The sequence below is a fragment of the Streptomyces sp. NPDC006208 genome, assembly GCF_040613775.1.
Taxonomy (GTDB): Bacteria; Actinomycetota; Actinomycetes; order Streptomycetales; family Streptomycetaceae; genus Streptomyces.
Window position 1 is genome coordinate 1 of the sequence record NZ_JBEXSW010000017.1, and the last position, 55,959, is coordinate 55,959.

Here is a 55,959-nt window from a genome sequence, read left to right on the forward strand (position 1 = left end):
CCCGCGCGCCGGCGCCCCCCCCCCCGGCGGCGCCCCGCCCCCCCCCCGGGGGGGCCGCCCCCCCGCCGCGTGTCGCCAGGGGTGCGATCAGCCTCCGAGGGGCAGCCCGCCGAGTGAGCTGGCGGGCAGACCGCCACCGGGAACGGCGCCGGTCGGCAGGCCACCCTTTGCGGCGCCGCCGAGCAGACCGGCGGCCTGCGCCGAGGCGTCGCCGGCAGCCTTCTTGGCGACCGGGGCGGCCGTCTTGGCCGCCTTTCCGACGGTCTTGGTCGCCACGGGGGCGGCCTTCTTGGCCGTCTTGCCGCCGACCTGGCCGGCCACCTTGGTGGACTCCTTGGAGACGCCGTCGACCGTGCTGTCGACGTTGTCCGTGTCGAGAGCGGTCAGGCCGCCGAGCGGCGTCTGCGGCAGTTCAGCGGCGCCTGCGGAGCCGGCCGCACCGACCACGGGAGCTGCTCCAGCCGCGATGAGCAGCGCGGCGCGGGCGATCCGACGGGTCAGGGGGAGGGACATGGTGCTCCTTGGGACGAGAGGGACGTTCGGATGTTCGGACTGCTGGTGGTGCTGCCCGGCGTTCGGACGTCCTGACAACCGCTCGGGGGCCGGGAGAAGTTGCGGTCGGCCAAGGTAAAGAGTTGGTAATGCATCGTTTTATCGGCCTCGGATAAAAACGGGCAAACATTGCATTGCGCAAGTGCCTGGCGAACCGTCACTCCCCTTTGTTCGCAAGGGATTTGACATCGCACGCGGAATGACGACAAGGCCTGTGAACAAGGCGTTCCGGGCGAGTCCGGAGCGCCGCCTTCGAGGGAGGGAGCAAACTACTGAGCGATACGGATCCGGACGGTGTCGGTGCCCCCCTCGGGCGCCCCGCCCTTCTGCCAGCCCTCGTCGGACTCGTCCGCGTGCCACACCCGGCCCCCGTACGAGATCTCCGCCATCCGCAGCTCGTCCGCACGCGCGACGGCCCAGTGCGCCAGCTCCCAGCCACGCCTGGACGCCGGGCCGCCGGACGTCGCCGGCACCGGAAGCGTCAGCTCGCCCGCGGCAGCGGCACCCGCGCTGCCGCTCTTGGCGCCGCCGCCCTGCACGCCGCCGGGCAGCACATCGGGCCCGAAGACCCGCACCAGCTCGGTCCGCACCTTCGCCGGGTCGCCCGCGTCGCCGCCGCGCACCGTGCAGGTCAGTGTCGCCGAGGCCCGGCCGGTCAGGGCCGCAGCCAGCAGCGTGGCGTCCGGCTCGTGCTTCGCGTACGCCTGCGGGAACCCGCTGCGCTGGACCCGCTGCGCGGCCACGGTCAGCGGCAGCCGTGAGTAGCCGGGGACCTCGTCGAGGTGCTCGTAGAACTTCCTGGACGCGTAGACGGGATCCAGGATCTGCGCGGGGGTGCCCCACCCCTGCGACGGGCGCTGCTGGAACAGGCCCAGAGAGTCCCGGTCGCCGTGCTTGATGTTGCGCAGCGCGGACTCCTGCAGAGCCGTCGCCAGCGCGATCGTGACCGCCCGCTCGGGCATGCCCCGCGTGGTGCCGACCGCGGAGATCGTCGCCGCGTTCGCGGCCTGCTCGGCAGTGAGCTCGTACGACGGGCCGTCGGCCTCGGCGCCGCGGACCGTGCAGCGCGGGGCGCCCCCACCGGTCTCGTACTGCACGATCACGTAACCGATCACGGCCAGCAGCACGACGAGCGCGGCCGCGACACGAATCGGGCGGCCGCGCCGGACGGGGGAGGCGGTCTCGGGCACGACGCCCACCGTACTGGAGTCCGAGGAAGGCTCTAAGGTCGGAGCCATGCCTGACACCGTGCTTGACCTCACTCTTGACGGCCCGGCGCTGACCGCCGCGCTGGTCGATCTCCGCTCGGTCAGCGGGGAGGAGAAGCCCCTCGCCGACGCCATCGAGCAGGCCTTGCGTGCCCTGCCGCACCTCACCGTCGACCGTCACGGCAACAACGTCGTGGCCCGCACCGGCCTGGGGCGCAGCGAGCGGGTCGTCCTGGCCGGGCACATCGACACGGTCCCGGTCGCCGGCAATCTGCCCTCGCGACTGGACGAGAACGGCATCCTGTGGGGCTGCGGCACCAGCGACATGAAGTCGGGCGTCGCCGTCCAGCTGCGTATCGCGGCCACCGTCCCCGAGCCCAACCGCGACCTCACCTTCGTCTTCTACGACAACGAAGAAGTCGCCGCACACCTCAATGGGCTCGGGCATGTGGCCGAGGCCCACCCCGACTGGCTGGAGGGAGACTTCGCCGTCCTCCTCGAACCGTCCGACGCCCAGGTCGAGGGCGGCTGCCAGGGCACCCTGCGCGTCCATCTCCGCCTGACAGGGGAGCGGGCGCACTCCGCCCGCAGCTGGATGGGCTCCAACGCCGTTCACGCCGCCGGCCCGGTCCTGGCCCGCCTCGCCGCGTACGAGCCGCGGCGCCCGGTGATCGACGGGCTCGAGTACCGCGAGGGCCTCAACGCCGTCGGCATCGAGGGCGGTGTGGCCACCAATGTCATCCCCGACGCCTGCACCGTGGTGGTCAACTACCGCTATGCGCCCGACCGCAGCATGGCCGAGGCCGAGGCCCATGTCCGTGAGGTGTTCGCGGACTGCGGCGTGAGCGAGATCGTGGTGGACGACCACACCGGCGGGGCGCTGCCCGGCCTCTCGCACCCGGCCGCGGCCGCGTTCATGGCCGCCGTCGGCGGCAGCGCACAGCCCAAGTTCGGCTGGACGGACGTCTCACGCTTCAGCGCGCTGGGCGTGCCCGCGGTCAATTACGGGCCCGGTGACGCGCTCTTCGCCCACAAGGCGGACGAGCATGTGGCCATTGACAAGATCACGCACTGCGAGCAACGCCTCCGCGAGTGGCTCACAGCTTGAAAACCCTGATTTCATCATTCGTAACGATCCCGGACCTACCCTGAGCCAAGGCAACAAGGTTCGGCGGAGGGAGCAGGTCATGGGCAACCCCGAGGGATTGCGGGCGCCGGAGGAGCAGCGGCAGGGACCGGTACTGCGCCGCAGGGACCAGGTGCAGGAAGGCACGACCGATCAGCGGCTGCTGGACACCGAGGGCGACTCCGAGTGGGTGCACACCGATCCGTGGCGGGTCATGCGCATCCAGTCCGAGTTCGTGGAAGGCTTCGGTGCGCTTGCCGAACTCCCCAGCGCCATCAGCGTCTTCGGGTCCGCCCGGACCGTCGCCGGGACGCCGGACTACGACGCGGGGGTGGCCATCGGCCGGGCGTTGGTCGAGGCCGGCTTCGCGGTGATCACGGGCGGCGGCCCGGGCTCGATGGAGGCCGCCAACAAGGGGGCGCGTGAGGCCAGTGGGATCTCGGTCGGACTCGGTATCGAGCTTCCCTTCGAACAGGGCCTGAACCCGCACGTCGACATCGGCGTGAACTTCCGCTACTTCTTCGTCCGCAAGACGATGTTCGTGAAGTACGCGCAGGGCTTCGTGGTGCTGCCGGGCGGTCTCGGCACGCTGGACGAGCTGTTCGAGGCGCTCACCCTCGTCCAGACCCGCAAGGTGACCCGCTTCCCGATCGTGCTCTTCGGCACGCAGTACTGGGGCGGCCTGGTCGACTGGCTGCGCAACACCGTGGTGGCCCAGGGCAAGGCGTCCGAGCGTGATCTGCTGCTCTTCCATGTCACGGACTCGGTGGAGGAGGCGGTGGCACTGGTCACCAAGGAGACGGCCAGGTAGCGCGCACCGGTCGGCAGGGCCCGGGGCCCCGGCATCCGGGTCCTGCCCGCAGCCCCGGACCAGGGCGCCGGACGATCAGGGCACCGGACCCGGACGGTCAGGGCCCCGGACGGTCAGGGCACCGGACCCGGACGGTCAGGGCCCCGGACGGTCAGGCAAGTCCCCGGCGGGCGACCGCCGGGGCGCGGTGGCCCGCGATTGCCGCCACCATGTCCAGCACCTGCTTGGTCTCCGCGACCTCGTGGACGCGGTAGACCTGCGCCCCCAGCCATGCGGAGACCGCGGTGGTCGCCAGCGTGCCGATCAGACGCTCCTTGACCGGCTTGTCGATGGACTCGCCGACGAAGTCCTTGTTGGACAGGGAGACCAGCACGGGCCAGCCCGTCGCGGTCATCTCGTCCAGGCGCCGGGTCGCCTCCAGGCTGTGCCGGGTGTTCTTCCCGAAGTCATGGCCCGGATCGATCATGATCGCGTCCCGGCGGACCCCCAGCGCGACCGCCCGCTCGGCCAGCCCGCGCGTCACCCGCAGCACATCCGCCATCACATCGTCGTACGCGACCCGGTGCGGCCGCGTCCGTGGCTCGGCGCCGCCCGCGTGGGTGCACACCAGCCCTGCGCCGTACCGCGCGGCGACCTCGGCGAGCCCCGGGTCCACACCGCCCCAGGCGTCGTTCAGCACATCGGCGCCCGCCTCGCACACGGCCTCGCCCACGTCGCGCCGCCAGGTGTCGACGCTGATCACGACGTCCGGGTGGCGCCTGCGGACCTCTGCCACGAAGCCGACCGTGCGCCGCGCCTCCTCCTCGGCCGTCACTTCCTCGCCGGGACCGGCCTTCACACCGCCGATGTCGATGATCGCGGCGCCCTCGGCGATCGCCTGCTCGACACGGGAGAGGGCGGGCTCGTCACGGAACGTCGCGCCCTGGTCGTAGAAGGAATCCGGCGTCCGGTTCACGATCGCCATGATCACCGGCTCGTGCGCCTCGAATTCACGCCGTCCCAGCCGCAGCATCTGCTGTTTCCTCCTCAGGTCGTCCGCCTGCGACCCTAACCGTCACAGTCCCGTGGCACGATCAGCACCTGACGGTTTCCGCTCGGGGTGTTCGGGGAGAGGGTCGCTCGTGTTCTTGTTCTTGCTGATCGCCATGGTCGTGGTGGTCGCCGCGGTCACCCTCGCCGTGGTCGGCGGCGGCGACAGCGCCGCCCTGCCGGAGGCGGCCCCTGAACAACTGGTGGACCCGCTGCCGGCGGGCCGCCCGCTCGCCCGTGCCGACATCGACGCCGTACGGCTGCCCGTCGGTGTGCGCGGCTACCGGATGGCGGACGTGGACGAGATCCTCACCCGGCTGGGCGCGGAGCTCGCCGAGCGCGATGCGCGGATCGCCGAGCTCGAGTCGGCGCTGGCCGGCGCACAGGCCAGCGCCACGGGCCGCCCCGATCTGTTCACCAAGCCGGGCGAGGAGCGGGACCAGTGACCGGCGGGGCCGTGGCCGGTCCCGACGGCAGACTGCGCTGCCCCTGGGGGCTGTCGACGGACGACTATGTCGCGTACCACGACAAGGAGTGGGGCCGCCCCGTCCACGGCGACGACGCCCTGTTCGAACGGCTCTGCCTGGAGGCGTTCCAGTCCGGACTGTCCTGGATCACCATCCTGCGCCGCCGGGAAGGCTTCCGCAGTGCGTTCGCCGACTTCAAGATCGCCTCGGTGGCCGAGTTCACCGACGCCGACAAGGAGCGCCTGCTCGCCGACGAGGGCATCATCCGCAACCGGGCCAAGATCGAGGCGACCCTCACCAACGCGCGCGTGCTCGCCGACTGGTCCGCCGGCGAGCTCGACGCCCTGATCTGGTCGTACGCCCCTGATGCCGCGAAGCGGCCGGCCCCGCGCTCCATCGCCGACGTAGCCGCGGTCACGGACGAGTCCACGGCGATGGCGAAGGCGCTCAAGAAGCGGGGCCTGCGCTTCATCGGCCCGACGACCGCCTACGCGCTCATGCAGGCCTGCGGTCTGGTCGACGACCATCTCGCCGACTGCGTCTTCCGCGGCCCCAGGGCCTGATCCCGGATCGGGCTCAGCGGCCGACGTACTTCGGCGGTTCCTTGGCCAGGAACGCCTTGACCGCGATGGTGTGGTCCTCGGACGCGCCGGCCTTCGACTGGAGCTCCTCCTCCTTGTCGAGTGCCTCGCGCAGCGAGTGGTCGGCGCCGTACGCGAGGGACTCCTTCAGCGACGCGTAGGAGACGGTCGGGCCGTCGGCCAGGGCCCGGGCGACCGCGTGGGCCTCGGCGGCCAGGTCGTCCGCCGGGACCAGCTTGTTGACGATTCCCAGCTCGTACGCCTCCTGCGCGGAGATCGAACGCGGGAACAGCATCAGATCGGCGGCGCGGCTGTGGCCGACCAGCCGGGGCAGCGTCCACGACACCCCCGAGTCGGCGGTCAGCGCCACGCCTGCGAAGGAGGTGTTGAACTTGGCGGTGTCGGCCACGACGCGGTAGTCGGCGGCGAGCGCGAAACCGAACCCTGCGCCGGCGGCGACTCCGTTGACGCCGGCCACGACGGGCTTCGGCATCTCGGTCAGGGCCCGGACGATCGGGTTGTAGTGCTCCTTCACGGTGTTCATCACCTCGCCGGAGCCCGACTCGTGGGCCGCGATCAGCAGCCCCACATGCTCCTTGAGGTCCTGGCCCACGCAGAAGGCGCGCCCGGTCGCGGTGAGCAGTACGGCACGTACGGAAGTGTCTGCGGCGGCGGCCTGGGCGGCGTCGCGCAGGGCCACCTTGGCGTCCACGTTCATGGCGTTCATTGCCTCGGGCCGGTTGATCGTGATCGTCGCAAGTCCGTCGCTCACGTCGTACAGCACGGAGTCGGCCATGTCAGGGTCCCCTTTGTCGGCTCAACGGCGTTGTCGAGGCCAGCATGGCGGAGATCAACGGCGCCGGACATGTGAGCTGCGTCAAACATTGCGCGCCGCGCCGGACTCGGGCGGGGGCGAAGTATCGCAGGCGGATCGCCGAATTGGGTGGTTTTGCGAGAGCGCGTTGCGCAAGCGATGCCGACTGATGTTGGTCATTGGGTCCCGCCATGCGGGATAATGACCTGGAAGCAATGTGTTCGATGCCGGTGAGGTGTGCCCATCCAGGGGCCGTCGGCTGACGATGAGCTGGTTTCAGGAAGGGGAACGAGCATGGCGGCCATGAAGCCGCGGACGGGCGACGGCCCGCTCGAGGTGACCAAGGAGGGGCGGGGCATCGTCATGCGCGTTCCGCTCGAAGGCGGCGGTCGGCTTGTCGTCGAGCTGACTCCGGACGAAGCGGATGCACTCGGTGACGCCCTGAAGAAGGTTGTCGGCTGACGCGCCCTGACACTTCGCTGCCCCGGTGCCGACGTGCCGGGGCAGCGGTGTTTCCGGAGGAGTTTTCGGGACTCGAAGACCTGGCACCCGGGGTGTCAGCTGCGGCGGACCGCGCAGAGCAGGCCGTCGCCCACCGGGAGCAGCGTCGAGAGCAACTCATGGCTCTCCCGTACCGCGCGCAGCAGTTCGCGCAGCCGCAGTACCTCGATGGGCTGTGCCGCGGAGTCGACCGTACGGCCGTCGGCGAAGACGCCCTCGAAGCAGACCAGGCCGCCCGGACGCAGCAGGCGCAACGATTCAGCGAGGTAGTCGAGCGACTCCGCACGGTCACCGTCGCAGAACACGAGGTCGTAGCCGCCGTCCGCGAGCCGCGGCAGCACGTCCAGCGCACCGCCCGGGATGAAACGCGCCCGGTTCGCGGCGAAGCCGGCCGCGCGGAAGGCCTCGCGGGCGAACTGCTGCCGTTCCGGCTCCAGGTCCACCGTGGTCAGTACGCCGTCCGGGCGCATGCCCTGGAGCAGATAGATTCCCGAGACGCCGGTGCCGGTCCCGATCTCGGCCACCGCCTTGGCGTCCGTCGTGGCAGCCAGCAGTCGCAGCGCGGCGCCGGTGCCCGGTGACACCGAGGACAGCCCTGACTCCCGGGCCCGCTCGCGGGCCCAGCGCAGAGCGTCGTCCTCGGCGACAAAGGCGTCGGCGAACGCCCAGCTCGTCTGCCGGTTGGCGGTAATGACCCTCTCCTGTCCCCGTAGTTGGCGCGACGCTGACTGTATCCGCTGCGCCCGGGAACCCGCAGATGGGACCGGGCGTTGTGCAGGACAGGGGAAAGCGCTCGGGATCAAGGCCGGAGCCGGACCCAAATCGACGTAAAGATTCTTATCCGGAGCTAACGGGCGAGGTGGCTATGGTAGGGGCTCCGCTGGATACCACCAGAGCCGACAGGGGAGGTGCGGCTGCAGCTGCGGATCGGGGAGGGGTGCTCAGGCGCCTTCTCAGGTCGGTGGGTGAGCCGAAATCCGTGACCAAGACCGCTGACAGTTCTCTGCCGACCGAACCCGTAGCCACCGCGACCTTCGCATCGGACGCGGAATCGCAGGCATGGACTCCGCCCACCTGGGAGGAGATCGTCAGCACGCACAGCGCCCGGGTCTACCGCCTGGCCTACCGCCTGACCGGGAACCAGCACGACGCCGAGGACCTCACCCAGGAGGTCTTCGTCCGCGTCTTCCGCTCGCTGTCGACGTACACGCCGGGCACCTTCGAGGGCTGGCTCCACCGGATCACCACCAACCTCTTCCTGGACATGGTCCGCCGCAAGCAGCGGATCCGCTTCGACGCGCTGGGTGACGATGCCGCGGAGCGGCTGCCCAGCCGTGAGCCGTCCCCGCAGCAGGTCTTCAACGACAGCCACTTCGACGCGGATGTCCAGCAGGCGCTCGACACGCTCGCCCCCGAGTTCCGCGCCGCCGTGGTGCTCTGTGACATCGAGGGACTGTCGTACGAGGAGATCGCCGCGACCCTGGGCGTGAAGCTCGGCACCGTCCGCAGCCGGATCCACCGTGGCCGTTCCCATCTGCGCAAGGCCCTGCAGCACCGCTCGCCGGAGGCCCGTGCGGAGCAGCAGCGTTCCCTGGCGGGTGTGGTCGGCCTGGCGGGGGAGGGCGGGTCGGCGTGAGCGGCACCAGTCCCACCCCCGCGGAGCAGCATCTCGGGGACCGGCTCGCCGCCCTGGTGGACGGTGAGCTCAGTCATGACGTCCGGGACCGGGTACTGGCCCATCTGGCCACCTGTCCCAAGTGCAAGGCCGAGGCCGACGCCCAGCGCCGGCTGAAGAGCGTGTTCGCCCAGGCCGCCCCGCCGCCGCTCTCCGAGGGGCTCCTCGCGCGGCTTCAAGGGCTCCCCGCGGGCCCCGCGGGGAGCGATGACGACGACCAGGCAGGACCCTTCGGCGGACGGCGCAGCGCCGACGGAGTCTTCGGAGCGCTGAAACCGTCCGCGGGACATACCCGCGACCCCCGCGCGGAGACGTTCGGCTACGTCCCGGGCGCCCACGCGGCCGTCCTGCCCGGGGGCGGGAGCGGCTTCCGGATCCACGAGGTGGGCCGCGCGGAGGCTGAGCGTTCGCCGTGGCTCGGCCGCCGGTTCGCCTTCGCGGCGGCCAGCGCGGTCTCCTTCGCGGCGATCGCGCTGGGCGGCGCCATCCCGCTGGACGCCGTGACGGACAGCAGCGCCAGGGGACAGGGCCCGGGCAAGGTCACTCCGCTGCGTACGGCGGGACCGGCCGCTGCCACAGGCTCCCAGGGCGGGACGGCCGCCGTGCGGGGCGCTGACTCCGAGCGCCGTCGCACCGGCGGGACCGGCGCGGTCCTGCCGGAGACCCGGACGGTCGCGGCCACCGCACCCGGCGAGCCCGCGGGCGAGCCGCAGAGCCGGCCGTTCGCGGCCTCGTTGCTGGCCCCGTCCACCGCTTCCCTGTCACCGCTGATACGCCCGACGGGTTCGACGTTCCAGCCGGCGACGGCGCCCGGAGTCACCCCGAGCACCAGCCCGGTCCCCACGGATCTCGCGCGCCCGACGCGGCCTTCTGTGTCGCAACTGCGCTGACCAGGACCCTGCGCACGGATTCGCAAACCTGGTTGAATCCTGGGAGGTGCCCCGTGGGGGCGCTGGCACGGGCCGGCAGTTTGCGGGGAGAGCATGAACGACGGGAAGCCCACCGGAGCGAAGGCGAAGTGGTGGAGCCGCCCCAGCGGGGGTAGCGGCAGCGCCTCCGGACCGGAGGCGCCCGCCCCCGAGGAAGCACAGCACACGCAGCAGGACCCGCAGGCGGCGCCGGCGGCAGCAGGCGCGCCGACGGCACACGCGGACACCACGGCAGCGCTCACGGACACCACAGCGCATACCGACACCACCGTGCGCATGGACACCACCGTGCCGGCGGACTCCGTGGTGGCGGCCGTCACCGAGCCGGTGAGCCGCCCGCAGCCGCTGCACGCCCCTGACCCGTACAGCACTCCGCCGTACGGCGGCCCCGGGCCGTGGGCGCCCGCACCCCCCGTACAGCGGCCGGTGCCGACGCCCGCGCACGGCACCCCCGTGCCGCAGCAGTACGTGGCACCGGGGGCACCCCAGCCGCAGCCGCAGCCCCTGCACCAGCCACCCCATGTGACCCAGCCGCTGCCGCCGCAGGCTCCCCCGTCCCAGGACCGGCCGCAGCCGCTGTCGTCGGTGTGGCTCCAGTACGACCCGTGGAGCGCCCCCGGGCAGCCGCTCACCCACCACGGTGAGCCGGTGAAGAAGCGCCGGCGCGGCCCGCTGCTGATCGGCGCGGTCGTGCTGGCCCTGGTCGCGGGCGGTACGGGCGGCGCGATCGGCGCGTACATCGAGCGCAACGGCGGCATCACCCAGGTCGAACTGCCGCAGGCCGGGCACGAGAGCGGCGACCGCGCGCCCGACAGCGTGGCGGGCATCGCCGCCAGCGCCCTTCCGAGCGTGGTCACCCTCCATGTCAGCGGCGGCGAAGAGCAGGGCACCGGCACCGGCTTCGTACTCGACCGTGAGGGGCACATCCTCACCAACAACCACGTCGTCGATCCGGCGGGCTCCTCCGGCGACATCTCGATCACGTTCAGCGGCGGCGAGACCGCCGACGCGACGCTGGTGGGCAAGGACAGCGGCTACGACCTCGCCGTCGTCAAGGTGACCGGCGTCTCCGGCCTCAAGCCGCTGCCGCTCGGCAACTCCGACAACGTCCGGGTCGGCGACCCGGTGGTCGCCATCGGAGCACCCTTCGACCTTCAGAACACCGTGACCTCCGGCATCATCAGCGCCAAGGAGCGTCCCATCACGGCGGGCGGCGAGAAGGGCGACGGCAGCGACATCAGCTATGTCGACGCGCTCCAGACCGACGCCCCGATAAACCCCGGCAACTCCGGCGGCCCGCTGGTCGACGCCAAGGCGCGGGTCATCGGGATCAACAGCGCCATCCGGGCCGCGGACAGCGGCGCCGGCGCCGACGGGGGCCAGGCCGGGTCCATCGGCCTCGGCTTCGCGATCCCCATCAACCAGGGCAAGCGCGTCGCCGAGGAGCTGATCAACACCGGCAAGGCCACGCACCCGGTGATCGGCGTCAGCCTCGACATGAAGTTCACCGGCGACGGCGCACGCGTCGGTGAGAAGGGCAAGGACGGCGCCGCGGCCGTCACGCCGGGCGGGCCCGCTGCCAAGGCGGGCATCGAACCGGGCGACGTCATCACCAAGGTCGACGGCCAGCGGGTGCACAGCGGTGAGGAGCTGATCGTCAAGATCCGCGCCCACCGCCCCGGCGACCGGCTGGAGCTGACCCTGGAGCGCGGTGACGCCGAGCGGACGATGACGCTCACCCTCGGCTCCGCCGACAGCAGCTGACCGGCACGGCAACGGGCGGCGCAGGCCATCCGGCGGCCACCGCCCGGGCCGCCGGAAGGTACCGCGCGGACAGTTTCGACGGGTACCGTGGATCGGGCCCGGACCCCGTCCGACCTGTCGGCAGCGAAGACGAAGAGAACACGAGGAGCAGCAGGGTGTTCAACGACATAGGCGGACTGGAGCTGGCGGCGCTCGTCGTCCTCGCCGTGCTCATCTTCGGCCCCGACAAGCTGCCGAAGCTCATCCAGGACGTCACCCGCACGATCCGGAAGATCCGTGCGTTCTCGGAGAGCGCCAAGGAGGACATCCGCAGCGAGCTGGGTCCGGAGTTCAAGGACTTCGAGTTCGAGGACCTCAATCCCAAGGCGTATCTCCGCAAGCAGCTCGCGGAGAACGAGGATCTGAAGGACCTCAAGGAGCTGCGCAGCAGCTTCGATCTCAAGAAGGAGATCGAAGAAGTCGCCGACGCCGTCAACGGCACGGAGCGCGCCGACGCGCCCGGCACTGCGGTCCCCGCCGCCGTGGGAGGCTCGGCGGCCGGCGCCCCCGACCTGCTCAAGAAGCGCGAAAAGCTTGATCGGGACGAGCGCCCGCCGTTCGACGCAGACGCCACCTGAACCTGTCAATCCCTTCGACCGGGTGCGGGCTGGCTATTCTCTCCATCTGTCCGGGAGTGAGGACGCCCGAGGGGGGCGGGACCGCTCCAAGCCTGGAAGACGGAGGAGGCCGAGCACATGGCGACGACGAGTCGGGTGGCGGCACAGGATACGGCTGGCGCATATCTGAGCGCGGCCTTCCCCTGGTACGGCCTGGACGAGGCCTTCGCGGGCCCGCGGCGGCTGATGAAGGTCGGCATCGCCGCCGACGGCACGGTCCAGCACGGAGCGATGGGCCACGGCGACGAGCCGTCGATACGGCCCGAGGCAGCAGGCGCCGAGAAGGAGCGCTTCGCCGTCGTCGTCACGGTCGCCGCCAGCCCTGTCAGACGCAGCCCGGACGGCACGGGCATGCTCGACGCCACGAGCGTCTCCTCCGCGGCCTGGCTGGCGGGTTCGGGGCTGCTCGCCCATACCTGGCCGCCGCAGCTGGACCACTCGCTGCGTGACGACTGGCTCGACCAGCAGACCGAGACGGCCTTCGCGCTCGCCGACGACGTGACCGGCCCGCCCTGGTCGATGCTCTCGCTGCCGGTGGACGGGGTGCCGACGCCTTTCCACTACCGGGAGTCCGAGTTCGGCTGGGTGCTGGCCGGGACGACCGGCACCGGGGGCGTGCACATCGGGGCGTACGGGCGCGGGATGAGCGCCTACGGACTCGGGTTCTCGGTGGTCGAGGATCTGTCGGTGTACGACGCGTAGGACGCGTCTGCGGCGCGCCTGGCGCAGGCATGACGAAGGGGGCGCTGCTCGGTGCGAGCAGCGCCCCCTTCGCCGTGCCTCAGAACTTGTTGCGCGGAGTGATACCCAGCGACATGCCCGACAGGCCGCGCTGGCGGCCGCCCAGCTTGCCCGCGATCGCACGCAGCGCCGAACCGGCAGGCGAGTCCGGGTCGGTCAGCACGACCGGCTTGCCCTCGTCGCCACCCTCGCGCAGCCGGACATCGATCGGGATCGACCCCAGAACCGGCACATTGGCGCCGGTCGTCCTCGTCAGGCCTTCGGCGACACTCTGCCCGCCGCCGGTGCCGAAGACATCGACCATCTCGTCGCAGTGCGGGCACGGCAGGCCCGACATGTTCTCGACCACACCGACGATCTTCTGGTGTGTCTGCACGGCGATGGACCCGGCACGTTCGGCGACCTCCGCGGCCGCCTGCTGCGGAGTGGTGACGACCAGGATCTCCGCGTTCGGAACCAGCTGCGCGACCGAGATCGCGATGTCGCCCGTACCCGGCGGCAGGTCCAGCAGCAGGACGTCCAGGTCGCCCCAGTACACGTCCGCGAGGAACTGCTGCAGCGCCCGGTGCAGCATGGGGCCACGCCATACGACCGGTGCGTTGCCCGGGGTGAACATCCCGATGGAGATGACCTTCACGCCGTTCGCCGACGGCGGCATGATCATGTTCTCGACCTGGGTGGGACGGCCGTCCGCGCCCAGCATGCGCGGCACGCTGTGCCCGTAGATGTCGGCGTCGACGACGCCGACCTTCAGCCCGTCGGCCGCCATGGCGGCGGCCAGGTTCACGGTCACGGAGGACTTGCCGACGCCGCCCTTGCCGGAGGCGACCGCGTACACCCTGGTCAGCGACCCGGGCTTGGCGAAGGGCACCTCGCGCTCGGCGGTCGTGCCTCGCAGTGACGCGGCGAGATCCTTGCGCTGCTCGTCGCTCATCACGTCCAGCGTGACCTCGACGCGGGTGACGCCCTCGACGCGGGCGACCGCATCGGTCACGTTCTTCGTGATCGTCTCGCGCATGGGACAGCCCGAGACGGTGAGGTACACCGTGACGGCGACCGTGCCGTCCTCCCGGATGTCGACCGATTTCACCATGCCCAGCTCGGTGATCGGTCGGTTGATCTCGGGGTCGTTCACCGTCGCCAGTGCCTCAAGCACCGCGTCTTCCGTAGCCATACGGACGATGGTACGGCGCTCACCGCCACGGCCGGAAAGCCCTCTCAGCGGTCGCCTTCATCACGTCCCCGAGAGGTGTCGTGCGGGAATAGGACGCGCTGCTCCTCGATGCCCTTGATCAGATCCTGCAGTTCGGAGCGGATCCAGTCCCGGGTCGCCACCTCGCCGAGGCCCATCCGCAGAGACGCGATCTCCCGGGTCAGATACTCCGTGTCCGCGATCGACCGCTCGTTCTGCTTGCGGTCCTGCTCGAGATTGACCCGATCGCGGTCGTCCTGCCGGTTCTGCGCCAGCAGGATCAGCGGGGCCGCATAGGACGCCTGCAGGGACAGGGCGAGGGTGAGAAAGATGAACGGGTACTCGTCGAAGCGCAGGTCGCTCGGTGCGCTGATGTTCCACACCACCCAGGCGATGATCGTCAGGGTCATCCAGACGAGGAAGCGCCCCGTCCCCAGGAAGCGGGCGATCTTCTCGGAGAGCCGTCCGAAGGCTTCCGGGTCGTACTCCGGCAGCAGAGCGCGGCGCGGCGCCCGCGGCACGTCCAGGCGGGCCCGCGGACGCGACGTCGCGGTCGCCCCGGACGGCATGCGCTCCTTCGGCTCGCCCCGCTCGAAGGGCCGCTGGTCGCCGCTACCCATCGACGGCCTCCTCGCCGGAGGAGAACGCCTCGAACTCCGTCTCGCGCCAGTCCTCCGGGAGCAGATGGTCCAGCACGTCGTCGACGGTCACGGCCCCCAGCAGTGCACCGCTCTCGTCGACGACGGGCGCCGCGACCATGTTGTACGCCGCGAGATAGCTGGTCACGGCGGGCAGTGACGTGTCCGGCGCCAGCGGCGGAAGATCGTTGTCCACGATGGAGCTGACCAGCGTGAACGGCGGATCGCGCAGCAGCCGCTGGAAGTGCACCGTGCCCAGGTACTTTCCGGTCGGCGTCTCGTCCGGCGGCCGGCACACGTACACCTGTGCGGCGAGGGCGGGGGACAGGTCCCGCTGGCGCACCCGTGCCAGGGCGTCCGCCACCGTGGCGTCCGGCCGCAGCACGATCGGCTCCGTGGTCATCAGGCCGCCCGCCGTGCGCTCCTCGTACGACAGCAGCCGCCGTACATCCGCGGCCTCGTGCGGCCGCATCAGCGCCAGCAGCTGCTCCTTGTCCTCCTCGGGCAGTTCGGACAGCAGGTCGGCGGCGTCGTCCGGGTCCATGGCCTCCAGCACGTCGGCCGCCCGCTCCTGCTTCAGCTTGCCGAGGATCTCCACCTGGTCGTCGTCCGGCAGCTCCTCGAGCACATCGGCGAGCCGGTCGTCGTCGAGCGCGGCGGCCACCTCGGCGCGTCGCTTCGGCGACAGATGGTGCAGCACATTGGCGAGGTCGGCCGCGCGCAGCTGCTCGAACGTGGCGAGCAGGCTCTCCGCGCCCTGTCCGTGCTCCTCCAGCGAGAAGCCGGTGACGGCCGACCACTCGACGGTCAGCGTCTCGCCCTTGCGGCGCAGCGCCCCGCCCTTGCCCTTGCGTACGAAGACCTTGTCGATCTCCCATTCGCGGCGGGCCGGCAGCTGCTGGATCGACACATCGAGGACGGTGGCCACCTCGCCGCTCTCCACCAGCTCCACCCGCCGGTCGAGCAGTTCGCCCAGCACCAGCCGCTCGGTCGGACGCTGCTCGAACCGGCGCATGTTCAGCACACCGGTGGTGATGACCTGGCCCGACTCGACACCGGTCACGCGTGTCATGGGCAGAAAGATGCGGCGGCGGCTGATGACCTCGACGACCAGACCGAGCAGCCGGGGCGGCCGGCTGCCGACACGCAGCATCGCCACCAGGTCGCGCACGCGGCCCACCTGGTCGCCATTGGGGTCGAAGACCGGTACGCCCGCGAGGTGCGAGACGAAGACACGAGGCACGCCTGCCGCCATGCTCAGCGCCTCCTCCGTGCACGTTCTTTGCCCGGTAAACCGTGCTGTTCGACTGGTTCAGGCTAGCCCGTACGGTTCGGGCACGCCCTGGTCGGCGTCCGTACGGCTCTCTGATGAACACGGAGGTCGGCACAGGTACGCTGCGGTCTGCCGTCCCCCCACCGACGAGAGGCAGTGCGCTGGTGACTCCCCTCCTTCCTGCTTCCCGGGCCCGCCGGGCCGCGCTGCGGGTGGCCGTGTGCGCCGGGCTGACCGTTCTGCTCACGGCATGCGGCGAGGATCCGGATGCGGGGACCAACGGCGTCGGCAGACTCAGCGCGGTCGAGATCGAGACCAAGGCGCGCAAGGCGGTGGACGGGGCCGATTCGGTGCGCCTGTCCGGGACGCTGGTGAGCAAGGGCGGCTCGTACAGACTGAACATGCGCCTCAAGCACGAGGGCGGCACGGGATCGGTCACCACGAAGGACAACACCTTCGAACTGCTGCGGGTGGGCGACGCCCTCTATCTGAAGGCCGATGCCGGCTTCTGGACCCACTCGGGCGCCAAGGACGGCAAGGAGCCCAGCAAGTCGGACTCCGAGGCCGCGGACAAGCTCGACGACAAGTACGTGAAGGTGCCCGAGGGGGACCCGGCGTACAAGCAGTTCCGCGGCTTCACGGACATGGACGTACTGCTGGACGGGCTGCTCGGGATGCAGGGCGAGCTCACCAAGGGCGACCGGACCAAGGTCGGCGGCGTCCGCACCATCAAGGTGACCGGCGGCAACGGCGAGGGCGGCATCCTGGACGTCTCGCTGGAGGGCGAGCCGTACCCCCTCCAGTTCGCGCGGGCCGGCGGCGCGGGGGTGCTCACGCTGGGCGACTGGGACAAGGAATTCGCCCTGGCGGAGCCGTCGAAGGAGGAGACGGTCGACTACGGGCGCCAGCTCCCCAGGACCTCGGGCGACTGACGCGGGGCGTCAGCGTTCCTCGATGATCTCGAGGATCCGGGTCTTCGGCGTACCGACCAGGGCGCGGGCGGTCTCGCTGGTCGCCCAGATCTTCTCCACCAGTGCGTCACGGAAGTTCTCCGCGGCGGCGGCCGTGTCGAAGTCGAGGTCGACGGCGATGTAGTGCGGGTCGTCGAGGGGCTGCATGACCCGGTACGCGCGCACGCCCGCGTGCCTGCGGAAATCGGCGAACCGGTCGAACCCGGATTTCCAGGTGTCGAGGTCGGTGATCGCGTGCTCGATACGGAGCGTGGCCATGCTGCCTCCGGGGCCGGGCGGCGTGTCACCTTCCATGCTGAAAACCCCGCGGATGCCTGGCAAGCCCACGCACCCGCCACGGCCGCCGGAACAGCCCCGGCCGGAGCACCCCGGCGCCCTCAGGCCTCTCGTTCCGGATCTTGCCGGACTCGCGTGCCCTGGCTCCCCCGCAGCCTTCGGCGGGGAGGTACCCCACCCGCCGCTCACTGATCCGGCCTGATCCGGAAGAAGGAGGCCTCGGGCCTGTCCAGCGGATCTTGTGACTGTCGCGGCTCCAGCTCGTTGGCATGAGCATGGGGCGGGGAGATCTGACGGTTGATGAGTGGACTCGGCTGAAGCCGCATCTGCCCAAGACCAGGCAGCGAGGCGGGCGTTGGTCGAGCCACCGCAGGGTGATCAACGGAATCCTGTTCCGGAACCGGACTGGGGTGCCCTGGCGCGATCTGCCTGCACGTTTCGGTCCGTGGAAAACCGTCTACGAACGGCATAGGCGCTGGTCGGCGGACGGTACCTGGGAGCGTGGATTCGACCTCGTGCCGCGCTCACCAACACGCCGCCGGGGCACGCAAGAACCCGCCGCGGGTGCCGGGAAAAGACGCACGCCCCTCCAGCACCGCCCCGACGAGGGACTCGGACGCTCCCGGGGCGGACTGACCTGCAAGATCCACTTGGCCGGTGAGGGAGGCCGGCGACCGCTCGCGTTCCTGCTCACCCCGGGCCAGTGGGGCGACGCTCCGCAGCTCATCCCGGTCATGGAACGTGTCAGGGTGGCCCGTCAGGAAGGCGGACGACGCCGCACCCGGCCCGATCACCTCGGCGGCGATAAGGCTTACTCATCCCGCCGAAATCGCCGCTACCTGCGAAGACGCCAGATCAAGCACACCATCCCCGAGCCGAAGGATCAGCGGGCCAACCGCAAGCGCCGAGGCAGCCAAGGCGGCAGGCCCACCAGCTTCGACAAGACAATCTACAAACGCCGCAACGAAGTCGAGCGAACGATCAACGCCCTCAAGAACTCCCGGGCCGTCGCTACGAGGTACGACAAACGGGCCTACATCTTCCACGGCACCGTAACCGTCGCAGCGATCCGACTCTGGCTCCGTCCCTGATCTGTCGAGCCGGCCTAGTTATCGAACCAGACCACCAGACGGACGTTCTCGGCCCCGTGCCGTTTGGCAAGTACGGTCATCACCGACCACACGTCACCCCATTCCTCGTCACGCACCACCTGGCGTCGGGTGAGCAGTGTTTCGGGCTCGGACGGACCTCCAAATGATCCCGTGCTGTCCCAGTCTGCCCCTTCCAATTCGGCCCAACTGATCCACGACGGGCTGTGCGAGTCCTCCCGTTCTCGCTCGGCGGCGCGCGTTACAGCGCGTGAGGCGTCTCGCGGGAAGCCACGTTGTGCCGCGAGCGGCTCGAAGGACCGCCCTCGGACGCCGAAGAGACAGCCGAAGGCTTCGTAGGACCGGCCGTCATAGACGTGATTCAGGGCAATCGCGGGGTGCCAGCGGAAGAACAACTCGTCGTCATCGGGCTCCGAGCTGTCGATGTAGCTGTTCCTGACCTCGATGAATCCATGGATATCGGTGCCCATGAAGCCGATCATGGCAGGCATGCCAGATCGCTGACCAGCAGATATCGCTACTGAGGCACGGTTCACCGGGCGCCCCCAGCCAACTCAACTTTTGATCCGCCGGACAGGCCCTAGCGCTTCCCGCGGCGCTTGAAGAGCAGGCGGGGCAGGGCCGCGGGGATCGGGCGGCGTGTCGTTGCCGGGGTCGGGAGAGGCACGGCCGCCGACGAACCGTCCGGGAAGGCCGTGCCACTGTCCTGCGGGGCCAGGCGCAGCACCCGCGACTCGCGGGCCCAGCGCTGCGTCAGCTCCTCCGCGTCGGGGGCGTTCAGGCGCTTGCCCTTGAGCTCCGCGACCACCGACTCCCACGCCTCGGAGCGCGGTGCGACCTCGCTCACCCGCGCCGTCCAGGCCACCAGCCGGCCGCCCTTGTCCTTGCTGCGTACGGTGACTTCCGCCGTGCCGCCGTCCGTGAGACCGGGCAGCGGCTGCTCGCCGGGGCCGTCGCCGACGACGTACGCCGCGCCCTCGTGCCATACGTGCCACAGGGCGCGCGCCGGGCCGTCACCCCGTACCCAGATGAGGCCGGACTTCTTGGTGGCCTCCTCGACGAGCGCCCGACCGAGCAGCTGATCTGTCATGCGCGCAGCCTAACGGGAGCCGGTCGCCCTACAGCCAGCCGTTGCGCTTGAGGGTGCGGTGGATGGTGAAACAGACGGCGATGATGCCGGTGAGCACCATGGGGTAGCCGTACTTCCACTCCAGTTCCGGCATGTACTCGAAATTCATGCCGTAGACCCCGCAGACCGCCGTCGGGACGGCGATGATCGCCGCCCACGAGGTGATCTTGCGCATGTCCTCGTTCTGCGCCACCGTCGCCTGCGCCAGGTTGGCCTGGAGGATCGAGTTCAGCAGCTCGTCGAAGCCGATGACCTCCTCCTGCACCCGGGCCAGGTGGTCGGCGACATCGCGGAAGTACTTCTGGATGTCCGGGTCGACCAGCCGCATCGGCCGCTCGCTGAGAAGCTGCATCGGGCGCAGCAGCGGGGAGACGGCCCGCTTGAACTCCAGCACCTCGCGCTTGAGCTGGTAGATCCGCCCGGCGTCGCTGCCGCGCGGGCTTCCCTTGGCAGGCGCCGAGAACACGTCGATCTCGACCTCGTCGATGTCGTCCTGCACGGCCGCGGCCACCGCGATGTAGCCGTCGACGACGTGGTCGGCGATGGCGTGCAGCACCGCCGAGGGGCCCTTCGCCAGCAGCTCGGTGTCCTTCTGCAGCCCGTGCCGCAGGGCCCGCAGAGACCCCTTGCCGCCGTGCCGCACGGTGATGACGAAGTCCCGCCCGGTGAAGCACATCACCTCGCCGGTCTCGACGACCTCGCTGGTCGCGGTCAGCTCGGCGTGCTCCACGTAGTGGATGGTCTTGAAGACGGTGAACAGCGTGTCGTCGTACCGCTCCAGCTTGGGTCGCTGGTGGGCGTGGACCGCGTCCTCCACGGCCAGCGGGTGCAGACCGAACTCCGCCGCGATACCGGCGAATTCCTCCTCCGTCGGCTCGTGCAGCCCGATCCAGGCGAAGCCGCCGCCCTCCCGCACCCGCAGCATCGCTTCGTGCGGCGTCTGGCAGGACGCGCTCTCCAGCCGCGCCCCGTCGCGATAGACGGCGCAGTCGACGACCGCGCTGGAGGCGGAGGGGTCACGCGTGGTGTCGTAGCTGTTGTACGGGGTGGCGCTCTTGCGCAGGGCGGGGCGGACCGCTGCGCGCAGGTCACGGATCATCGACATGGCTGGCTCCTTCACGGAGAGGCCGTCGGCGAGTGGTGTGGCACAGCCCGGAATGAGGACGTGATGTGAGGCATACGTCCGCAAAGCGGGCGGCACCGCAGGGTCGCAGTGACGGCGTTCGCTACAGACAGGCAAAAACGAAATGCTCTTCCGTAGTGCGAAATGCCACCGGCCTCGTGCGGAAAGGCCTCAGCACACAGACCCTCGGTTCACCGGCAGAGACGGAGCGAGAATCGGTGCGGCGTGGAAGAGCTCTTGGTACTGCACGGTCGACTTCGACTCATCGCAGCCCCACCTCCTCCGGCCGGTCCCCCGTGGGGGATGACGTGTCGCCGGGACTCGAAAGCACGCTTCTGCGTACCGTCCCGACCAGCGGCCAAGACTATCAGCCGACAGAGGGGCAATCCCGTGCTTTGCCCGTTCCATACGCGCTTTATGCTCGCCGCATGGGAGATGTTCTTGCTCTGGTCGAGGCCCGGCTGCGTACGGCACTCGGCGAACCGGAGGCGCGCGCCGCGGTGACGTTCCTCGGTACGGACCGCATCGAGGTGCTCCGGTTCATGGACCGCGACGGGGACGGGGACATCGTGCGGTACGCCACCCTCGGCATGTCCGCCCACCCGATGACCGACCCCACCGCCACCCTCGCCGACCCGGTCAAGGGCCCGCGCGCCGAGCTGGTGCTCACCGTACGGGCGGGGCTCGCGGACACCGACAAGGTGCTGCGCCCGCTCGCCGTACTGGCCGCGTCCCCCCAGGTCGAGGGCGTGGTCGTGGCCCCTGGCGCGTCACTGGACGTGGGTGAACCACTGTGGCCGGGGGCGGCGTTCAGCTCGGTACTGGTCGCGGAGCCCGGCGGTCTGGTCGAGGACCTCGAACTGGACGGGCCCATGGACCCGGTGAACTTTCTGCCGCTGCTGCCGATGACCGCGAACGAGGCGGCCTGGAAGCGCGTGCACGGCGGGCAGGAGCTCCAGGAGCGGTGGCTGGCGCACGGCACCGACCTGCGCGATCCGCTGCGCAGGTCGGTCACTCTGGACTGATGACCAGCCCGGCCGGGCGGACTGGTCGGCGAGGATCGATGTGACGTACATCTGAATCGGCCGAGGGGGAGGCACGCTCCGGACGGGTGATCGTCCTTGACGCGGCGTCGGCCGGGGAGGACCGTTGACCCCTATGAGGGGCGAACCCAGTTGCCCGAAGTGCGGTGGCCGGGTGAGGGCGCCCGGTCTCTTTGCCGACTCCTGGCAGTGCGATGTGCACGGCGCCGTGTACCCGCTGCAGCCGGTGATCCCGCCCAGTGTCGAAGCCCTCGGTGTCGTCGTGCACCGCGCCCACGTACCCGTGTGGATGCCCTGGCCCCTGCCTGTGGGCTGGCTCTTCACCGGTGTCGCCTACGCCGGCGACGACCGCAGCGGCGGTCGCGCCACGGCGGTCGCCTGCTCGGGCCCGGGCCCGCTCGGCGGTATGGGTGAAGTGCTGCTGATCGCCGAGGAACTGGGCGTGGGCCTGGGGGCGCGCTATGCCGGGATGGACGGCCCCGACCCCGGCCCGCACATCCGCGTCGACCAGTCACCGCAGGCCAAGGTCCTCGCCGCCGGGCGCCCGACTCCCCTGTGGCATGTGGCGGGCGCACCCGAGGACCGAGCGGTCTTCGCGGGCGAGGCGCGTGGCCTGTGGCTGTGGGCGGTCTGCTGGCCCGAGCAGTCGGCGCTGCTGATGTACGACGAGCTGGTGCTCACGGATCTGCGGGACGCGGGTGCGGAGGTCGAACTGCTGCCGTGCGGGGCGCTGTCCCCGCGACTGCTGAGCTGAGGGCATTCCGCCGGGTCGTGCCGGGCCCGCATGCGGTGGCCCGCGTCGAGGGCCATGGCACGTCGCAGTGGGTGCCCGGAGGCGTCGTGCGCGAGGGCGACCTGTGCAAACGGCCCGCCTGTACGTCAGGGGCGGGATGACGGGCCGGTTACCCTTGACCGTCCCCTGTCCGACCCGAGCCCCGGAGTCAGCGTCGTGCGCATCGATCTGCACACCCACTCCACGGCGTCGGACGGCACGGACACCCCGGCCGAGCTGATGCGCAATGCCGCCGCTGCCGGGCTGGACGTCGTGGCGCTCACCGATCACGACACCACCCGTGGACACGCCGCGGCAGCCGCGGCCGTCCCTGAGGGGCTGACCCTCGTCACCGGCGCCGAGCTCTCCTGCCGCCTGGACGGCATCGGGCTGCACATGCTGGCGTATCTCTTCGACCCCGAAGAGCCCGAACTGCTGCGCGAGCGCGAGCTGGTACGGGACGACCGGGTGCCGCGCGCCCAGGCGATGATCGGCAAGCTCCAGGAGCTGGGCGTACCCGTCGAGTGGCAGCAGGTCGCCCGGATAGCCGGTGACGGCTCGGTCGGCCGTCCGCACATCGCCGAGGCGCTCGTCGAGCTCGGCGTCGTACCGACCGTCTCCGACGCCTTCACGCCCGACTGGCTGGCCGACGGCGGCCGGGCGTACGTCGAGAAGCACGAGCTCGACCCCTTCACGGCGATCCGCCTGGTCAAGGCTGCCGGCGGGGTCACCGTCTTCGCGCACCCGCTCGCGGTCAAGCGGGGCCGCACGGTGCCCGAGAGCGCGATCGCCGAGCTGGCCGCGTGCGGCCTCGACGGCATCGAGGTCGACCACATGGACCACGACGAGGACGTACGCGCACGGCTGCGCGGCCTCGCCGGGGAGCTCGGGCTGCTGGCCACCGGCTCCAGTGACTACCACGGCAGCCGCAAGTCCTGCCGGCTCGGTGAGTACACCACCGACCCGGAGATCTACGGCGAGATCACGCGGCGCGCCACGGGCGCTTTCCCCGTTCCGGGCACCGGGGGCACCGGCGGCGCATAGCTCCCGGGAGCTTCGCGCGTCACCCCACCATCCGCCCTTCGTACACCCCTCTTCCGGCAAGGCTCCTCACTGTGTTCGACGTTGCCGTTTTCGGCTCCTTGTTCCTCACCCTCTTCGTCATCATGGATCCCCCCGGGATCACCCCGATCTTTCTCGCCCTCACCTCCGGACGCGCCGCCAAGGTGCAGCGGCGTATGGCGTGGCAGGCGGTGGCCGTCGCGTTCGGTGTGATCACCGTTTTCGGGCTCCTCGGCCAGCAGATCCTGGACTATCTGCATGTCTCCGTCCCCGCGCTGATGATCGCGGGTGGTCTGCTCCTGCTGCTCATCGCGCTCGATCTGCTCACCGGCAAGAACGACGAGCCCAAACAGACCAAGGACGTCAATGTCGCGCTGGTGCCGCTCGGCATGCCCCTGCTGGCCGGTCCGGGCGCGATCGTCTCGGTGATCCTTGCCGTCCAGCACGCGAGCGGCGCCGCTCAGCTGACGGCGGTGTGGGCGGCGATCGTCGCGATGCATGTCGTGCTGTGGCTGACCATGCGCTACTCGCTGGTGATCATCCGCCTGATCAAGGACGGCGGTGTGGTCCTGGTGACGAGGCTGGCGGGCATGATGCTCTCCGCGATCGCCGTGCAGCAGATCATCAACGGCGTCACCCAGGTCATCCAGGGCGCCTGAGTCCCTGGCTGGCCTCCGACGCGGCGCAACGCACCAGTGCCCCCGCACGGACCATCCGTACGGGGGCACTGGTGCGTCGTGCAGCGTGTCAGGGCTATGAAGCCGTGGTTTCGGCGGGCCGGATGTAGATGCGCTGGCCGATCGAGGCGGCCTGCTGCACGATCCGGTTGACGGAGGCGGCGTCCACGACGGTGCTGTCCACGGCGGTGCCGTCGACGTCGTCCAGTCGCATGATCTCGAAGCGCACGGCTTCTCCCTTCGTCTGATCCTCCTGAAGGAGAACTGCTGACAGACGGAATTCTCCGTCCGTATACGTATGTCCACAACGGGATGCATCCTGCAAATATTCCGTACGCTAAGGAAAATTTTCGGATGCCTAACTACTGGCGGGTAGAGCCTCGGCCACGGAGAATGAGGCCCGTATGAACGACGCAGAGATCCCCGAGATCGCCGAGATCGGCGCCCGCCTGGAGCGCACCAATGAGCTCCTGCAGCGGATGCTCGCCGAGGTCGCGAAGACGCCTTCCACCCATGCCATCTTCGTCGACGCCGGTTACGTCTATGCTGCGGCCGGGTTGCTTGTGGCGGGCACGGAGGACCGGCGCTCCTTCGACCTCGACGCGGAAGGGCTGATCGAGGCCTTCATCGACAAGGCGCGGATCATCTTCGCCGACAGCCGGCTGCTGCGGGTGTACTGGTACGACGGCGCCCGGCGCCGTATCCACACCCCCGAGCAGCAGTCCATAGCCGAGCTGCCCGACGTGAAGGTGCGGCTGGGCAACCTGAACGCGAACAATCAGCAGAAGGGTGTCGACTCTCTCATCCGTACGGATCTGGAGTCGCTCGCCCGGCACCGCGCGATCAGCGACGCGGCGCTCGTCGGCGGCGACGAGGACCTGGTCTCGGCGGTCGAGGCGGCACAGGGGTACGGCGCCCGCGTCCATCTGTGGGGCATCGAGGCGGCCGACGGGCGCAACCAGGCGGAGCCGCTGCTGTGGGAGGTCGACAGCCAGCGGACCTTCGACCTCGACTTCTGCCGCCCCTACATCACGCGCCGACCCGTGACGACCTACGAGAACGAGGGCGCACCGCCGCCGTCGCGCGACGAGGTGCGGTTCGTGGGCGCGCAGATCGCCGCGACCTGGCTGGGGGAGCGGGGGAGGGCGGCCATGGCGGAACTGCTTCCCGGCCAGCCCTATCTGCCGGGCCCGGTGGACCAGGACCTGCTGATCGAGGCGGAACGGGTACTGCAGCGGTCACTACGGGGACATGCGGTGCTGCGCCGAGCGCTGCGGGACGGCTTCTGGCAGCACCTGCAGACTCAGTTCTGATCCCAGAAGGAGATCAGCGCCGCGGCCGTCTCCAGCGGGCAATCGGTGTTGGGTGAGTGACCGGCGCCCGCGATCACCGTCCGGCGGGCATCGAGCCGCTCGGCCATCTCATCGAGCAGCTGCACCGGCCAGGTGTCGTCCTCCTCGCCGGACACCACATGCTTCGGCAGCGGTCGTACGGCGGCGAGCTCGTCCACCCGGTCCGGCTCGACGAGCAGCTGCCGGCCGGTGGTGGTCAGCTGGACCGGGTTGTGGCGCAGCCAACGGCGTCGCAGATCCTCGCCGTTGCGGCCGGCCGCGGCGTCGGCCTCCGCGTCCTCGGGAACTTCCGCGGCGTCGAAGGCCTGGATGGCCTCCCAGACCTGGTCCATCGGCATGACGGCGAGCGCGTCGCCGAGCAGCTTGACCTTCTGCTGCTGGGCCGGGCTGATCTGGGCGGGCCCGGAGGACATCAGCGTGAACGTGAGGAACGGCGTGCGGTCCAACAGCACAGCGGCACGGGAGATCTGACCGCCCAGCGAATGCCCGACCAGGTGGACCGGCCCGCCGACGGCGGCCGCCTGCGCGAGGACGTCCTTGGCCAACTCCTCCTGCGCATAAGCCTGTTGATCCTCGGGGCCGGCACTCTCGTACTGCCCGCGCCCGTCGACGGCGACGGCCCGGTAACCGGCCTCGGTCAACGGCTCGAGCATCGCGATGAAGTCCTCCTTGCTGCCGGTGTACCCGGGCAGCAGCAACGCCGTCCCGCGCACGGCACCGCCGGGCCGCGCATCGAGCACGGCGAACGCCCCGCGCGAGGTGGACAGCGCATGGGCACGCGCGCAGGCGGGCGGAACGAAGGTGGGCGGCCGACTCATGTGACGAGGCTAGCGGGTGGGGCTGCGATCCAGCGGGGCGCGTGCGCCATGAGACGCCGCTCCGTGTCGGACAGCCGCGGCGCGAGGTGGTGCGGGCGCCTGGAGGGTCCGGGCATTGCCCGGGGCCGGGCGTGGTGTGGTTGCCGTACTCATCGTGGGTGCGCCGAAACCCCAGGGTGCGCGCGGGGCGGGTGAATGAGGGTTCCGCGCCTCGGCCCGCCCGCGCCGCGTCCTTGGAGGCGTCAGGACCGCGTGCAGGCGCAGTCGGGGCAGGGGACCTTCAACGGCGCGGGCGCCCGACCGTCTCCGTCTCGGCCGACGGCTGCCGGGACCGGGAGACTCCACGCGACGTGGCATGCCGCGGTGGCCGGGCCGGCGTCGCCGTGGCCCCGTCATGGACGAGGCCCGCGCCGGGACGCCGATGGCCCGGCTCCCCGTGGGGAGCCGGGCCATCGGACCGGTGCGCGTCAGCTCTCGGGCTGCGCAGCCGTGGTCGTGCGCGTGCGGCGACGGCGGGGCTTCGGCTCCGCGGCGGCCGTCTCCTGCGCCTCGCCCGTCCCGGCGACCGACTTCGCGGCAGCGCGGGTGCGGCGACGCGGCGTGACCTCTGTCCCGGCGTCCGCCGTGTCGGCCGCGGCGGCGCGCGTCCGGCGGGCCTTCGGCTCCGCCTCGGGTGCCGGGGCGACGGCCGTTTCGGCCGCCTCCACAGGCTGCTTCACCGCACGCGTACGGCGCCGCGGCTTTGCAGGGGCCGTCTCGTCGACGGACCCGGCGACCTCGGCGGCCGGCTGCTCGACGCTCTCCACGACAGCCGTCGCCTCGGCCGAAGCCTGCGCGCCCACGCGGGTGCGACGGCGGCGGCGCGGGGTGCGCGGCTCTGCCGGGGCGTCCGCCGACTGCTCCGGGGCGCTCGCCACGGCTGACTCGGCCGACTCGGCCAGTTCGGCCCCGCCGCGGGTGCGGCGGCGCTGGCGCGGGGTGCGGGTGCGCTCCGGGCGCTCCTCCCGTACCGCGGTCGCGGCGGACTTGCGGCCGCGGCCGCCCGTCTCGCCCAGGTCCTCGACCTCTTCCGCCGCAAGACCGGCGCGGGTGCGCTCGGCACGCGGCAGCACGCCCTTGGTGCCCTCGGGGATGCTCAGCTCTTCGAACAGGTGCGCAGACGTGGAGTACGTCTCGACCGGGTCGTTGAAGTTCAGCTCCAGCGCCTTGTTGATCAGCTGCCAGCGCGGGATGTCGTCCCAGTCGACCAGCGTCACGGCCGTGCCGGACGCGCCCGCACGGCCGGTGCGGCCGATGCGGTGGAGGTAGGTCTTCTCGTCCTCCGGCGACTGGTAGTTGATGACGTGCGTGACGCCCTCGACGTCGATACCGCGCGCGGCGACGTCGGTGCACACCAGCACATCGACCTTGCCGTTGCGGAACGCCCGCAGCGCCTGCTCACGCGCGCCCTGGCCCAGGTCGCCGTGGACAGCGCCGGACGCGAAGCCGCGCTGCGCGAGCTGGTCGGCGATGTCCGCCGCCGTCCGCTTCGTACGGCAGAAGATCATCGCGAGTCCGCGGCCGTCGGCCTGCAGGATCCGGGAGACCATCTCCGGCTTGTCCATGGAGTGCGCGCGGTAGACGCGCTGCGTGATGTTCGCGACGGTCGCGCCCTGGTCGTCCGGCGCGGTGGCGCGGATGTGCGTGGGCTGCGACATGTAGCGACGGGCCAGACCGATGACCGCACCCGGCATGGTCGCCGAGAACAGCATCGTCTGACGCTTGGGCGGCAGCAGCTGGATGATCTTCTCGACGTCGGGCAGGAAGCCCAGGTCGAGCATTTCGTCGGCCTCGTCGAGCACCAGCGCGCGCACGTGCGAGAGGTTCAGCTTCTTCTGGCCGGCCAGGTCGAGCAGTCGGCCCGGAGTGCCGACAATCACATCGACGCCCTTCTTGAGGGCCTCGACCTGGGGCTCGTACGCCCGGCCGCCGTAGATCGCCAGCACGCGGACGTTACGGACCTTGCCGGCGGTCAGCAGGTCGTTGGTGACCTGGGTGCACAGCTCGCGGGTCGGGACGACCACGAGCGCCTGCGGGGCCTCGGTCAGCTGCTCGGGCTTGGCCCGGCCGGCCTCGACGTCCGCGGGGACGGTGACACGCTCCAGCAGCGGCAGGCCGAAACCGAGCGTCTTGCCGGTGCCGGTCTTGGCCTGGCCGATGACGTCGGTGCCGGAGAGCGCGACGGGGAGCGTCATCTCCTGGATGGGGAACGGGGACACGATGCCGACGGCCTCGAGGGCTTCGGCGGTCTCGGGGAGAATCCCGAGATCCCGGAAAGTCATAGGCTGCGTAGTCAGGGTGTTGCCTCTTCTGTGAGACGCGGCGCGAGGCGTACGCGGGGGTCTTAACCGCACCTGAGTACTGGGCCGGCCGGGGATGGCCGGACGGTGCGGGACCACTGCCGACGCTCGAGCGCTCGTGCCGCTGAGGGGGCCCCTCATCTGCCTGCGTACGCATATCGCGCACGGTCCGCGTGGAGGGCTGTCGGGTCGGAGCCGATCGGGCCACCGACCGGGCATCCTCATTCGGATGGCCCACTGGACTCGTCGACATTCATCAACGATCAGTGGGCGCATTACCACTGTACCCCGGATTCGCGCATGTGTGTTGGGCGAATTCGTAGGAACCGCACTACGAGCATGGCTGACCAGGCCCTTCCGCCTCACGACGAGCGGGCTATTGTGCGCTTCATGGAGACGCCTGACAACGCCACTGAACACACCGGCATCGCCGCCCAGGACTGGGCTGCGGCGTCCAAGGAACCCCAGTACCGTGCCGCCGTCGTGGACCTGCTCGGCGCCCTCGCCTACGGCGAGCTGGCGGCCTTCGAGCGGCTCGCCGAGGACGCCAAGCTCGCCCCGACGCTGGCGGACAAGGCCGAGCTGGCGAAGATGGCCTCCGCCGAGTTCCACCACTTCGAGCAGCTCCGTGACCGGCTCACGAAGATCGACGCCGAGCCGGCCGCCGCCATGGAGCCGTTCGCGCAGGCCCTGGACGACTTCCACCGCCAGACCGCCCCCTCGGACTGGCTCGAGGGCCTGGTCAAGGCGTACGTCGGTGACTCCATCGCCAGCGACTTCTACCGCGAGGTTGCTGCCCGGCTGGACTCCGACACCCGTGCCCTGGTGCTCGCCGTGCTCGACGACACCGGCCACGGCAACTTCGCCGTCGAGAAGGTCCGCGCCGCGATCGAGGCCGACCCGCGGGTCGGCGGCAGGCTCGCGCTGTGGGCACGGCGGCTGATGGGCGAGGCACTGTCCCAGGCCCAGCGCGTGGTCGCGGAGCGGGACGCGCTCTCCACGATGCTGGTCGGCGGCGTCGCGGGCGGCTTCGACCTCGCGGAGGTGGGACGGATGTTCTCCCGGATCACCGAGGCCCACACCAAGCGGATGGCCGCCCTGGGCCTCGCCGCCTAGGGCGGCGCCGAGCGGCCCGGCCGGTCCGGTCCGCCGGGCCCCGGCCCGGCGTCGCCGGACGTGCCGGGTCCGTCGGGCTCTGCGGGGTGCTCGCCCGGTCCACCGGGCTCCTGCCCGGATCCGTCGGACCCGGGCAGGTCAGGTCTCTCCTCCGGCCGCTCGGCGGGCGGCCGGTCGTCGGACGGGCTCAGAAAGGGAGCGCCCGGCGCAGGCGTCGGGTGGACGGGCGGATCAGCAGCGAGAGCAGTACGGCTCCGATCGCGACCGCCCCCGCCACCACCGCCGCCTCATGACCCGGACCGATTGCCACATGGGTCACATAGGCGCCGAATAGAGTGCCGAGCGTGCCCGTGGCGAACACCACACGCCGGGCCGGGAGACGGTTGGCAAAGTGATGGGCCGCGGCCCAGGACAGGGCCAGTCCGAGCAGGACGGAACCGAGCGTTGCCCAGATCACCGATGATCACCTCGTGGACGCCGGTTGGCAGAACGGGTCGTAGCCGTAACTACCCGAAGGGTGCGGAATGCAACCCTCCCTGTTCTGCGCGAGAAACGCCCGGATCAGCACAGAAGGGCCCGGCGGACATCCGCCGGGCCCTTCTGCGTGATGCTGCTGTGCGCCGCTACAGCGCGCCGAACCCCACGCGCCGCGTCGTCGGCTCACCGATCTCGACGTACGCGATCCGGTCGGCCGGTACAAGCACCTTGCGGCCCTTGTCGTCCGAGAGGCTCAGCAGCTGCGCCTTGCCGGCCAGCGCGTCACCGACCGCGCGCTCGACCTCCTCGGCGGACTGCCCGCTCTCCAGAACGATCTCCCGGGGCGCGTGCTGCACGCCGATCTTGACCTCCACGGCTATGTCCCTCCGAACGGTCAGTGCGTTGCGCGGTCAACCGCGCCGTACGCAGCACACATTAGCCCGGAGTCAGGACGCGTCTGGTGCCCCGGGGAAACGCCAGGAGCGAACAGCCCCCGGCCGGACGGCGCCGGCGGGCGGCGCCGCTCAGTGCTGCTCGCTGCCGTGCAGCGGGAAACCGGCGATACCGCGCCAGGCGAGCGAGGTCAGCAGCTGCACCGCCTGCTCGCGAGGGATGGCCGATTCGCTGGAGAGCCAGTACCTGGCCACCACCTGGGAGACCCCGCCGAGGCCGACGGCCAGCAGCATGGACTCCTCCTTGGACAGTGCGGTGTCCTCGGCGATCACGTCGGAGATCGCCTCGGCGCACTGGAGCGAGACCCGCTCGACGCGCTCGCGGACCGCGGGCTCGTTCGTCAGGTCCGACTCGAAGACCAGGCGAAAGGCACCGCCCTCGTCCTCGACGTACGCGAAATAGGCGTCCATCGTCGCCTCGACGCGCAGTTTGTTGTCGGTCGTCGACGCGAGCGCGGTGCGCACCGCCTGCAGCAGCGACTCGCAGTGCTGGTCCAGCAGCGCCAGGTAGAGCTCCAGTTTTCCGGGGAAGTGCTGGTAGAGAACCGGCTTGCTGACGCCGGCGCGCTCTGCGATGTCGTCCATCGCGGCCGAGTGGTATCCCTGAGCCACGAAAACTTCCTGGGCGGCGCCCAGGAGCTGATTTCTGCGGGCTCGGCGTGGCAGGCGTGTGCCCCGCGGGCGCGCCGCCTCTGTCTGCTCGATGGCTGTCACGCCGCCTCCCATGTCTTGAACAAGCACAGTCGTTCCGTGCGCGCTGTGCGCCGCGCCCGCCATCGTACTTTTGGGTAACCCGGCTGTGCGTGGTGCGGACGCAGAATTTCACGGACCGGACAGTCTCGGTAGCTTCACGTTCGGGGGCATTTCCGGCACATTTCGGTGGGCAACGGGCGAGAGGTCACCGGTAGTCGTCTTCATCGAGCGTCACCACACGGGCCTGCTCGGCGGCATCCGCCTCGTTCGCGGCGTCCGGGTCGGCGCGATTCACCGGTTCGTCGCGGTCCGGCCGTATGTCGGTGTGCTGCTCGGCGGCGTCCGCCTCGGGGACCTCTTCGTCGCGCGCGGCGTCGTCGTCGTTCTCTTCTACGAAGGTCTCAGGATCGGTGGGATCGACTGACATGCGGCACCGCTTTCCATGGAGAGTGCCTTTCCTACGAGCCTAGGAGGTACTGATCCGTGGCGCTACGCGGTGTCCGGCGGCGTGTGACGCCGAACACACGGGTCATCGCGTGATCGTCTCGTAACATTGCCGCATGTCTTCGACCGAGCTTCCGGGGGCCCGCGCCATCAGCGCCGCGATGGCTCCGAAGGTTGCGGCCGTACACGTCGCCGACGGTGAGGAGTTGGGCTCCGTGGCCCTGCCCGGGCTCACGCTCACCGTCCGCTCCAGACGTCCGGCGCGCGCCGGACTGCCGCCCGCCCTGTATGTGCACGGCCTGGGCGGCTCGTCGCAGAACTGGTCGGCGCTGATGCTCCAGCTCGAGGACGTGCTGGACGGCGAGGCGATCGACCTGCCCGGTTTCGGCGACTCCCCGCCGCCCGACGACGGCAACTACTCGGTCACCGGTCACGCCCGCGCGGTGATCCGCTTCCTGGACGCCCGCGGCCGCGGCTCCGTGCATCTTCTGGCGAACTCGATGGGCGGCGCCGTCTGCACGCGTGTCGCGGCGGTCCGTCCGGACCTCGTGCGTACGCTGACGCTGGTCGCGCCTGCGCTGCCGGAGCTGCGCGTCCAGCGCTCGGCCGTGCCCACCGCACTGCTCGCACTGCCGGGTGTCGCCCTGCTCTTCAGCAGGCTGACGGAGAACTGGTCGGCGGAAGCCCGCACCCGAGGAGTGATGGAGCTCTGCTACGGAGACCCCTCACGGGTGACCGAGGAAGGCCTGCGCAACGCCGTCGCCGAGATGGAGCGGAGGATGGGGCTCCCGTACTTCTGGGACGCGATGGCCCGCTCGGCCCGCGGAATCGTGGATGCCTACACGCTCGGCGGACAGCACGGACTGTGGCGGCAGGCGGAGCGGGTGCTCGCCCCGACCCTTCTGGTTTACGGGCGGCGGGACCAGCTCGTCTCGTACCGTATGGCTCGCAAGGCGGCAGCGGCGTTCCGGGACTCACGGCTGCTGACGCTCCCGGACGCCGGGCACGTTGCGATGATGGAGTACCCCGAGGCGGTCGCCCAGGCGGTCCGGGAACTGCTCGACGAGCACGGTAGGAGCTGATCCGGGGCGTGGGACGACACAGCCGCAAGGGCCCCGTACCCAGGGGTGCAGGCCCAGGGGACACGCCGGGCGCCGCCGCGGCCGCTCCCGGCGGCGGACAGCGCAGGCGGGGCGCCGTGCCCGGGCCCGAGCAGCACGCCTCCGGCGGCTACGGCGCCGCGCAGACCAGGGGTGGACACCCCGAGCAGCACGAGTCGGGCGGCGGCTGGGGCGACCTGCGGACAGCGCCCGGCACGGCCGGCGCGCAGCGCACGCAGACGCAGACGTATCCCCCACAGCGCGCGATGGTCGGAGGGCCACGGATACCGGGCCCCCGCCGCGAGTTCGTCGAGGCCTTCGACGAGTTCCCGCGACAGACCCCGCATCCCGATCCGTACGCCTCCGTCACCGAATGGGACACCATGCACGGCCGGCCCGCCGAGATCGCGGCCGACGACGACGTCGACGCGGCCGCCGGCCTCGGCGTGTCCAAAACCGGGGACGAGCGGCCCGCCAAGGGGGGCAAGGGGCGCGCCTTCACCGGGATCGCGGCTGCCGCCGTGACCACGGTCCTTGCCGTCGTGGTGGCCGGCCAGGTCGTCACGGACCCGCCGGACACATCGGCATCCCGGTCCAGCAGCCAGGAGCGGGAGGCGCAGGAGCGTCCGGACCGGTCGGACGGCCGGGGCGTGCCGCAGCAGGTCCCGCCGCCCGCTGCCGCACCGCAGGCGCCCACGTACGCCCAGCTGATGGCCAAGCGCTTCCCGATCGACCCGGGGCTCGAGGCATCGGGCGACTTCGAGGCGGTCGCCGGCTTCGACAGAGCGCCGGGCGAGGGCCGCAAGATCCGCTACCGGGTCGATGTCGAGAAGGGGCTGGGCCTGGACGGCGGGCTGTTCGCGAAGGCGGTCCAGGAGACCCTGAACGACGACCGGAGCTGGGCGCACAAGGGTGAGATGACCTTCGAGCGCGTTTCTTCCGGGGACGCCGAATTCGTCATCACGCTGGCCAGCCCGGGCACGACCGCGGAATGGTGTGCCAAGTCCGACCTCGACACCACCGTCGACAACGTCTCCTGCGACTCGGCATTGACCGACCGGGTGATGATCAACGCGTTCCGGTGGGCGCAGGGCGCCGAGACCTACGGGCCGGACGCGATGTTCGCCTATCGCCAGATGCTCATCAACCACGAGGTCGGGCACCGGCTCGGCTATGACCACGTGAACTGCGAAACCCCGGGAGCGCCGGCGCCCGTGATGCAGCAGCAGACCAAGTCGCTGGACATCGACGGGGTCAAGTGCCGGCCCAACCCCTGGGTGCATCCCGGGAAGTGAGCCCGGCCCGGAGCTGGCCGTAGCATGACGGTACGTAACGAAGAGGCACCGTAGCGCGACAGAACGCTACCTGGGCGTGAAAGTTACGTGTATTCACCCCTTCCAGTGGCGCGACGGACAACCGTCCATCACGCCACCGACGTATCCGCTTAACGTCGTCCCCGCTGCGGGTCGCCGGATCGAACGGCGGCCACCCACAAGGGAGATCGGGGGTGCACTCGTGCGGATCGGACTGCTCACGGAGGGTGGTTACCCGTATGCGACGGGTGAGTCCAGGCTGTGGTGCGACCGGCTGGTGCGCGGCCTGGCACAGCACGAGTTCGACGTCTACGCACTGAGCCGCAGCGCCCGTCAGGAGAAAGGCGGCTGGGTCAGCCTCCCGCCCCAGGTCCGCCAGGTGCGGACGGCCGCGCTGTGGGCGCCCGAGGACGACGGCCATACTTACGGGCGGCGTGAACGGCGGCGCTTCGTCGCCCACTTCAGACAGCTGGCCGCGGCAGTCTGCACCGAGGGCGACGCCCCCGAGTTCGCCGAAGGGCTGTACGGGCTTGCCGAACTGGCCCGTGAGTGCGGCGGGCTGTACGCGGCACTCCGTTCCGAACTCGCCGTACGCGCCCTCGAGTCCGCCTGCCGTGCACCCGGCGCACGCCGGACAGTGCAGGGCGCCGCTGTTCCCGACCATCTCGCCTTCGTCGACGGACTCGAGCGTGCGCTGCGACCGCTCTCGCTCGACTGGTACGGCGAGGACGCGCTCGGCGCGGTCGACCTGTCCCACGCCGCGTCCGGTGGATCGGCGGCTCTGCCCGGGCTGTTGGCCAAACGCTTCTGCGGGGTTCCGCTGCTGGTCACGGAGTACGGCGTCCAACTGCGCGCGCACTACCTCTCCGCGCGAGAGGCCGGACTCGGCGCGCCCGTACGGGCCCTGCTCGCGGCCTTCCACGGCCGGCTCGCCGCCGAGGTGTACCAACAGGCATCGGTCATCACCCCCGGCAACACGCACGCCAGACGCTGGCAGGAGAAGTGCGGGGCGGACCGCGCCAAACTGCGCACGGTCTACCCGGGGATGGAGGCGGACCGTTTCGCTGCGCTCGGCGACGGGGCCGGAGGGCGGGGCGGCGATCCGCGCACCCTCGTCTGGGTCGGACGCATCGAGCCGGCGAAGGACCTCGTCGCGTTGCTCCACGCCTTTGCCGAGATCCGCAAGGAGGAACCGCAGGCGCGCCTGCGGATCCTCGGGGCACCGGTCGCCGGCCCCGAGTCCGCCACCTATCTCGCCCACTGCCGGGCGCTGGCCGCGCAGCTGTTCCCCGACGAGGCCGCCGATGCGCACGCCGTCGGCGACAACCCGGTCTCCTTCGAGGAGATCGGCGCCCCCGAGGCGCCCGAACTGGTCGACGCCTATGCGGCGGGAGAGGTGATCGTCTTGTCCAGCGTCGTCGAAGGCTTCCCGATCAGCCTGGTCGAGGCGATGTTCTGCGGGCGCGCGACCGTGTCCACGGATGTCGGCGCCGTCGTCGAAGTCATCGGTGGCACGGGGCTGGTGGTGCCTCCGCGCAACCCCCGGGCGCTCGCCGACGCGTGTCTTGCGCTGCTGCGTGATCCCGAGCGCCGTGAGCGTCTGGGCGCGGCGGCGCGGGCGCGGGCGCTCGAACTGTTCACGGTCGAACAGAACCTGGCGGCGTTCCGCGGGATCTATCTGGAGCTGATCTCGTACTCCCCGGTGCAACGGGAGGCGGAATCGGTGGACGCGGACGGCGAGCCGCGCCCGTTCGCCTACCCCGTCGAGTCCCACGTCCCGGGCCGGTGGCCGGGTCCGGCCACCACCCCGAACTGGGCGGACGGTACGGGCCCGGGCATGGTGCCCACGGCCGAGGAGGCAGGCCGATGACCACGTCCCGCATCAACGAACAGGCCACGGAGGAGGACTGGGCCCTCGAGGCGCTCTCCCAGCTCCACGCCGACGCGTCACCATCAGCCGCGGAGCCCTGGCAGACGTGGCCGGACTCCGACGCGCCGGAGTTCTGGCCGCCGCCGGAGGCCGGGCCGAAGACCCGGCCCGAGGCCGAACACTCCGCGCCGGGCGGAGCACACGCGGATGTGCGTCCGGCCCCGGCCCGAGCTGCCGGTGAGCGTGTACCGGACGGGCCGGCCGTCTCGGCGGGGGAGTCGGGCCCGGAGTTCGCCGCCGGATCCCCGGCCGGTCCGGAGCTGTGGCCTCCGGCGGAGCGGGAGTCCGGGGGAGTGCCCGAGCGCGACGCGGAGCGCCCCGCTTCTGACTCCGGGCAGGGGGATGCTTCCGACTCCGGTAGGGGCAGCCGTGGGGCCGTGGCACGGTTCGACGGTGGGCGGTCGGACGGCACCGAGTGGCCGGAGCCCGAGTGTCCGGAGCCCGATGCCGTACCCCCGCGGCACGCGGACGCGGACGCGCCGGAGCGTGGTGGTGCCGGTGGGACCAGGCCCGTGGCGGTCCGGCGCGGCCCGGTGGATCCCGTCAAGGGGCTGATGCACCGGCATCGGGAGCTCTGCGAGCAGGCCGTCGACCCGCTGGAGATCGCCGCGGGGCTGGAGGCCCACGGCGTCACGGACCGCACCGCCGCGCGGTTCCGGCATCGGGACGTGTTCTCGCTCGCCGAGGAGCTGTTCGCACGCGTGCCCCGCCGGGCCGAGGGCCCCATCCGTCCGGCGCGCGCCGCCGATCCGGGCGCCGGACGGATGCTGCTCGCGCTGCTGCCGGGAGCCGTCTGCGCCCTTGCCGTCCTGGGCAGGGAGGTGTCCCACGGCAGCCTCCGCCTCGCCGCCACCGCCGTCGGTGCGGTCGCCGTCACCGTCGCCCTCGGGCTGTGCCTCGGCCGCGGCCCCCTGCGCGCCCGCGGCCGCACCGTCCGTGCCGTGCGGATCTGGACCGTGTGCCTGCTTGTCTTCGCGGCATACGGCCAGGGCTTCGTCGGCCAGGTCGTCACCGGAGGCCCCGACGAGCGGTGGCCCGTCGCCCACGGCCCCTTCCTCGCCCTCTGTCTGGCCGTCGCCCCAGCGGCCTGGTGCGCCCACCTGTTCTCCGTACGCGCGCGCCGGAGGCTGGCCCGCAGTCGCACGCTCGACGAGTTCGCCGCCGGTGTACGCCCCCTGCTGTTCGCCGTCGTGACCTTGTACACCGGCGCACTCTCCGTGCTTCTCGCCTTCACCGCCCTCGTACTTCCCGGCCCGGCCCTCCTTCCGACCGCCGCCCTGGGTGTCCTGTTCTTCCTGACCCGGCTGCTCGTCGTGCACGGCTTCCCCGAAGCGGCGGCCACCGCACTGGCCACCGCCTGCGCGGCCGAAGCCGCCGCACCGGCCCTGCTGTTGTCGGGCCGGCTGCCCGGTCTCGGCTTCCTGGCCGGTCCCGTCGAGGCGCTCGTCGCCGCCTGGGGCTCGGCCGCCGTACCGACCCTGGCCTGCGGCGCCGTCGCCCTCGGCCTGCTGGTCCACGCCACCACCGCGCTGAGCAGGGCCTCGGCGCACACCCCTTGAGAAGGACAACCTCCCGCGGAGCCGACACCGCGGAGTCACCGGCATCACCAATCCGGCACCACAAAGGAGCAAGCGACATGTATCCGCAACCCCCAGCCCCGGCCCGTCGGCCCGAAGGAGCCGCGCGATGAGGGTTCTTCTGCTCGGTGCCAACGGGTTCATCGGCCGCTTCGTCGCCGACCGGCTGCTCGCCGACCCTGCCGTCCATCTCACCGCCCTCGGCCGCGGCGACGACGCCGATGTGCGCTTCGACCTCGCAGGCGGCAGCCCTGGTGCGCTCACCCGCTTCCTGGGGGCCGTCCACCCGGGCGTCGTCATCAACTGTGCAGGCGCCATCCGCGGCGGAGCCCGCGATCTGACCCGGCACAACACCGTCGCCGTCGCCACCGTCTGCGAGGCCCTGCGCCGCAGTGGCTGCGGCGCCCGGCTCGTCCAGATCGGCTGCGCCTCCGAGTACGGGCCCTCCCAGCAGGGCTCGTCGACCGCGGAGGACGCCGTGCCGCGCCCCGGCGGCCCGTACGGAGTGAGCAAGCTCGCAGCCACCGAACTCGTACTCGGCGCCGGCCTCGACGCCGTCGTCCTGCGGGTCTTCTCACCCGTCGGCCCCGGCACCCCTGCCGGCTCCCCGCTCGGCCGGCTCGCCGAGGCCATGCGCCGTGCCATGCAGTCCGGCGACGGCGAGCTGAAGCTCAGCGGCCTCGGTGTGCAGCGCGACTTCGTCGACGTACGGGACGTGGCCCGCGCCGTGCACGCCGCCTCGCTCTCCGCCGCGCAGGGCGTCGTCAACATCGGCACGGGACGTGCCGTACGGCTCCGGGACGCGGCGGCGACCCTGGCCCGCGTCGCCGGATACGCCGGGGCGCTGCACGAGCTGGACGCTTCCGCGGGCCGCCCCATCGGCTCCCCGCGCACCGAATCCGTCATGGAGCACCTGGCCGCCACGCCGTCCCCGTATCCCGACGGCTGCGGCAACTGGCAGCAGGCGGATGTCCGCACCGCCCGGGACCGGCTCGGCTGGCGGCCCCGGATCAACCTCGAAGAGTCGCTCGCCGACATCTGGATGGAGGCGGCATGTCGCATCTGACCACGAACGAGGCCCCGCTCCCGGCGAACGGTGCGGTGGCCGCCCCTCCGGACGACATCTGGGGAAGGCTCGGCTTCGGCGTTCCCGGCTACGCACACCCGCTGATCGCCCCGGTCGAATGGGCCGAGCTCGCCCGCCCCGGCGCCCCGCTGCACTGGGTCGTCCTCAATGTGGCCAACGGCCCGGGCGACCGCCCCGACCCGCACTGCCTCGAAGCCGCGGGCCGGCTGCGCAACGCCGGTGTCCGCGTCCTGGGCCATCTCGACCTGTCCCACGGATCACGGGTCTTCGGCGATCTCATCTGTGATGCCCACCACTTCCTGGAGTGGTACCAGGTCGACGGGTTCCTGCTGGACCGGTGTCCGACCGAGCGGGCCGAACTCGCCCGGGTGCGGCGTACGACGGCGACGCTGGAGGCGGTCCTGGACGGCGGCCACCTGGTACTGGGACACGGCTCGCACCCATACCCCGGGTACGCCGAGGCCGCCGACCAGCTGGTCACCTTCTCCGGGGCCTGGACGGACTACCGCTGGTCACAGGTGGCCGAGTGGACCGCGGACTACCCGCCGGAGCTCTTCGCCCACTTCGTCCACGGTGTGCCCCGCACCCACCTGGAGGAGGCCACGCGCATCGCCCGCTGGCAGGGCGCCGGAACGATCTTCTTCACGGATCGAGGCGGCGCGGGTGACGGGAAAGGGCAGATCGGTCCATTCGAGACACTGCCCGGCTACTGGGACGAAATCGTCTCGCAGATCGGACCGGGTGTCTCGGAATGAGGAGGGTCGTGGCAGTGTTACGGGGGAACAACCGTACTGACTCAACGACGCAACGGAGTCCCCGTGTCGCTGCCACCCCTGGTCGAGCCAGCTGCTGAGCTCACCGTCGACGAGGTCCGCAGGTACTCCCGCCACCTGATCATCCCTGATGTCGGGATGGACGGGCAGAAGCGGCTGAAGAACGCCAAGGTGCTCTGTGTGGGCGCGGGCGGCCTGGGTTCGCCCGCCCTGATGTACCTCGCCGCGGCCGGTGTCGGCACCCTCGGCATCGTGGAGTTCGACGAGGTCGACGAGTCGAACCTGCAGCGCCAGATCATCCACAGCCAGGCCGACATCGGCCGCTCCAAGGCCGCGTCCGCGCGCGACAGCGTGCTCGGCATCAACCCGTACGTGAACGTGGTCCTGCACGAAGAGCGGCTCGAGGCCGAGAACGTGATGGACATCTTCAGCCAGTACGACCTGATCGTCGACGGCACGGACAACTTCGCGACCCGCTACCTGGTCAACGACGCCTGCGTGCTGCTGAACAAGCCGTACGTCTGGGGTTCGATCTACCGCTTCGACGGCCAGGCCTCCGTCTTCTGGTCCGAGCACGGACCCTGCTACCGCTGCCTCTACCCGGAGCCCCCGCCGCCGGGCATGGTCCCCTCCTGCGCCGAGGGCGGCGTGCTGGGCGTGCTCTGCGCGTCCATCGGCTCCATCCAGGTCAACGAGGCCATCAAGCTGCTCGCCGGGATCGGCGAGCCGCTCGTCGGCCGGCTGATGATCTACGACGCCCTGGAGATGCAGTACCGCCAGGTCAAGGTCCGCAAGGACCCGGACTGCGCGGTCTGCGGCGAGAACCCCACCGTCACCGAGCTCATCGACTACGAGGCCTTCTGCGGCGTCGTGTCCGAGGAGGCCCAGCAGGCGGCGGCCGGTTCGACGATCACTCCCAAGCAGCTCAAGGAGTGGATCGACGACGGCGAGAACATCGACATCATCGACGTCCGTGAGATCAACGAGTACGAGATCGTCTCGATCCCCGGCGCCCGGCTGATCCCGAAGAACGAGTTCCTGATGGGTACCGCCCTCCAGGACCTGCCGCAGGACAAGAAGATCGTCCTGCATTGCAAGACGGGCGTCCGCAGCGCGGAAGTACTCGCCGTGCTGAAGTCCGCCGGCTTCGCCGACGCCGTGCACGTCGGCGGCGGCGTCATCGGCTGGGTCAACCAGATCGAGCCGGAGAAGCCGATCTACTGAACAGCCCCTTCGCTGAGCTGCGGAAGGCGAGGCTCAGGCCTCGCTGACCAGCGCCCTCGTGGTCATCAGCTGTCGACATCGGTCGGCAGTGGTCCGCGTTCCACGGCCCGGAGACGGCCCCGGTTGCATGCCGGGGCCGTCTCCCGTTTGGCCAGGTGGTCGAAGACGGCAGCGAGTAGCGGCCGCGTAGCCTCAGGGCGAGGACTCGGCCCACACCTGCGGGCCGGCGCCCCTCCACTCGATGAACTCCGACCGGGCCACGTCCTGGCTGTAAGCCCTCGGCAGGACTCGAACCTGTGGCCAAGCGCTTGGAAGAGAGCGGTCCGGTTCAATGTGATCACGGCTCTGAACAGCTGATTCGAGGCGCAGAGAAGTGCCTGGCCGACGGTCGGCAGGGCCTGCCGGAGCCCCGACGTCACCACCCGCCATTCACCACGAACACCGCGACGTGGCCGCGGATGACACACGCCCTTCTCCTGACCGGGGCGGTGGGCGTGGCGTCACGCGCCCGCCCACAGGCACGTCGTCCCGATGAACGAGGCCACCGTGAGCCACCGGAACCACCTTCGGGCGGGCGTACCGAGGTGCGAATCGCCGCGTCTCCCGAGGCCGCCCGTCGGGTGGCAGGGGTGCTCCGCCGTTGCTTCGCCGCCACCGAACAGCGCAGCCACCCCGCCGGCAGCGACGGCGGAACCCGCCTCCATCTCACGGTTGACACCACACACACGGCAGAGGGGCGCGGCCCTGGCTGGTAGCCAGTTGGTCCTCCGAGCAGGGCCGCACGCAGACGGACGACATCCAAGGCAAGAACCCTCGTAGGTGCCCGGCACGAGTGGGCAGGAATCATGGCAACGCTCCATGAGCGGAAGCACTACCGCGAAGCGATCATGAAGGCCCTGTGCGAGACCACGGAAGGCAACCGCCTCCTCGGCGTCACCGGGGCGAGCAGACAGAGGAGGGCGTGCGGGCGGTGGTGCGCTCGCTCTCCCACACCCTGAAGCAGGAGCGGGGCGGGAGCACCAGTGACGACGCGACACTCTTCCTGATCGAGTGGCGCGGGGGCGCCGCCGACCGCCTCGCCATCCTGGGCTGAGCCGTAGCCGCCTCATCGTTGACGGAGCCAACGCGCAGGCTCGCGGCTCCCCAGCCCGGACCCGCGCCGGGACCGTCCGTGACGGGCTCGGTGGATGTTTCCCCGACCTGCTTTCCGCATGGATGAGTGACGGCCAGTCAGCTCAACATTTTTCATGCATTCTTTGATGCATATTGATTGATTCCGGCGACATCACCTGGGCGAGTCGTGACGGGGGTTGGGTGTCTGCTTAATATGCCGCCGACAGGCGAGGCGATTCCGTTCGACGAGGAACGTCCGGACGTCACCACCCCACAGGAGTTGGCTCCTCGATGACACTGAATATTCCCGATGCGCCGCATCGGCGCACAATGACGGCTTGGATCGCGGGGGTACTCACCCTACTGGTCGCCTTTGCCGTTGTGGCAGTGACGCCTACACGGGCGAATGCAGCAACACCTGTAAATCTGGGTACCGCGGAAAGCTTCGCGGTACTGGCCGGCGCGGAGGTCACCAACACCGGGTCCTCAGTGGTCACTGGAGACGTCGGAGTGCATCCGGGAACGTCCATCAGTGGGTTCCCGCCCGGTACGGTCAACGGGACCTTGCACTCTGGGGACACTGTGGCTGGGCAAGCCAAGGTCGACCTGGTGGCGGCGTACAACGACGCCGCCGGACAGGCATCCAATGGCGCTCTTCCCCCGGATGCCGGTGGCTTGACGCTGGTTCCGGGCGTCTACACCGCCTCCTCCAGTCTCGGGCTCACCGGCACCCTCACCCTGGATGCCCAGGGCAACTCGAACGCCGTGTGGGTGTTCCAGGTCGGTTCGACGCTGACCACGGCGAGCAACAGCAGCGTGTCCCTCATCAACGGCGCATCGCCGTGCAATGTGTTCTGGCAGATCGGCAGCTCGGCCACCCTCGGCACCGGCACCACCTTCGTGGGCACCATCATGGCCAAGGCAGCGATCACCGTAGCGACGGGGGCGAGCATCGACGGCCGCGCGCTGGCCGAGGTCGAGGCCGTGACGCTGGACACCAACCGGATCACCAGGCCGGAGTGTGCGGGCACCACCACCACCACAACCACCGGTGACGCTGCGACCACCACGACGACGGGTGACGCTGCGACCACCACGACGACGGGTGACGCTGCGACCACCACGACGACGGGTGACGCTGCGACGGGTGATGCCGCGACGGGTGATGCCGCGACGGGTGATGCCGCGACGGGTGATGCCGCGACGGGTGACGCTGCGACGGGTGATGCCGCGACGGGTGACGCTGCGACGGGTGATGCCGCGACGGGTGACGCTGCAACCGGTGACGACGGCGGTTACCACGACGGCGGTTACAACCACGGCGGTTACAACCACGGCGGTTATAACGACGGCGGTTACAACCACGGCGGTTATAACGACGGTGGTTACAACCACGGTGGTTACAACGACGGCGGTTACAACCACGGCGGTCACAACGACGGCAATACGGCGAGAAGCCCGGGAACCCCGGCAAGCGTGAGGGAAAGCGCAGGGTGCACAAGTGCCCGTTCAACGCTGAGCGAGTTCTTCCCCCTCCGATCGGCGGGACCATTGAGTCGCCCAGGGGTCCTTTCGGCGGAGTGCGCACACGGGTAGTCGACCCCCGCGCGAGTGGGACGGATGGCGCGCGTCGGATCGTCGTCGATTCCGTCGCGCGCCGCCCGCGGAAGCAGGAGCAGCAGGAGAAGCAGGTGCGAGCAGTCGGGACGGGAAGGGCCGGGTGGGGCCGTGCTGGGCGGCGTTGAGTCGACGAATGTGAAGGAATCGCAGCGGACCGACGCTGAGCCGGCAGCACAGGACGGTGGCGGGGGACCGCGTACGACTCGTGACATTGCAGGGCCATCCCGCCTGCTGACCGCAGGGACGGGAGCCGCGGTGGCCCTCTGCCTTGCAGTGGCTCTGGCCCATGTGCTCCTGGTGTTTCTGCACGTGGCGCCTCCGAATGCCGTCTCGAAGGCGTACAGCCGACAGATCGACGCCTGGGTCCGGCCCGTGTTCGAGCAGAACTGGCGGCTCTTCGCCCCGAATCCGCAGTGGGTCAACCGGCAGATTTCGGCAAGGATCAAGTGGACAGCGCCGGACGGCACCACACGGGTGAGCGACTGGATCGATCTGACCGCCAGGGACAATTCCGCCGTCAAGCACAACGTCTTCCCGAGCCATACGGCACAGAACATGCTGCGCCAGGCTTGGAATTCCTACCTGAAGACGCACGGCGGCGACAACCAGCCGCGCTCGGAACGTGCTGTGATGATCCAGAAGTATCTCCGCAACATCGCAGCGGACCGTGTCGCCGCCCGACGTGGCGGCACCTTCGACTCCATCCAACTGCGGGTCATCACGCAGCCCATCCCCGCGCCCCGCGCAGCGGGCGGCTTCCGGCCGGCCGCCGCGGCATCGGCGCGTGCCGAAACCCGGTATCTGCCTTGGTGGAAGGTGTCCTCGCATGGAACGGACTGAGCAGGCACCGGTCGCAGCGCCCCCACGTACCACCGAGCCAGCGGCCGTGCGAATGCCGCAGCGCGTACTCGACCGGGTCCATGCGCTCCTCGTCCTCCTGACCGAGCGACCGGTCTCCTTGTACGCGGCGGCGATGCTGCGCATCGGGTACGGGCTGCTCTATCTCGTGTTTCTGCTCCGCGAGTTTCCACACCGCGATGAGATGTGGGGCCCCGGTTCACCGTGGACGCCCGCGTTGGCCAGGCAGATGTTCGACCAGAGCGGGTGGGTCAGCGTCCTCACCCTGTCCGACAGCCGGGTGTACTTCGAGATGTGCTACGCCGTGGCTCTCGTCACGTGTGCGCTGTTCTTGTTGGGCTGGCGGACCCGGGTGGTGTCCGTGCTGTTCGCGGTCGTGGTGGTGTCGTTCCACGCTAGGGCGATCTTCATGGCGGACGGCGGGGACAATCTCATGGTCCTCATGGCCGTCTACCTCGTCTTCACCGCGTGCGGCCGGCGTTGGTCCCTCGACGCGCGAAGGACCCGGCTCCAGGCGGCGGCGGGCAAGACGGCAGGCCGGCTCGGTGGCGGTCTCCGGCACCAACTCGGTGACACCCGCACCATCTTGATCACTGTGCTGCACAACTGCGGCATGTTCGTCATCGCCGCCCAGGTCTGCTTCCTCTACGGATGTGCGGGCCTGTACAAGGTGCAGGGCGTCAAGTGGGGCGACGGCACCGCCCTCCACTACATCCTGAACATCGACCTGTTCCGACCCTGGCCTGACTTGTCCCGGATGATCGACGGCCATCACGTGCTGATTGCAGTCATCGGCTATCTGACGGTGCTGGTGCAGGTTGCCTTTCCGTTTGTCCTGTTCGGAAGGCTCAAATACCCCGTCCTGGTCCTGCTGCTGGGCATGCACGTGAATATCGCGGTGGTCATGGGACTGCCGATCTTCTCCGGCGCGATGATCGTCGCGGACGCCGTGTTCCTGCCGGACCGCTTCTACCGAGCCGTGGGACGGCTGTGGCGGCGCACCGTAGAGCGCACAGGTGTCACGGGAGCGGGAGCCTCGCCCGGGACAGCACCCGCCGCGGTACCGCCGCAGCCCGGACCGGCCAGCTGAGGCAAAGCCGCGTCATGTCGAATTTTCGCGGGACCGGACTGGCCACCCCGGCTGCGCTCAGTTTCCGGAGAAGCCGATCTACTGACACCCGACAGTGTGTGCAGGGCCCCGGCCCGACTCGGTCCGGGGCCCTTGCGCGTGCACCACGGGTACCTGGCAGCGTGCGCCGGGACGCCGGCGTCCGCGGTCCTGGGCGCGGTCACTTGCACACCGTCCCGTCGGCCGGCACCTTCCCGTTCAGGAGGTAGCCGTCCACGGCCCGCTTCACGCACGCGCTGCTGCCGTACGCGCCATGGCCCTGCCCCCGGTACGTGATCTTGATGCCGACGCCCTTGCCGAGTTCCTCGGCCATCGCCTGCGCGCCTTTGTAGGGCGTCGCAGGGTCTCCGGTGTTGCCGATGACGAGGATGGGGGGCGCGCCCGGCGCGCTGACGTCGGGGGTGTTCCAGGCGCCGGGCACCGGCCACTTGGTGCAGCTCATCAGCCCCCAGCCGAGGTACTCGCCGAAGACCGGCGAGGTGCTGCGGAACTCCGGCAGCCGCGCCTTGGTCTGTTCGAGCGTGAAACGGGACTTGGAGTCCGCGCAGCCGATGGCCGTGCCGGCCGGCTGGATGTTGCTGTACTGGCCGTTCTCGTTGCGGCCGTTCATGGCGTCGGCGAAGGCCAGCAGCAGCGCGCCGTTGCCGCCGTCGGCCTCGTCGAGGCCCTGTTCCAGCAGGCTCCAGTACTCCCGCGAGTACAGGGTCTGCGCAATGCCGGTGGTCGCCAGTGTCGACGTCAGTTCCCGGTCGCCCGAGCCCGGGATCGGTTTCTTCTCCAGCCTGTCGAGGAGGGCGATGATCCAGTCCTGGATCTCCTGCACGGTGGAGCCGGGCACCAGACAGGCGTCGCCGCGCGCCACGCAGTCCCTGGCGAAGTTGGTGAGGGCCAGCTGGAAGCCCTGGGCCTGGCCGAGCGAGCCCTGTTCGGCGTTCTCGGCCGGATCCACGACGGCGTCGAACACCGCCCGCCCGATCCGCGCCGGGAACAGGTGCGCGTACACGCCGCCGAGTTCGGTGCCGTAGGAGATGCCGAAGTAGTGGAGCTTGTCGTCGCCGAGCACCGCCCGCATCAGATCCATGTCGCGGGCCGTCTCGGTGGTGGCGACATGGGGGAGCACACTGCCGGAGTTCTTCTCACAGGCGTCCGCGAACGAGGCGAGCCCGTCGACGAAGGTCTCCTGCTCCGCGGCGTCGTCGGGTGTCCCGTCCTCGGCGAGGTAGGCGTCCATCTGCTCGTTGTCCAGGCACTCCACCGGCGCGCTGCGGCCCACCCCGCGAGGGTCGAAGCTCACCAGGTCGTACCTGGTCTGCAGGGCGCCGTACTCCTCGGCGGCCGCGGGGAGGGTCTGCACGCCGGAGCCACCGGGTCCGCCGAAGTTGAAGATGAGCGAGCCGATCCGGTTCGCGGTGTCGAGGGCCCTGGCGCGTATGAGGGCGAGTTCGATGGTCTCGCCCTCCGGGTCGTCGTAATCCAGTGGGGCATCCATGAACGAGCATTCCCACCCGGTGCCCCCGGGCAGCGGTGACGGCGGGGTCCCGCCGCCCTCCGCCTCCGAGGGCGCCGGACAGGGGTGCCACTCGAGTGTCTGGGAGGCGAAGTCCCTCGCCTCGTCCTGGTTTCCGTCGCCGTCGGAGCAGCCTGCCGCCGCCAGGAGCGCGGCGGCGGTGGCCATGGCTATGGAGGTGCGACCACGTGCGCCACCCCGCACCCGGACGGCGGCGGAGGAGGAAGTCGGCATGCCGCCATCGTGCGCCGTCCGGCCGTCGCCCGCACGGGCGACAGGTCCATGCGGGTGGCTTGACCGGGCCGGTCGATGTGTCTAGAGCAGGCCCTTGCGCGTCAGGTGGTTGAAGGCGAACCACCCGGGCAGCACCGGCAGCCACAGCGTCAGCATCCGGTACAGCAGGACCGCGGGGGCTGCCACGTCCTTGGGCAGTCCCACCAGGAGCAGACCGCCCACCAGCGCGCCTTCGACGGCGCCCACGCCGCCCGGTGTGGGGGCGGCCGAGCCCAGCGCGTTGCCCGCCAGGAACACCACGGCGATGGCGGCGTAGCTCACCGGCTGGACACCGTCTCCGAAGGCGCGGATCGATGCGTCGAGGCACATCACGAACACACCGGTGAGCAGCAGCATGCCGCCGATGCCGGTGAGCAGCTTCAAGGGCCGCTGCAGCACGTCGAGCATGCGCGGCACCACGCCCGCGAACAGCGAGCGCAGTCGCGTCGAGACGAACTTCCGCAGGAACGGGATCGCCGTGACCACCAGCACCAGCACGGCGACCGTCAGCAGACCGGCGATCACCGTCCTCGACGGGGTGAACGACGCCGTCCGCTCCGTACCCGTCAGATAACCGAAGGACAGCAGCAGGAGGATGTGCGCGCCGAGCCCGAACAGCTGTGAGGCGCCCACGCTCGCCACGGCCAGTCCGGGCCGTACGCCGGAGCGCTGCAGGAAGCGCGTGTTGAGGGCGACCCCGCCGACCGCCGCCGGGGCGACGATCTTGACGAAGGACCCGGCGACCTGAGCGAGGACCGTACGCACGAAGCCCACCCGCTCGGGTACGAAGCCGAGCAGGCTCATCGCGGCGGCCAGGTAGCTGAGCGCGGAGAACGCCACCGCGGCCGCCACCCACCCCCAGTGGGCCTGCGAGAAGATCGTGCCGAAGTCGATGCCGGCGAGCTGCGAGAGCAGGAAGTACGCGGCGACCGCGCCGGCGAGGAGGCTGACGAGGGTGCGCGGCTTGATCCGCTCCAGGCGGACCGGCTCGACGGGGGCCTGCGGCCTGATCAGCAGCACCTGGTGGCGGATCTGGGTCAGCAGATCCTCCTCGCGCGCGCCTTCCATGGCCACGTCCATGGCCCGTTTGTCGGCCTGCTTCTCGGCGCGCTCGGTCTTGCGAGCCGTCCTGCGGTCGTCGTCGGCCGGCTCCTCGTGCGCCCGGGCCTGCCGCGCGGACGCCGATGCCTCCAGCACCGCCTCGCGCTCGCGCTGGGACCGTTCGCGCGCGAGCCTGCGCAGCGTCGCCCGGGACGAGCGGCTGAGCGCGATCGGCTGGAGCAGGGGCAGACAGTCGGCGACCGCGTCGGGGCCGAGCACGGCGACGGCGCCGGCGACGGCGCGTTCGGCGCCGATCCGCAGCCCCAGGGTGGTCAGCAGTTGCGCGATGTCCATGCGCAGGACCACGTCACCGGCCGCGATCTCGCCGCCGCGCAGATCCGTGAGGATCACCCGGCCGTTCGCGTCGAGCAGGATCGAGTCCCCGGTGAGCCTTCGGTGCGCGATGCGCCGCGACTGGAGCGCCTGTACCTGGCGCCAGGTGCCGCGCACCACGTCGTCGGTGATCTCGCCGTCGTCCAGCGAGTCCAGGGTCCGGCCGCCGAGGTGCTCGTACACCAGCATCACCGCGTCCGGGCCGAGCTCGGAAGTGGCGATCAGCTTGGGGGCGTTGGCTCCGGCGGCGATCGCCGCGTACGCCAGCAGTGCCTCCTGCTCCAGAGCCTGGCGCAGCGACTGGATGGAGCGGCGGGTCGTGATCGAGCGCAGCGTCAGCCGGCGCCACACCCGGTAGAAGAAGCCCTGCGCCTGCTGCTCGCGGTCGACGACGGTGACGTCGAGCGGGGGCCCGTCCTCCAGCGTCACCAGATAGCGGCGGCCGCGGTCGCCCTGGTCGGCGGTGTCGTGCCCGCTCTCCTCGGCGCGCATGGCCGTCACCGGGCGGAAGCCGACACGGCGCAGGCCGGCGAGCAGGGTCTGCCCGGTGGGGCGCACATTGGGCGAGCCGACGGCGTACAGCGTGCCGTAGGCGACGGTCCAGCCGAGCAGCACGGTGAGGATGATCGAGAACGGGGTGGTGTAACCGGCGACCAGCATCGCGAAGGCGTCGAGCAGGAGGACCACCCAGAGCACGACGCGCCAGCGGGGTCTGCGGGCCATGCCGACGGCGGTCATGTAGGCGATGACGGGCGCGAGGTAGCCGTGCACGGGGTCGGTCAGCTCGCCGCCGGTCTGGGCCTGGGTCAGCGCGTCCTGGAGGGTGTCGGGCGCGCTCCTGGCGACCCAGAGGTCGGTGGCGAGGGTGACGCCGTGGGCGAGCACCGCGGCGAGTACGCCGTCGGCGATGCGCAGGCCGTCGCGTTTGATCAGCCGCTCGATGGCGAAGGCGACCGGGACGAGCAGGACGGCGATGCTCGACACCAGACCGGCCATCTTGACCAGCAGGTCGGGCGCCTGGCCGGTGCCCTTGCTGATGTCCTGCTCGAGACCGGACGTGGTGCCGTGCGCGAAGGCGGCGACGGCGAGCACCAGGGCGATCGCGAGGACGCCGATGAGCAGCCGCATCAGGTCGGACGGCCGGTGCACGCGGGCGGGCAGCAGCGGCTCGTCGCCGGAGACCCGGTCGGCGCGGATCACCTCGGGGTCGGTGCACGGGTGGGCCCCGTGGGGCAGTGCCCCGGCCCGGCCGCCGGCCGGGTGCTTCGCGTCCGGCTGCTCGGCGCTCGACTGCTTCGGGCTCGACGACTCGTCCTTCGACCGCTCGTCCTTCGACGGATCGGCGCCGGGCCGGCCGTCGGCGGCCGGTGGAACGGGAGATTCCGGGCGCGACTCGGGCTCAGGGGTGCTTGCCGCCTTCGAAGGCTGCACGCCCTGCTCCTTCGCCGTCTCGGTCTCTTCTTGATCTCGTATCACCAGTCACCGCCCGCACGATGGTGGCACGACCGGACGACAGTGGGGGGTATCAGGGTGCATTGCGGGGGTGCGACGTGTGCAAGACACGGCCCTATGTCCCTCATGGCCTGATTCGCCCCTTGTCCGGGGCCCTGTCGGTGGCGTGCGGCAGGATGGGTCGGATGGAGGAGCTGCCGCAGTACGCCGAGTATCCCGAATATGCCGAGCGGGTGCTGGAGGTTGCCGACCTGATCCCATCGGGCCGGGTGATGACATACGGGGACATCGCCGAATGGCTGGGTGAGGGCGGGCCGCGCCAGGTCGGCCGGGCGATGGCGCTGTACGGCGGGGCGGTGCCGTGGTGGCGGGTCGTGCGCGCGGACGGCACTGTGCTGCCCGGCCATGAGATCGAGGCCCTGCAGCACTACCGCGCCGAGGGCACCCCGCTGCGCGACGCCCCGCGGGGTGCCGACGACCACGTGCCGCGCATCGACATGCGACGGGCGCGGTGGGACGGGGTCCACCCGGGAACAGCGGGCGGCGGCAGCGACGGAACTCACATATGACAGCTTCCGCCAAGCGGCGCGACCGCGGGGGACCGCGGGACCGCAGGAGGTACCCGGCGGACCCGCCATCGGTGCTCCCCGCCCTGGCGTAGCGTCGTCAGCGCGCGTCACGATGCGCATTCTCATCACCAGCACACCCACCAGGACCGGCGAACCACGTGAGCTCCTCCTCCACCACCGGGCGTACGCCGTACCCGCAGCAGGTACGGCAGGGGGTTCCCCCACGCCCGCAAGGACGCAGGGGGAGGCCCCCGGGCGCGTACCGACTGGTGCGTACCCCTCCCGGCCCGGTGGATCCCCCCCTCCTGGACGCAGCCCAGCGGGCCGTGGTTGACCATCGGGCAGGGCCGCTGCTGGTCCTCGCCGGGCCCGGCACGGGCAAGACGACCACGCTGGTGGAGGCCGTCGCCGCACATATCGCCAGGGGCGCGGATCCGGCCCGGATCCTCGTGCTCACCTTCAGCCGCAGAGCGGCCGTCGATCTGCGCGACCGGACGGCGCTGCGGCTCGGTGGCAGGCAGGGGCCGCAGGCGACCACCTTCCACTCCTTCTGCTACGCCCTGGTCCGGGCCCACCAGGACGCCGACCTGTTCTCCGAACCGCTGCGGCTGCTGTCCGGTCCCGAGCAGGACGTCGCCGTACGCGAACTGCTCGCGGGGCACATCGGTCTGGAGCGCGCCGGTGTGCCGGGCATCCGTTGGCCGGACGAGCTGCGGGCCTGCCTCACCACGCGAGGCTTCGCGGACGAGGTGCGGGCCGTGCTCGCCCGCAGCCGCGAGCTCGGTCTCGGCCCGGACTCGCTCGCCCGCTTCGCCGCTCGCACCGGCCGTCCCGACTGGGGGGCGGCTGCGGCGTTCCTCGCCGAGTATCTCGACGTCCTGGACCTGCAAGGGGTGCTCGACTACGCGGAACTGGTGCACCGTGCGGTGCTGCTGGCCGAGCGGAGTGCCGCGCCGTACGACTTCCCCTACGACGCGGTGTTCGTCGACGAGTACCAGGACACCGACCCGGCCCAGGTGCGGCTGCTCCGGGCCCTCGCGGGAGGAGGGCGGACGCTGGTGGCGTTCGGCGACCCGGACCAGTCCATCTACGCCTTCCGGGGCGCGGACGTGAACGGCATCCTCGACTTCCCGGACACCTTCCGCCACACGGACGGGACGCCGTCGCAGGTGGCAGTGCTCGGCACATCCCGGCGCAGCGGTGCGGAACTGCTCGCCGCGACCCGGCTGCTGACCCGCCGGATGCCGCTGACCCGCCTTCCCGCGGACAAGGTCCGGGCCCACCGCGAGCTCGGGGCCGTGCGCGAGGGCGGCCGCGTCGAGGCGTACACGTACCCGACGGCCTCGACGGAACTCGACAACATCGCCGACATCCTGCGCCGTGCCCACCTGGAGGACGGTGTCCCCTGGAAGGACATGGCGGTCCTGGTGCGCGCCGGCGGGCGCTCGATCCCGGCGGTCCGCCGCGCTCTGACCTCGGCGGGTGTCCCCCTGGAGGTCGACGGCGACGACGTGGCGCTGCGCCACGAGCCCGCGGTGGCCCCGCTGCTGACGGCTCTGAGAGCGGTGGCGACGGCAGCGGTGACACCTAGGGCGGCGTCGGCCACGGCCGAAGGGGGCCAGGACCCGGGCGAGGGGCGTCCGGAAGCCCGGGGCGAAGCCCTTGCGGGAGCCGGGGAGCCGTCGCCGCAGACCCGTGACGACCGCCCGGGCGCGGGGCACCGGCCGAACGTTTCCGGTCCCGCGTACGCCTCGGCGCAGACCCGCGGCGCAGGACCGGGTGTCGCACAGGCCGCACCAGAGGCCGGACGACTGCCCTCTGCCACGGGCGGGGACGGCACGGTGAAGGACTCGGCCGGTGACGGCGGCCGCCCCGGGGGCGGAGCGGAGGCACCGCCCGCCACGACGACCGCGGACCCGGCGGGCCGGGGAACCGGCGAAGCCGCCCCCGTCGGGCTCAGCACGGCGGCGGACGGCGATATCGAGGTGCAGGCAGCGTATCCCGTGAGCCAGGACGGCGCGGCGCCGGGGAGCAGCCCCTGCTGGCTCGGTACCGAGACCGCCGTCGCTCTGCTCACCTCCCCCCTCGGCGGCATGGACACCGCCGACCTCCGGCGTCTCGGCCGGGCTCTGCGTGACGAGGAGCGCGCAGGCGGTAACCGCGTACCCCCGCCGTCGGACGAGCTGATCGCCCGCGCCCTCGCCGAGCCCGAGCGCCTCGTCGCTCACGACCCCGCGTACGCCCGCGGCGCGCAACGGCTCGGTGCGCTGCTGCGCAAGGCGCGGGAGCTGCTCGCCGGGGGCGGCACGGCCGAGGAAGCTCTCTGGCAGCTGTGGGACGGCACCCCCTGGCCGCAGCGCCTGGAGCGCGCAGCCCGCCGCGGGGGCGCGGCCGGACGTAACGCGGACCGGGATCTCGACGCCGTCTGCGCCCTGTTCGAGACCGCGGCGCGTGCCGAGGAGCGCACCGGCGGCCGGGGCGCGCTGAACTTCCTCGAGGAGCTCGACGCCCAGGACATCGCCGCCGACACGCTCACCAGGCGGGAGGTACGGCCCGACTCCGTACGCCTGATGACCGCCCACCGTTCCAAGGGCCTCGAATGGAGCCTGGTCGTCGTCGCCGGCGTACAGGAGGGTCTGTGGCCCGACCTGCGCCGGCGGGGATCCCTCCTGGAGGCCGACCGCATCGGGCGTGACGGACTCGCCGAGCCCCTCACGCCCGGAGCGCTGCTCGCCGAGGAGCGGCGCCTCTTCTACGTCGCCGCCACCCGCGCCCGCCACCGGCTCGTGGTCACCGCCGTCAAGGCGCCCGCCGACGACGGTGATCAGCCCTCCCGTTTCCTCACCGAACTCGGCGTCGAGCCGCGCGACATCACCGGCCGCCCGCGCCGCCCCCTCGCCGTCGCCGCGCTCGTCGCCGAGCTGCGTGCCACCACCGTGGACCCGGCCGCGACCCCGCAGCTGCGCGATGCCGCGGCCCGTCGCCTCGCGCGCCTCGCCGCGCTCACGGACGACGAGGACCAGCCGCTGGTCCCGGCCGCGCACCCCTACAGCTGGTGGGGTCTGTACGACGCCACACACAGCGCCGTCCCGCTGCGCGACCGCGACCAGCCCGTCACCCTCTCCGGCAGCGCGCTCGACCAGCTGGCCAACACCTGTGCTCTGCAGTGGTTCCTGGGACGTGAGGTGAAGGCCGACGCACCCGCCACCGCGGCCCAGGGCTTCGGCAACGTGGTGCACGTGCTCGCGGACGAGGTCGCGTCCGGGCGGACCCCCGCGGATCTCGGGGTCCTCATGGCACGCCTCGACTCCGTCTGGGACGCGCTCGTCTTCGACGCCCCCTGGAAGTCGCAGCAGGAGAAGGAGCACGCGCGCCTGGCGCTCGAGCGCTTCCTGCGCTGGCACGTCATGGACCGTGGCGGCCGGGAACCCGCCGCCACCGAGCACGACTTCGACGTGACGCTCGAAGCCGGTGAGTACGAGGTCCGTATCCGCGGCTCCATGGACCGCGTGGAGCAGGACGAGCACGGGCGCGCCTATGTCGTCGACTTCAAGACCGGCAAGGCGACCCCCACCAGGGACGAGGTCGCCCGCCATCCTCAGCTCGCCGTCTATCAGCTCGCCGTGCGCGAGGGCGCGGTCGACGAGGCCTTCGGCGGCCACCGGCCCGAGCCCGGCGGTGCGGAACTCGTCCAGCTGCGCCAGCCCGCCGCCAAGAAGGAGGGCGGCGAGGCACTGCCCAAGATCCAGGCGCAGGAGCCGCTCGCGGGGGAGTGGGTGGGAGATCTGCTCGCCACCGCGGCCGGCCGGGTCCTGGACGAACGGTTCACCCCGGCGGCCGGCCAGCACTGCACGCACTGCTCGTTCCGTGCCTCGTGCAGCGCACAGCCGGAGGGCCGTCACATCGTGGAGTGAACACCCGCCGCGTGATGTATGTCACGGGCCGGGCGTGCATCCAAAAGGGGCCTCTCGGCGGTCGCATAAGGGTGCGATCAGCAGGTTCCAGAGGAGAAGAGAGACAGATGGCGGCCAATCGGAGACTCCTGGTTTCGGCGATGGTCTGTGCGACCGCGATCGCCGGACTGTCGGCCTGCTCCAAGAGCGACAGCAACAACGGCGGTTCAGGTGCGGCAAAGGAGCCGACGGCGACCGCGTCGTCCAAGCCGGCGGACCCCTTCAAGGGCCTGAGCGCCGATCAGATCGCCGACAAGGGCATCGAGACCACCAAGGGCGCCACGAGTCTGAGGATGGCCGGCCGGGTCAAGACGGACGGTGACCTGATGGACGTCGACTTCGCGGTCGACAACAAGGGGACCTGCACGGGCACGATGGGCACCGACGGTGCCACCGCCGAGCTGCTGCAGACCGACGACGTGATGTACATGAAGGGCAACGAGAAGTTCTGGACCTCCATGGGCAAGGAGGAAGGATCTTCCGGCGAGGAGGCCACCGGCATCGCCGAGATGCTCAAGGGCCGCTGGATGAAGATCCCCGCCGGTGAGGGGCCGGGCGAGATGTGCGACCTCAAGGGCATGGTCTCCGACATGGACGACGACAAGTCCGAGCGCACGGGCATGACCAAGGGACCCGACGCCGAGGTGGAGGGCGTCCCCGCGGCCGTCGTGGTGAAGAAGAAGGCCGACGGCGAGACGATCGAGATGTACGTGGCCAAGGAGGGCAAGCCCTACCTCCTCAAGGTCCACGTGGTCGGCGGCGACGAGCCCGGCACGATGGTCTTCTCCGACTACGACAAGCCTGTGAAGGCCGTGGCGCCCCCCGCCGACGAGATCGTCGACATGGAGAAGCTGCAGGGCCTGGACGACCAGGGCGCGGGCGCCGCCTGACGCGGCGCGGACGCCCCCGGCCCCTCGCCGGGACCCGGCCGCCCCCGCCTGTGGCGAGCACGGGCAGACGCGGACGGGGGCCACCGTGCTGTCGGTGGTCCCCGTTAGCCTCTCTGGGATGACCGCGCGTATCACCGACCCCGAGCAGCTCAAGGAGCTCCTCGGTATCCCCTTCACCCCGGAGCAGACGGCCTGCATCACCGCACCGCCCGCCCCGCAGGTCATCGTGGCCGGAGCCGGGTCGGGGAAGACGACGGTCATGGCTGCCCGGGTGGTGTGGCTGGTCGGCACGGGACAGGTCGCCCCCGAGCAGGTGCTCGGTCTCACCTTCACCAACAAGGCGGCGG

53 protein-coding genes and 2 pseudogenes (1 of these 55 only partly in view) are annotated in these 55,959 nt (G+C 70.9%); 34 read left to right on the plus strand and 21 right to left on the minus strand.

From position 1 onward, the window contains the following. Positions 1 to 87 precede the first annotated feature (87 nt). Together ABZ208_RS15850 and ABZ208_RS15855 are read right to left on the minus strand one after the other, a co-directional pair. Positions 88 to 513: an ATP-binding protein gene (locus ABZ208_RS15850; RefSeq protein ID WP_356910065.1), complete on the minus strand. Its 426-nt coding sequence runs from the start codon at positions 511 to 513 to the stop codon at positions 88 to 90. A gap of 308 nt (positions 514 to 821) precedes the next feature. Continuing rightward, positions 822 to 1,742 carry a hypothetical protein gene (locus ABZ208_RS15855; RefSeq protein WP_356910066.1) on the minus strand — a complete coding sequence of 307 codons (921 nt, stop codon included), beginning with the start codon at positions 1,740 to 1,742 and terminating at the stop codon, positions 822 to 824. A 46-nt stretch (positions 1,743 to 1,788) separates the two neighbouring features. On the opposite strand from ABZ208_RS15855, the gene dapE reads away from it, so the two are divergent. Then, positions 1,789 to 2,868 carry a succinyl-diaminopimelate desuccinylase gene (gene dapE, locus ABZ208_RS15860; RefSeq protein ID WP_356910067.1) on the plus strand — a complete coding sequence of 360 codons (1,080 nt, stop codon included), beginning with the start codon at positions 1,789 to 1,791 and terminating at the stop codon, positions 2,866 to 2,868. 79 nt (positions 2,869 to 2,947) lie between these two features. Then, positions 2,948 to 3,697: a TIGR00730 family Rossman fold protein gene (locus ABZ208_RS15865; protein ID WP_356910068.1), complete on the plus strand. Its 750-nt coding sequence runs from the start codon at positions 2,948 to 2,950 to the stop codon at positions 3,695 to 3,697. Between the two features lie 151 nt (positions 3,698 to 3,848). Here the strand turns inward: ABZ208_RS15865 and folP are convergent, their stop codons facing one another. Further along, positions 3,849 to 4,709: a dihydropteroate synthase gene (folP, locus tag ABZ208_RS15870; RefSeq protein ID WP_356910069.1), complete on the minus strand. Its 861-nt coding sequence runs from the start codon at positions 4,707 to 4,709 to the stop codon at positions 3,849 to 3,851. 109 nt (positions 4,710 to 4,818) lie between these two features. Here folP and ABZ208_RS15875 point away from each other — a divergent pair, with 109 nt between their 5' ends. Both ABZ208_RS15875 and ABZ208_RS15880 read left to right on the plus strand, forming a co-directional pair. Then, the gene (locus ABZ208_RS15875) at positions 4,819 to 5,172 is read left to right on the plus strand and encodes a hypothetical protein (protein WP_356910070.1); all 354 of its coding nucleotides are present in this window, start codon (positions 4,819 to 4,821) and stop codon (positions 5,170 to 5,172) included. Then, positions 5,169 to 5,756: a DNA-3-methyladenine glycosylase I gene (locus ABZ208_RS15880; RefSeq protein ID WP_356910071.1), complete on the plus strand. Its 588-nt coding sequence runs from the start codon at positions 5,169 to 5,171 to the stop codon at positions 5,754 to 5,756. The genes ABZ208_RS15875 and ABZ208_RS15880 overlap by 4 nt, the downstream gene beginning before the upstream one ends. 13 nt (positions 5,757 to 5,769) lie before the next feature. Here the strand turns inward: ABZ208_RS15880 and ABZ208_RS15885 are convergent, their stop codons facing one another. Then, positions 5,770 to 6,570 carry an enoyl-CoA hydratase-related protein gene (locus tag ABZ208_RS15885; protein WP_356910072.1) on the minus strand — a complete coding sequence of 267 codons (801 nt, stop codon included), beginning with the start codon at positions 6,568 to 6,570 and terminating at the stop codon, positions 5,770 to 5,772. Positions 6,571 to 6,882: 312 nt separating this feature from the next. On the opposite strand from ABZ208_RS15885, the gene ABZ208_RS15890 reads away from it, so the two are divergent. Beyond that, on the plus strand, positions 6,883 to 7,050 hold the full coding sequence (locus ABZ208_RS15890; protein WP_003966491.1) for a DUF3117 domain-containing protein: 168 nt from the start codon (positions 6,883 to 6,885) through the stop codon (positions 7,048 to 7,050). Between the two features lie 95 nt (positions 7,051 to 7,145). Here the strand turns inward: ABZ208_RS15890 and ABZ208_RS15895 are convergent, their stop codons facing one another. Then, positions 7,146 to 7,823, minus strand: coding sequence for an O-methyltransferase (locus ABZ208_RS15895; protein ID WP_356910181.1), 678 nt, complete (start codon positions 7,821 to 7,823; stop codon positions 7,146 to 7,148). A 131-nt stretch (positions 7,824 to 7,954) separates the two neighbouring features. Between ABZ208_RS15895 and sigE the strand changes: the two genes are divergently transcribed. The 5 genes from sigE (at position 7,955) to ABZ208_RS15920 (ending at position 12,815) form a co-directional block, all read left to right on the plus strand. After that, positions 7,955 to 8,725 carry an RNA polymerase sigma factor SigE gene (sigE, locus tag ABZ208_RS15900; protein ID WP_356910074.1) on the plus strand — a complete coding sequence of 257 codons (771 nt, stop codon included), beginning with the start codon at positions 7,955 to 7,957 and terminating at the stop codon, positions 8,723 to 8,725. Then, positions 8,722 to 9,654, plus strand: a complete 933-nt coding sequence (locus tag ABZ208_RS15905) for a zf-HC2 domain-containing protein (RefSeq protein WP_356910075.1) — start codon at positions 8,722 to 8,724, stop codon at positions 9,652 to 9,654. Before sigE ends, ABZ208_RS15905 begins: the two co-directional genes overlap by 4 nt. Positions 9,655 to 9,747: 93 nt before the next feature. Continuing rightward, positions 9,748 to 11,457, plus strand: coding sequence for a trypsin-like peptidase domain-containing protein (locus tag ABZ208_RS15910; RefSeq protein WP_356910076.1), 1,710 nt, complete (start codon positions 9,748 to 9,750; stop codon positions 11,455 to 11,457). Positions 11,458 to 11,612: 155 nt separating this feature from the next. Further along, a complete protein-coding gene (locus ABZ208_RS15915; protein ID WP_356910077.1) occupies positions 11,613 to 12,074 on the plus strand; it encodes a sec-independent translocase in 462 nt (153 codons plus the stop codon). Between the two features lie 117 nt (positions 12,075 to 12,191). Next, the gene (locus ABZ208_RS15920) at positions 12,192 to 12,815 is read left to right on the plus strand and encodes a hypothetical protein (RefSeq protein WP_356910078.1); all 624 of its coding nucleotides are present in this window, start codon (positions 12,192 to 12,194) and stop codon (positions 12,813 to 12,815) included. Positions 12,816 to 12,894: 79 nt separating this feature from the next. On the opposite strand, the gene ABZ208_RS15925 is transcribed toward ABZ208_RS15920, so the two are convergent. From ABZ208_RS15925 to ABZ208_RS15935, 3 genes are read right to left on the minus strand one after another with little or no spacing between them, the layout of a single operon-like run. Continuing rightward, a complete protein-coding gene (locus tag ABZ208_RS15925) occupies positions 12,895 to 14,028 on the minus strand; it encodes an Mrp/NBP35 family ATP-binding protein (protein WP_356910079.1) in 1,134 nt (377 codons plus the stop codon). A gap of 44 nt (positions 14,029 to 14,072) precedes the next feature. Continuing rightward, complete coding sequence (locus tag ABZ208_RS15930) at positions 14,073 to 14,666, minus strand: DUF1003 domain-containing protein (RefSeq protein WP_356910080.1); 594 nt, start codon at positions 14,664 to 14,666, stop codon at positions 14,073 to 14,075. Beyond that, the gene (locus ABZ208_RS15935) at positions 14,659 to 15,939 is read right to left on the minus strand and encodes a CBS domain-containing protein (protein WP_356910081.1); all 1,281 of its coding nucleotides are present in this window, start codon (positions 15,937 to 15,939) and stop codon (positions 14,659 to 14,661) included. The genes ABZ208_RS15930 and ABZ208_RS15935 overlap by 8 nt, the downstream gene beginning before the upstream one ends. A 182-nt stretch (positions 15,940 to 16,121) precedes the next feature. Between ABZ208_RS15935 and ABZ208_RS15940 the strand changes: the two genes are divergently transcribed. Then, entirely contained in the window at positions 16,122 to 16,889 is a 768-nt protein-coding gene (locus ABZ208_RS15940) for a hypothetical protein (protein ID WP_356910082.1), read from the plus strand. A 9-nt stretch (positions 16,890 to 16,898) separates the two neighbouring features. Here the strand turns inward: ABZ208_RS15940 and ABZ208_RS15945 are convergent, their stop codons facing one another. Further along, positions 16,899 to 17,186 (minus strand): hypothetical protein, encoded by a 288-nt coding sequence (locus ABZ208_RS15945; protein WP_356910083.1) that lies wholly within the window; start codon positions 17,184 to 17,186, stop codon positions 16,899 to 16,901. Between the two features lie 293 nt (positions 17,187 to 17,479). Between ABZ208_RS15945 and ABZ208_RS15950 the strand changes: the two genes are divergently transcribed. Further along, positions 17,480 to 18,295, plus strand: coding sequence for an IS5 family transposase (locus tag ABZ208_RS15950; protein WP_356910182.1), 816 nt, complete (start codon positions 17,480 to 17,482; stop codon positions 18,293 to 18,295). A gap of 14 nt (positions 18,296 to 18,309) precedes the next feature. Here ABZ208_RS15950 and ABZ208_RS15955 read toward each other — a convergent pair whose 3' ends face one another. The 3 genes from ABZ208_RS15955 to ABZ208_RS15965 all read right to left on the minus strand — a co-directional run bounded on the left by ABZ208_RS15955 (position 18,310) and on the right by ABZ208_RS15965 (position 20,547). After that, on the minus strand, positions 18,310 to 18,804 hold the full coding sequence (locus tag ABZ208_RS15955) for a hypothetical protein (RefSeq protein WP_356910085.1): 495 nt from the start codon (positions 18,802 to 18,804) through the stop codon (positions 18,310 to 18,312). 89 nt (positions 18,805 to 18,893) lie between these two features. Next, positions 18,894 to 19,403 carry a hypothetical protein gene (locus ABZ208_RS15960; protein WP_356910086.1) on the minus strand — a complete coding sequence of 170 codons (510 nt, stop codon included), beginning with the start codon at positions 19,401 to 19,403 and terminating at the stop codon, positions 18,894 to 18,896. 28 nt (positions 19,404 to 19,431) lie between these two features. Continuing rightward, on the minus strand, positions 19,432 to 20,547 hold the full coding sequence (locus ABZ208_RS15965) for a magnesium and cobalt transport protein CorA (protein ID WP_356910087.1): 1,116 nt from the start codon (positions 20,545 to 20,547) through the stop codon (positions 19,432 to 19,434). Positions 20,548 to 20,993: 446 nt separating this feature from the next. On the opposite strand from ABZ208_RS15965, the gene ABZ208_RS15970 reads away from it, so the two are divergent. The 4 genes from ABZ208_RS15970 to ABZ208_RS15985 all read left to right on the plus strand — a co-directional run bounded on the left by ABZ208_RS15970 (position 20,994) and on the right by ABZ208_RS15985 (position 24,101). Further along, the gene (locus ABZ208_RS15970) at positions 20,994 to 21,590 is read left to right on the plus strand and encodes a suppressor of fused domain protein (protein WP_356910088.1); all 597 of its coding nucleotides are present in this window, start codon (positions 20,994 to 20,996) and stop codon (positions 21,588 to 21,590) included. A gap of 133 nt (positions 21,591 to 21,723) precedes the next feature. Next, positions 21,724 to 22,362, plus strand: a complete 639-nt coding sequence (locus ABZ208_RS15975; protein WP_356910089.1) for a DUF6758 family protein — start codon at positions 21,724 to 21,726, stop codon at positions 22,360 to 22,362. Between the two features lie 195 nt (positions 22,363 to 22,557). Further along, the gene (locus ABZ208_RS15980) at positions 22,558 to 23,424 is read left to right on the plus strand and encodes a PHP domain-containing protein (RefSeq protein WP_356910090.1); all 867 of its coding nucleotides are present in this window, start codon (positions 22,558 to 22,560) and stop codon (positions 23,422 to 23,424) included. A 71-nt stretch (positions 23,425 to 23,495) separates the two neighbouring features. Next, the gene (locus ABZ208_RS15985; protein ID WP_328396805.1) at positions 23,496 to 24,101 is read left to right on the plus strand and encodes a MarC family protein; all 606 of its coding nucleotides are present in this window, start codon (positions 23,496 to 23,498) and stop codon (positions 24,099 to 24,101) included. A gap of 94 nt (positions 24,102 to 24,195) precedes the next feature. Here the strand turns inward: ABZ208_RS15985 and ABZ208_RS15990 are convergent, their stop codons facing one another. Then, positions 24,196 to 24,348, minus strand: coding sequence for a hypothetical protein (locus ABZ208_RS15990; RefSeq protein WP_328396803.1), 153 nt, complete (start codon positions 24,346 to 24,348; stop codon positions 24,196 to 24,198). A gap of 175 nt (positions 24,349 to 24,523) precedes the next feature. On the opposite strand from ABZ208_RS15990, the gene ABZ208_RS15995 reads away from it, so the two are divergent. Then, positions 24,524 to 25,432, plus strand: a complete 909-nt coding sequence (locus ABZ208_RS15995; protein WP_356910092.1) for an NYN domain-containing protein — start codon at positions 24,524 to 24,526, stop codon at positions 25,430 to 25,432. Here ABZ208_RS15995 and ABZ208_RS16000 read toward each other — a convergent pair. Next, the gene (locus ABZ208_RS16000) at positions 25,423 to 26,289 is read right to left on the minus strand and encodes an alpha/beta hydrolase (protein ID WP_356910093.1); all 867 of its coding nucleotides are present in this window, start codon (positions 26,287 to 26,289) and stop codon (positions 25,423 to 25,425) included. The genes ABZ208_RS15995 and ABZ208_RS16000 overlap by 10 nt on opposite strands. 467 nt (positions 26,290 to 26,756) lie before the next feature. Further along, positions 26,757 to 28,610 (minus strand): DEAD/DEAH box helicase, encoded by a 1,854-nt coding sequence (locus tag ABZ208_RS16005; RefSeq protein WP_356910094.1) that lies wholly within the window; start codon positions 28,608 to 28,610, stop codon positions 26,757 to 26,759. Positions 28,611 to 29,018: 408 nt separating this feature from the next. On the opposite strand from ABZ208_RS16005, the gene ABZ208_RS16010 reads away from it, so the two are divergent. Beyond that, positions 29,019 to 29,744 (plus strand): ferritin-like fold-containing protein, encoded by a 726-nt coding sequence (locus ABZ208_RS16010; RefSeq protein ID WP_328396795.1) that lies wholly within the window; start codon positions 29,019 to 29,021, stop codon positions 29,742 to 29,744. A 187-nt stretch (positions 29,745 to 29,931) separates the two neighbouring features. Here the strand turns inward: ABZ208_RS16010 and ABZ208_RS16015 are convergent, their stop codons facing one another. From ABZ208_RS16015 to ABZ208_RS16030, 4 genes are all read right to left on the minus strand, one after another. Beyond that, positions 29,932 to 30,201, minus strand: coding sequence for a hypothetical protein (locus tag ABZ208_RS16015; protein ID WP_328396793.1), 270 nt, complete (start codon positions 30,199 to 30,201; stop codon positions 29,932 to 29,934). 166 nt (positions 30,202 to 30,367) lie between these two features. Next, entirely contained in the window at positions 30,368 to 30,595 is a 228-nt protein-coding gene (locus ABZ208_RS16020; RefSeq protein ID WP_328396791.1) for a DUF3107 domain-containing protein, read from the minus strand. A 150-nt stretch (positions 30,596 to 30,745) separates the two neighbouring features. Then, positions 30,746 to 31,387, minus strand: coding sequence for a TetR/AcrR family transcriptional regulator (locus tag ABZ208_RS16025; protein ID WP_328396789.1), 642 nt, complete (start codon positions 31,385 to 31,387; stop codon positions 30,746 to 30,748). A 184-nt stretch (positions 31,388 to 31,571) separates the two neighbouring features. Continuing rightward, a complete protein-coding gene (locus tag ABZ208_RS16030; protein WP_328396787.1) occupies positions 31,572 to 31,793 on the minus strand; it encodes a hypothetical protein in 222 nt (73 codons plus the stop codon). 133 nt (positions 31,794 to 31,926) lie between these two features. On the opposite strand from ABZ208_RS16030, the gene ABZ208_RS16035 reads away from it, so the two are divergent. The 12 genes and pseudogenes from ABZ208_RS16035 to ABZ208_RS16090 all read left to right on the plus strand — a co-directional run bounded on the left by ABZ208_RS16035 (position 31,927) and on the right by ABZ208_RS16090 (position 45,495). Further along, a complete protein-coding gene (locus ABZ208_RS16035; RefSeq protein WP_356910095.1) occupies positions 31,927 to 32,892 on the plus strand; it encodes an alpha/beta hydrolase in 966 nt (321 codons plus the stop codon). A gap of 8 nt (positions 32,893 to 32,900) precedes the next feature. Then, positions 32,901 to 34,205, plus strand: a complete 1,305-nt coding sequence (locus ABZ208_RS16040) for a DUF3152 domain-containing protein (RefSeq protein ID WP_356910096.1) — start codon at positions 32,901 to 32,903, stop codon at positions 34,203 to 34,205. Positions 34,206 to 34,425: 220 nt separating this feature from the next. Beyond that, positions 34,426 to 36,093 (plus strand): DUF3492 domain-containing protein, encoded by a 1,668-nt coding sequence (locus tag ABZ208_RS16045; RefSeq protein ID WP_356910097.1) that lies wholly within the window; start codon positions 34,426 to 34,428, stop codon positions 36,091 to 36,093. Beyond that, positions 36,090 to 37,712, plus strand: a complete 1,623-nt coding sequence (locus ABZ208_RS16050; RefSeq protein WP_356910098.1) for a hypothetical protein — start codon at positions 36,090 to 36,092, stop codon at positions 37,710 to 37,712. Before ABZ208_RS16045 ends, ABZ208_RS16050 begins: the two co-directional genes overlap by 4 nt. A 127-nt stretch (positions 37,713 to 37,839) precedes the next feature. Further along, positions 37,840 to 38,796: an NAD-dependent epimerase/dehydratase gene (locus ABZ208_RS16055; RefSeq protein WP_356910099.1), complete on the plus strand. Its 957-nt coding sequence runs from the start codon at positions 37,840 to 37,842 to the stop codon at positions 38,794 to 38,796. Further along, positions 38,784 to 39,572 carry a spherulation-specific family 4 protein gene (locus ABZ208_RS16060; protein WP_356910100.1) on the plus strand — a complete coding sequence of 263 codons (789 nt, stop codon included), beginning with the start codon at positions 38,784 to 38,786 and terminating at the stop codon, positions 39,570 to 39,572. Before ABZ208_RS16055 ends, ABZ208_RS16060 begins: the two co-directional genes overlap by 13 nt. A gap of 63 nt (positions 39,573 to 39,635) precedes the next feature. Further along, on the plus strand, positions 39,636 to 40,814 hold the full coding sequence (moeZ, locus tag ABZ208_RS16065; protein ID WP_356910101.1) for an adenylyltransferase/sulfurtransferase MoeZ: 1,179 nt from the start codon (positions 39,636 to 39,638) through the stop codon (positions 40,812 to 40,814). 584 nt (positions 40,815 to 41,398) lie between these two features. After that, positions 41,399 to 41,676 (plus strand): annotated as a pseudogene (locus ABZ208_RS16070) (hypothetical protein). A gap of 84 nt (positions 41,677 to 41,760) precedes the next feature. Then, positions 41,761 to 41,907, plus strand: a pseudogene (locus ABZ208_RS16075) (serine/threonine-protein phosphatase); the annotation flags it as partial. A 311-nt stretch (positions 41,908 to 42,218) separates the two neighbouring features. Next, complete coding sequence (locus tag ABZ208_RS16080; RefSeq protein ID WP_356910102.1) at positions 42,219 to 43,523, plus strand: ice-binding family protein; 1,305 nt, start codon at positions 42,219 to 42,221, stop codon at positions 43,521 to 43,523. Positions 43,524 to 43,802: 279 nt separating this feature from the next. Beyond that, positions 43,803 to 44,387 carry a DUF5819 family protein gene (locus ABZ208_RS16085; RefSeq protein ID WP_356910103.1) on the plus strand — a complete coding sequence of 195 codons (585 nt, stop codon included), beginning with the start codon at positions 43,803 to 43,805 and terminating at the stop codon, positions 44,385 to 44,387. A gap of 52 nt (positions 44,388 to 44,439) precedes the next feature. Beyond that, on the plus strand, positions 44,440 to 45,495 hold the full coding sequence (locus ABZ208_RS16090) for an HTTM domain-containing protein (protein WP_356910183.1): 1,056 nt from the start codon (positions 44,440 to 44,442) through the stop codon (positions 45,493 to 45,495). Positions 45,496 to 45,694: 199 nt separating this feature from the next. Here ABZ208_RS16090 and ABZ208_RS16095 read toward each other — a convergent pair whose 3' ends face one another. Next, positions 45,695 to 47,209 (minus strand): alpha/beta hydrolase, encoded by a 1,515-nt coding sequence (locus ABZ208_RS16095; protein ID WP_356910184.1) that lies wholly within the window; start codon positions 47,207 to 47,209, stop codon positions 45,695 to 45,697. Between the two features lie 147 nt (positions 47,210 to 47,356). Next, positions 47,357 to 50,179: a lysylphosphatidylglycerol synthase transmembrane domain-containing protein gene (locus tag ABZ208_RS16100; protein WP_356910104.1), complete on the minus strand. Its 2,823-nt coding sequence runs from the start codon at positions 50,177 to 50,179 to the stop codon at positions 47,357 to 47,359. A 206-nt stretch (positions 50,180 to 50,385) separates the two neighbouring features. Between ABZ208_RS16100 and ABZ208_RS16105 the strand changes: the two genes are divergently transcribed. The 4 genes from ABZ208_RS16105 to ABZ208_RS16120 all read left to right on the plus strand — a co-directional run. After that, on the plus strand, positions 50,386 to 50,769 hold the full coding sequence (locus ABZ208_RS16105; protein ID WP_356910105.1) for an MGMT family protein: 384 nt from the start codon (positions 50,386 to 50,388) through the stop codon (positions 50,767 to 50,769). Positions 50,770 to 50,927: 158 nt separating this feature from the next. Next, entirely contained in the window at positions 50,928 to 54,683 is a 3,756-nt protein-coding gene (locus ABZ208_RS16110; RefSeq protein ID WP_356910106.1) for a UvrD-helicase domain-containing protein, read from the plus strand. A gap of 107 nt (positions 54,684 to 54,790) precedes the next feature. Then, a complete protein-coding gene (locus tag ABZ208_RS16115; RefSeq protein WP_356910107.1) occupies positions 54,791 to 55,612 on the plus strand; it encodes a hypothetical protein in 822 nt (273 codons plus the stop codon). A gap of 118 nt (positions 55,613 to 55,730) precedes the next feature. Then, a protein-coding gene (locus ABZ208_RS16120; protein ID WP_356910108.1) for a UvrD-helicase domain-containing protein crosses the window boundary here: on the plus strand, positions 55,731 to 55,959 show its start. Its footprint extends 3,323 nt past the window's final position; only the first 229 of its 3,552 coding nucleotides appear in the window; it begins with the start codon at positions 55,731 to 55,733; its stop codon lies off the right edge, out of view.

What these genes read in the sequence shown, in the direction of transcription:
- ABZ208_RS15850 (WP_356910065.1), bottom strand. Translation starts at nt 513, where the DNA reads ATGTCCCTCCCCCTGACCCGTCGGATCGCCCGCGCCGCGCTGCTCATC.
- dapE (WP_356910067.1), top strand. Translation starts at nt 1,789, where the DNA reads ATGCCTGACACCGTGCTTGACCTCACTCTTGACGGCCCGGCGCTGACC.
- ABZ208_RS15865 (WP_356910068.1), top strand. Translation starts at nt 2,948, where the DNA reads ATGGGCAACCCCGAGGGATTGCGGGCGCCGGAGGAGCAGCGGCAGGGA.
- folP (WP_356910069.1), bottom strand. Translation starts at nt 4,709, where the DNA reads ATGCTGCGGCTGGGACGGCGTGAATTCGAGGCGCACGAGCCGGTGATC.
- ABZ208_RS15885 (WP_356910072.1), bottom strand. Translation starts at nt 6,570, where the DNA reads ATGGCCGACTCCGTGCTGTACGACGTGAGCGACGGACTTGCGACGATC.
- ABZ208_RS15890 (WP_003966491.1), top strand. Translation starts at nt 6,883, where the DNA reads ATGGCGGCCATGAAGCCGCGGACGGGCGACGGCCCGCTCGAGGTGACC.
- sigE (WP_356910074.1), top strand. Translation starts at nt 7,955, where the DNA reads ATGGTAGGGGCTCCGCTGGATACCACCAGAGCCGACAGGGGAGGTGCG.
- ABZ208_RS15910 (WP_356910076.1), top strand. Translation starts at nt 9,748, where the DNA reads ATGAACGACGGGAAGCCCACCGGAGCGAAGGCGAAGTGGTGGAGCCGC.
- ABZ208_RS15920 (WP_356910078.1), top strand. Translation starts at nt 12,192, where the DNA reads ATGGCGACGACGAGTCGGGTGGCGGCACAGGATACGGCTGGCGCATAT.
- ABZ208_RS15925 (WP_356910079.1), bottom strand. Translation starts at nt 14,028, where the DNA reads ATGGCTACGGAAGACGCGGTGCTTGAGGCACTGGCGACGGTGAACGAC.
- ABZ208_RS15930 (WP_356910080.1), bottom strand. Translation starts at nt 14,666, where the DNA reads ATGGGTAGCGGCGACCAGCGGCCCTTCGAGCGGGGCGAGCCGAAGGAG.
- ABZ208_RS15935 (WP_356910081.1), bottom strand. Translation starts at nt 15,939, where the DNA reads ATGGCGGCAGGCGTGCCTCGTGTCTTCGTCTCGCACCTCGCGGGCGTA.
- ABZ208_RS15945 (WP_356910083.1), bottom strand. Translation starts at nt 17,186, where the DNA reads ATGGCCACGCTCCGTATCGAGCACGCGATCACCGACCTCGACACCTGG.
- ABZ208_RS15950 (WP_356910182.1), top strand. Translation starts at nt 17,480, where the DNA reads ATGGGGCGGGGAGATCTGACGGTTGATGAGTGGACTCGGCTGAAGCCG.
- ABZ208_RS15955 (WP_356910085.1), bottom strand. Translation starts at nt 18,804, where the DNA reads ATGCCTGCCATGATCGGCTTCATGGGCACCGATATCCATGGATTCATC.
- ABZ208_RS15960 (WP_356910086.1), bottom strand. Translation starts at nt 19,403, where the DNA reads ATGACAGATCAGCTGCTCGGTCGGGCGCTCGTCGAGGAGGCCACCAAG.
- ABZ208_RS15965 (WP_356910087.1), bottom strand. Translation starts at nt 20,547, where the DNA reads ATGTCGATGATCCGTGACCTGCGCGCAGCGGTCCGCCCCGCCCTGCGC.
- ABZ208_RS15970 (WP_356910088.1), top strand. Translation starts at nt 20,994, where the DNA reads ATGGGAGATGTTCTTGCTCTGGTCGAGGCCCGGCTGCGTACGGCACTC.
- ABZ208_RS15975 (WP_356910089.1), top strand. Translation starts at nt 21,724, where the DNA reads ATGAGGGGCGAACCCAGTTGCCCGAAGTGCGGTGGCCGGGTGAGGGCG.
- ABZ208_RS15995 (WP_356910092.1), top strand. Translation starts at nt 24,524, where the DNA reads ATGAACGACGCAGAGATCCCCGAGATCGCCGAGATCGGCGCCCGCCTG.
- ABZ208_RS16000 (WP_356910093.1), bottom strand. Translation starts at nt 26,289, where the DNA reads ATGAGTCGGCCGCCCACCTTCGTTCCGCCCGCCTGCGCGCGTGCCCAT.
- ABZ208_RS16005 (WP_356910094.1), bottom strand. Translation starts at nt 28,610, where the DNA reads ATGACTTTCCGGGATCTCGGGATTCTCCCCGAGACCGCCGAAGCCCTC.
- ABZ208_RS16010 (WP_328396795.1), top strand. Translation starts at nt 29,019, where the DNA reads ATGGAGACGCCTGACAACGCCACTGAACACACCGGCATCGCCGCCCAG.
- ABZ208_RS16030 (WP_328396787.1), bottom strand. Translation starts at nt 31,793, where the DNA reads ATGTCAGTCGATCCCACCGATCCTGAGACCTTCGTAGAAGAGAACGAC.
- ABZ208_RS16035 (WP_356910095.1), top strand. Translation starts at nt 31,927, where the DNA reads ATGTCTTCGACCGAGCTTCCGGGGGCCCGCGCCATCAGCGCCGCGATG.
- ABZ208_RS16050 (WP_356910098.1), top strand. Translation starts at nt 36,090, where the DNA reads ATGACCACGTCCCGCATCAACGAACAGGCCACGGAGGAGGACTGGGCC.
- ABZ208_RS16055 (WP_356910099.1), top strand. Translation starts at nt 37,840, where the DNA reads ATGAGGGTTCTTCTGCTCGGTGCCAACGGGTTCATCGGCCGCTTCGTC.
- ABZ208_RS16060 (WP_356910100.1), top strand. Translation starts at nt 38,784, where the DNA reads ATGTCGCATCTGACCACGAACGAGGCCCCGCTCCCGGCGAACGGTGCG.
- ABZ208_RS16080 (WP_356910102.1), top strand. Translation starts at nt 42,219, where the DNA reads ATGACACTGAATATTCCCGATGCGCCGCATCGGCGCACAATGACGGCT.
- ABZ208_RS16090 (WP_356910183.1), top strand. Translation starts at nt 44,440, where the DNA reads ATGCCGCAGCGCGTACTCGACCGGGTCCATGCGCTCCTCGTCCTCCTG.
- ABZ208_RS16095 (WP_356910184.1), bottom strand. Translation starts at nt 47,209, where the DNA reads ATGGCCACCGCCGCCGCGCTCCTGGCGGCGGCAGGCTGCTCCGACGGC.
- ABZ208_RS16105 (WP_356910105.1), top strand. Translation starts at nt 50,386, where the DNA reads ATGGAGGAGCTGCCGCAGTACGCCGAGTATCCCGAATATGCCGAGCGG.
- ABZ208_RS16115 (WP_356910107.1), top strand. Translation starts at nt 54,791, where the DNA reads ATGGCGGCCAATCGGAGACTCCTGGTTTCGGCGATGGTCTGTGCGACC.